Below are 56,139 nucleotides of genomic sequence, written 5' to 3' on the forward strand. Positions count from 1 at the left end.
GTGCGCTCATCACCGGTGCGCTGACCGGTTTGCTCCTCATCCTCGTGCTGATCATCACTTCGGTCATGGCGCGCTCACTGGTCAAACCGCTGCGCATGCTGCGCACCGAGGCCCTCTCGGTCGCCGGTCAGCGGCTGCCCGACACCGTGCAGCGGCTGCGGGAGAGCGGTGAGGGCGCCGCGTCCGCGGACGTCCCGCCGATCGGGGTCGACTCCGACGACGAGATCGGTGAGGTCGCCCGCGCGTTCGACGAGGTCCACCGTGAGGCCGTACGGCTGGCGGGCCAGGAGGCGACGCTGCGGAGCAACGTCAACGCGATGTTCGTCAACCTCTCCCGGCGTAGCCAGACCCTCGTCGAGCGTCAGCTCGCCCTCATCGAGAGCCTGGAGCAGGGCGAGCAGGACGAGGGCCGGCTGGGCAGCCTGTTCCGGCTCGACCACCTGGCCACCCGCATGCGCCGCAACAGCGAGAACCTCCTGGTCCTCGCCGGGCAGGAGCCCGCGCGCCGGTGGAGCCAGCCGGTCCCGCTGATCGACGTGGTCCGCGCCTCCCTGTCGGAGGTCGAGAACTACGAGCGGGTCGACCTGCGGATCTCCGGCGGCGTGTCCGTCACCGGCACGGCCGTCAACGACGTCGTCCACCTGATCGCCGAGCTCGTGGAGAACGCGATCTCCTTCTCCCCCCGGGAGACCAAGGTCGTCGTCTCCAGCAACCGTATCGACGGCGGCGGCCTGATGGTCTCCGTCACCGACATCGGCATCGGCATGACCCCGGACGAACTCGCGGAGGCCAACCACCGGCTGGCCAACCCGCCGGTGGTGGACGTCTCCGTCTCCCGCCGGATGGGCCTGTTCGTGGTCGGCCGGCTGGCCCTGCGGCACGGCGTCAGGGTGCAGCTGCGCCAGCAGGACAGCGGCGGCCTGACCGCGATGATCCTGCTGCCCGACTCGCTGGTCTCCCTGTCGGGCGTCCCGGCCAAGCCGGCGACCCCGGTGGACTGGGCCGCGTCCTCGGCGTCCCTGGAGCGGCCGGCGGTGATGGCCAGCCCGACCACGTTCGACACGGCGGCGCCGTCCTCGTTCTCCTCGTTCTCCTCCTTCGACGCCACCCAGCGGCAGCAGCCGCTCGGCTCGTTCGACTCCGCCTGGCAGTTCGGCTCGGCGGAGGCGCCGCGCTCCGCGCCGGGCGGAGACCCGGGCCGGGCGCCGCTGGACACCCCCTGGCCCGGCCACGTGCCGCCGCCCGGATCCGCCTCCGGATGGTCGGCGACCTCCCGGGCCGACGCGCCCGTGTGGCCCGAAGCCTCCGCGCGCGGCGGCGCGCCGGCGTGGCCGGACGCTCCGGCGCGCGGCGGCGACTCCGTCTGGTCCGACACCTCCGCGCGCGGCGGAGACTCGATCTGGTCCGACGCCCCGGTGCGCGGCGGAGACTCGGGCGCCTGGCCCGTCCCGCCCGCCCGGCCCGGAGACTCCGGCGGGTGGCCGCCGGCCGGAGCGGCCGGGCCGTTCGGCCGCCGCGGCCCGGAGGAGGCCGAGAACACCGGCCCGCTGCCGGCCGTCCAGGAGCCCTCGCCCATGGAGGAGGCGAAGGAGGAGTTCCTGCCGATCTTCGCCGCGGTCGAGTCCGACTGGTTCAAGAAGGCCGAGCCCGTGGCGCAGAACCCCGGGCCCGCCCGCGAGCCGGCCCGCGAGCCCGAAGCCGCCGCCACGCCGGACGCCTGGTCCTCGCCCGCGGACGCGGGCTGGCAGGCGGCCAGGGCGGCGGCCGAGCCGACGCTCGGCGGGCTCACCGGGTCCGGGCTGCCCAAGCGGGTGCCCAAGGCCAACCTCGTGCCCGGCACGGTCTCGCCCGACCTGGGCGCCCCGGCTCCCGCTCCCGCGCCCAGGCCCGCCGTCTCCCCCGAAGCGGTGCGCAACAGGCTCGCGAGCTTCCAGAAGGGCGTACGGCAGGGCCGCGCGGCGGCCAGGGGCGAAGCCGGCGAGGACAGGCCGTATCCGGACTTCGGCCGGGATGTTGAAGCTAATGAGGAGGACCGGTGAGCGAGCTCATCAAGGTCGTCGAGGAGGATGACACGTGCGTGAAATGAGCCAGGCCGCCCGGGGGGTCAATTGGCTGATCACCGACTTCGTGACCAACGTGCCGGGCGTGGCGCACACGGTCGTCGTCTCGTCCGACGGACTGCCGCTGGCGTACTCCGACGGCTTCCCCCGGGACCGGGCGGACCAGCTGGCGGCGGTCGCGGCCGGCCTCATCAGCCTGACCCAGGGCGCCTCCAGGGTCTTCGAGGGCGGCGCGGTCACCCAGACGGTGGTGGAGATGCAGCGTGGGCTGCTCCTCATCATGTCGATCAGCGACGGCTCGTGCCTCGCCGTGCTGGCCGCCGCGGACTGTGACATGGGGTTGGTGGCCTACCAGATGACCCTGCTGGTGGAGCGCGCCGGGCAGGTGCTGACACCCGCCGTGCGCGCCGAACTCCAAGCAGCCCACCCACGGTGATGACGACGACCCCAGGAGGATGCCGTGGCAAGCCGGGACTGGCCGGGTGACGGGGGCCCGCTGAGCGGGCCGCCTTCCTGGTCGATGGACGACCCCCACCGGTCGCATGGGTGGCCGGCGGACGACCCCCACCGGTCACAGGGATGGCCGGCGGACGATCCCCACCGGTCACAGGGGGTGCCCTCGCACGTCGTGCAGCCCCCGCCGGGAGAGCAGAGCTCCCTGGTGCGCCCGTACGCGATGACCGGGGGGCGGACCGCCCCCCGCATCCAGCTCGCCATGGAGGCCCTGGTCTCCTCGGCCACATCCGCACATCATGATCTGTCCAACCGCACCCCGGAGTATCAGGCGATCAGCGCGCTGTGCCGGCAGGTGCGTTCGGTCGCTGAGATCTCCGCGATGCTCCGCATCTCCCTCGGCGTCACCCGGATCCTCGTCGCCGACATGGCGGCCGAGGGTCTGGTGCAGCTGCACCAGCCGCAGCTCGACGCGGGCAAGCCGGATCTCAACCTGCTGGAAAGGGTGCTCAGTGGACTTCGCAGGCTCTAACCCCGGCGGCCTGACCTCGACGAAGATCGTCGTCGCCGGCGGGTTCGGTGTGGGCAAGACCACGTTCGTGGGGTCGGTCTCGGAGATCCTCCCGCTGACCACCGAGGCGGTGATGACCGACGCCAGCGCCGGCATCGACGACCTCGGGCTCACTCCCAACAAGACCACCACCACGGTGGCCATGGACTTCGGGCGGGTCTCGCTGGACCGTGACCTGATCCTGTACCTGTTCGGTACGCCGGGTCAGCACCGGTTCTGGTTCATGTGGGACGACCTCGTCAAGGGCGCCATCGGCGCGGTCGTGCTGGTCGACACCCGGAGGCTGGCCGACTGCTTCCCGGCGATCGACTACTTCGAGGAGGCGGGACTGCCCTTCGTCGTGGCGATCAACGGCTGGGACGGCGGCTACCCGCACGGTGAGGAGGAGGTGCGCGAGGCGCTGACACTGGCCCCGCACATCCCCATCTCGCGGACCGACGCCCGGTCGCGTGACGCGGTGAAGAGCACGCTCATCACGCTGGTCGAGCACGCGCTCACCACGCGGATGGCCGTCCCCGGCTGGGGGCGCTGAGCTCCGGGGCGTCAGTCGTGCCTCCCAGCGGATAGGCTGGGAGGTCGAGTCGCAGACCCGTAGCGCAGAGGCTGGCCAAACACGTGTTCGAGACGCTTTCCGACCGGCTCACATCGGTCTTCTCCTCCCTCCGTTCCAAGGGTCGGCTGTCCGAGGCCGACATCGACGCCACGTGCCGCGAGATCCGCATCGCGCTGCTCGAGGCCGACGTCGCCCTGCCCGTCGTCAGGACGTTCGTGGCCCAGGTCAAGGAGCGTGCCCGCGGTGCCGAGGTCTCGCAGGCCCTCAACCCGGCCCAGCAGGTCGTCAAGATCGTCAATGACGAGCTGATCGAGGTCCTCGGCGGCGAGACGCGGCGTCTCCGCTACGCCAAGAACCCGCCGACCGTCATCATGCTCGCGGGCCTTCAGGGCGCCGGAAAGACCACCCTGGCCGGCAAGCTGGCCCGCTGGCTGCGCGACCAGAACCACGTGCCGCTGCTGGTCGCCGCCGACCTCCAGCGCCCCAACGCGGTCCAGCAGCTCGCCGTCATGGCCGAGCGTGCCGGTGTGGCGGTCTACGCCCCCGAGCCGGGCAACGGCGTCGGCGACCCGATCGCCGTGGCCCGCCAGTCGATCGACCACGCCAGGCGGCAGCAGCACGACGTCGTCATCATCGACACCGCCGGCCGCCTGGGCATCGACCAGGAGCTGATGAAGCAGGCCGCCGACATCCGCGACGCGGTCTCGCCCGACGAGGTCCTGTTCGTCGTGGACGCCATGATCGGCCAGGACGCCGTCACCACGGCCCAGGCGTTCATGGAGGGCGTCGGCTTCGACGGCGTCGTGCTCACCAAGCTCGACGGCGACGCCCGGGGCGGCGCCGCCCTGTCGGTCCGCCACATCACCGGCAAGCCGATCATGTTCGCCTCCACCGGTGAGAAGCTGGAGGACTTCGACGCCTTCCACCCGGACCGGATGGCCTCCCGCATCCTCGACATGGGTGACATCCTCACCCTCATCGAGCAGGCCCAGAAGACCTTCGACGAGGCCGAGGCCGTCAAGATGGCGGGCAAGCTCACCTCGGGTGAGGGCTTCACGCTGGAGGACTTCCTCGAGCAGATGATGATGGTCCGCAGGATGGGCCCCATCAAGAACCTCCTCGGCATGATGCCCGGCATGGGGCAGATGCGCGACCAGCTCGACCAGTTCGACGAGCGCGACCTCGACCGCATCGCCGCGATCATCCGTTCGATGACCCCGGCCGAGCGCGAGAACCCGAAGATGATCGACGGCTCCCGGCGGGCCCGCATCGCCAAGGGCTCCGGCGTGACGGTGACCGAGGTCAGCGGCCTGGTCACCCGCTTCTTCGACGCCCAGAAGATGATGAAGCGGATGGCCGGCGGAATGGGCCTCCCCGGCATGCCCGGCGGCCGCAAGGCCAAGGCCGCGCAGAAGAAGGCCGGCAAGGGGCGCCGGGTCAGCGGCGACCCGCGCAAGGCGGCCCTCGGCAAGAAGGCATCCGGTGGGGCCGACGGCAAGGTCCCCGGCGGCGCCCTCGGCAACCTGGGCGCCGGGCAGCTCCCCGGTCAGCTTCCGCCGGGCCTGGAACTGCCGCCGGGCTTCGACCCCTCCAAGTTCAAGTTCCCGGGCCAGAAGTGAGCGACGGCCGGGACGGTGGCGGCTTCCACGGGCGCGCCCGGTGGATCTGGGTGGTCATCATCCTCGGTTTCATCGCGATGGCGACACTGGAGTTCCTCGGCCTCGGCCCCCGGTAGCGGGCCGGACCACCGGTGAGGAAGGGGGCGGCGGGGGAGACCCGCCGCCCCCTTCCGGTTCCGGCCCCCGGCGCTCGGCGCTCGTGCCCGGAGTCCGGCGGACGACCGTGAGGTCTTTCCGCGCCGAGGGCCCGGCGGGCGGACGGTCGTACGGCGGCGTCCGCGCTCAGGATCCGGCGAGCGGACGGTCGTACGGCGTCGTCGCCAGCGTCAGCAGCACCCGCAGCAGCGACGGCAGGTCGTCCGCCGGCGCGGCCGGCCGTACCGGGGCGGCGCCGGGGGCCGCGGCCCGGACGACCGCGTGGTCCCACCGGCCCCCTCCGGCCGGGGGCGCCTCGCCCGCGGGGGAGGCGGCCCGCATCGTGAGCACGGCGCCCAGCACGGCGATCGACCCGGCGGCGGTGAGCGTCAGAGATCTCAGGGTGGTTGCCACGGCGGCCATTTAGCGCAGCGGCGGGCCCGTCCGGCACGGCGGACACACACGGATTACCGACTCTTGCCCCGGGCTCGCCGTACGGGATGGCCCTTCGGGGCCGGGCACCCCCGCGGGTCTGGCACAATGGCATGTTGGAACACCGTGACCCTGTGGGTGCCCTCTCACCCCCGCGCGGCACGGCCTGTCCCTTGAACGGTCTTCTCCTCGTGCCCCACTCGATGAGATGCCGCTCACCCACGCTTTCGAAGCAGGAGAGACCACAGCAGTGGCAGTCAAGATCAAGCTCAAGCGGCTCGGCATGATCCGCAACCCGCAGTACCGCGTCGTCGTCGCCGACAGCCGCACCAAGCGTGACGGCCGTGCGATCGAGGAGATCGGCCTGTACCACCCGAAGGAGCACCCCTCGCGCATCGAGATCGATGCCGAGCGGGCGGCCTACTGGCTGGGTGTCGGCGCGCAGCCGACCGAGCCGGTGCTGAAGCTCCTCAAGCTCACCGGCGACTGGCAGAAGTTCAAGGGCGAGCCGGCTCCGGCCCCCCTGAAGGTCGCCGAGCCCAAGGCCGACCGCCACGCCGCCTACGAGGCCGCGGCCAAGGAGGCGCTGTCGCTCGACGCCGCCGCCGCCACCACGCCCAAGAAGAAGGCATCCAAGGCCGCCAAGGCCGAGGAGCCCGCCAAGGCCGACGAGGCCGCCGCTGAGACCCCGGCTGAGCCGGCGGCTGCGGCGGAGAAGCCGGAAGGCGAGGCCTGAGGTGCTTGAGGAGGCCCTCGAGCACCTGGTGAAGGGCATCGTCGAACATCCCGGCGATGTCCAGGTTCACGCCCGTCGCATCCGCAGCGGCCGTGTGCTCGAGGTCCGGGTCCACCCCGACGACCTCGGCAAGGTCATCGGTCGCGGTGGCCGCACGGCCAAGGCTCTGCGCACGGTCATGAACGCGCTGGGCGATGGCAAGTACGTCCGGGTCGACCTCCTCGACCTCAACGAGGCCCGTTAGGTCCCGCTCGCACCGAGCGGGACCCAGCGGTGAACGCATATCGAGCGAACGGGCCACCCGCCCAGCGTGGGTGGCCCGTTCGCCTGTCATCACACGAACCACTTGGAACCACTTGGGAGGCGGGCGTGCAGCTTGTCGTAGGCCGGATCGGCCGGCCGCACGGGCTCCGCGGCGAGGTGTCCGTGGAGGTGCGCACCGACGACCCGGAGAGCCGTTTCGCCCCGGGATCCGCCCTCTCCACCGATCCGGCGTCCGCCGGCCCGCTCGTCGTGGAGTCCCGGCGGTGGCACTCGGGGATCCTGCTGGTGAGGTTCCTGGGAGTGGCCGACCGCGACCGGGCCGAGGAGCTCCGCGGCACCATGCTCGTCATCGACTCGGAGGAGATCCCGCCGTCCGAGGACCCCGACGAGTTCCACGACCACCAGCTCATCGGCCTCGCGGTGGTCACCCCCAACCGGGAACGGGTCGGCGAGGTGACCGACGTGCTGCACCACGGCCAGGACCTCCTGGTCGTGCGGCGTGACTTCGGCGACGTCTACGTCCCGTTCGTCAAGGCGCTCGTCCCGGTGGTCGACCTGGACGAGGGCATCCTGGTCGTGGACGCCCCCGAGGGCCTGCTCGACCCCGACGCGGCCGTCTGACGGCCATCCGGACATGCGCATCGACATCATCTCGATCTTCCCCGAGTACTTCGCCCCGCTCGGCGTCTCCCTCATCGGCAAGGCACGCGAGCGCGGCATCCTCGACGTCCACCTCCACCAGCTCCGCGACTGGGCCCACGACGTGCACCGCACCGTCGACGACACGCCGTACGGCGGCGGCCCCGGCATGGTCATGAAGCCCGAGCCGTGGGGGGAGGCCGTCGACGCGGTCCTCGCCGCCGACCCGGACGCGCGGCCCAGGATCATCGTGCCGACCCCCAGCGGGGTGCCGTTCACCCAGCGCCTGGCGATGGACTACGCCGCCGAACCCTGGCTGCTGTTCACCCCGGCCCGCTACGAGGGCATCGACTCCCGGGTCATGGCCGAGTACGGCTCGCGCCTGCGCGTGGACGAGGTGAGCATCGGCGACTACGTGCTGGCCGGCGGCGAGGCGGCGGTGCTGGTGATGGTCGAGGCCGTCGGCCGGCTGCTGCCCGGCGTGCTGGGCAACGCGCGCTCGGCCGTGGACGACTCCTTCGCGCCGGGGGAGATGGAGAACCTCCTCGAAGGCCCCGTCTACACCAAGCCGCCGGAGTGGCGGGGGCACCGGGTCCCGGAGATCCTGCTCTCCGGGCATCACGGGAAGATCGCCCGGTGGCGGCGGGACGAGGCGCTGCGCCGTACCGCCCGGAACCGGGCCGAGCTGCTGGCGGCGCTCGACCCCGAGTCCCTCGACAAGCACGACCGGCGGCTCCTCACGGAGCTCGGCCTGCTTCCCTGAGGGGCCGCGGCCGGTTCCTCTGTGTCCGTTTCGCCCGTTCCAGGTCGTCCGGTCGGTTCCGCGTGATCGTTCCGTGTGGTCATGGTGGTTGATTTCCGGTCGGTCGCCGGGATATGGCAGACTGAAGCGTTGCCGCCGACTGCCTGCAGGCCGGCGCGCTGTCGGGCAGACGGTCCGGCTCCGCGGAAACAGGCGCGGAGGCGGGCACAGACGCATCCATTCCAGTACGCGTGTCCACCGCGACGCCGCCTCACCGCGGCCGGGTGAACCTCCGCGTGCTCGCTCAGATGAGGTACCACTGTCATGCACACGCTGATCAGCGAGCTTGAGAAGTCCACGCTCCGTTCCGACGTCCCGGCCTTCCGCCCCGGTGACACGCTCGAGGTTCACGTCCGAGTGATCGAGGGCAACCGCTCCCGTGTCCAGGTCTTCAAGGGCTTCGTCCTGCGCCGCCAGGGCGGCGGCGCCCGCGAGACCTTCACCGTCCGCAAGGTCAGCTACAGCGTCGGCGTCGAGCGCACCTTCCCGGTGCACAGCCCCGTCATCGAGAAGATCGTCCTGGTGACCCGCGGTGACGTCCGCCGCGCCAAGCTGTACTACATGCGTGACCTGCGCGGCAAGGCCGCCCGCATCCGCGAGAAGCGCGAGAGCCGCTGACGCCTCGCCGCGTCTCCGGCGCCTCCGGCCCGTGTCCCCTCACCGGGGAGGCGGGCCGTTCGCGTCCGTACAGGCTTGACCGCCTTTGAGGAAACGCATGGCATGAGGTAACCGGACTGGCGAACGTCCGGCCCCATCCATCATTTAGGCTCATCACCGATGAGTAGCGAAGACCGGGAGTCCGGCGCAGCCTCGCGTCGACCTGTCGAGGACGAGGTGCACGTGGTCGCCGAAGACACGCAGAAGACCGCCAAGGGTGACGAGGGCAAGAAGAAGGGCTCCTTCTGGAAGGAATTGCCCATCCTGGTCGTCGTCGCACTGGTCCTCGCACTGGTGATCAAGACCTTCGTGGTCCAGGCGTTCTACATCCCCTCGGAGTCGATGGAGAACACCCTCCTGGTCAACGACCGCGTCCTGGTGAACAAGCCGGTCTACCGGATCCGCGACATCGAGCGGGGCGACGTGGTGGTGTTCTCGGGCGTCGACTCCTGGGACGGCGAGGTGGAGATCCCCGAGCCGTCCAATCCCCTGTCGGCGGCCCTCCACTGGGTCGGCGGCGTGTTCGGCATGGTGCCGAACGAGAAGGACTACATCAAGCGCGTCATCGGCGTCGGCGGCGACACGGTCGAGTGCTGCGACGTCAAGGGCCGGGTGACGGTCAACGGCGTCCCGCTGGACGAGAAGACCTACCTCTACCCCGGTGACGTGCCCTCGCGGGAGCCCTTCAAGGTCAAGGTCCCCGCGGGACGGCTGTGGGTGATGGGCGACCACCGCTCGGTCTCCCTCGACTCCCGTTCCCACCTGGGTGACCCCGGCGGCGGGACGATCCCGGTGGACAAGGTGATCGGCCGTGCCTTCGTGATCGTCTGGCCGTTCTCCAGGGCGAAGGTCATCTCGATTCCGGACACCTTCGGCCAGCCGGGCCTCCAGCCGGTCGCCGCGGCGGCCGCCGGGGCCACCCCGCTCTTGGGCGGGTTCGCGCTGGCCACCCCGCTGCTGCTCTGGCGCAGGCGCAGGCGCTCCCGGAGCTGACGGCCCCTTCGGGGCACGGGGACCGTACGGGGGTCCGGGTGCCCTCCGCCCGGCGCGGACGGCCTTTCCGGGCCTTTCCGGGCGGGGAAACCGCGCGTCCCCGGGGCCCGGTGGCCTTACCCTCATGATTGTGGAACCTGACAGCGAAACGGCGAAGTCCGGCGAAGACGCACCCGGGGACGCGACGGGGAAGGGCACGGCCGGGGGCGGCGCGAAAACCGGGACGGGTGCGGCCGGGGACGGCGCGAAGGAGTCCAAGGAGTCCTCCGGCAAGGGCGGCGGCCTGCGCGAGTCGATCCTCCTGATCGCATCCGGTGTGGTGGCGGCGCTGCTGCTGCACCTGTTCGTCGTCGAGTCCTTCTCCATCCCGTCGGAGTCGATGGAGAACACCCTGAAGGACGGCGACCGGGTGATCGTCAACAAGCTGCACGGCGAGACCGAGCGCGGCGACGTCGTTGTCTTCACCGGCTGGCGGGACGAGTACACGATCAAGAGGGTCATCGCGGTCGGCGGGGACACGGTCAGGTGCTGCGACGCCCAGGGGCGGATCACCGTCAACGGCGTCCCGCTCGACGAGAAGGCATACCTGCACCCGGACGACTTCCCCTCGGGGCAGAAGTTCGAGAAGGTCGTGCCGGAGGGGCGGCTGTGGGTGATGGGCGACCACCGCTCCGCCTCGGCGGACTCCCGCTCCCACGAGAAGCAGCAGGGTGAGGGCACGATCTCCGAGGATCAGGTCGTCGGCCGCGCCTTCGCGATCTACTGGCCGTTCTCCAGGGCCACCGTGCTGTCGACCCCCGGCACCTTCGCCCGGACCTTCACCGGTACGCGATAGCGGTACCGAACGGGCCGCACAGGGCGTAACCTCTGCCCATGGTCGCTATGTCTGCCGCGGTGCCGTGACGGGCGCGCTCCGTCCCGCACCCTGTGTGGTCCGGCGCGACTCGGGGCTGTACGGCTACGAGCGGGCCCTGGAGCGTCGCGGGCTGGGGCCGGTGGCCGGGGTCGACGAGGCGGGCCGGGGCGCCTGTGCGGGGCCGCTGGTGGTCGCCGCCGTGGTGCTCGGCCGCCGGATCGACGGCCTGGGCGACTCCAAGCTCCTGACGGCCGCCCGCCGGGAGTCCCTCTACGAGCGCATCACGGCGACCGCGAAGGCGTTCGGCGTGGTGGTGATCCCCCCGGCCGAGATCGACACGCGCGGCCTCCATCGCTCCAACATCGAGGGCATGCGCCGTGCCGTCGCACGGCTGCCGTGCGCCCCCGGCTACGTGCTCGTCGACGGTTTCGCGGTCCCCGGCATGTCCGCGCCGTCCCTCGCGGTGTGGAAGGGCGACCAGGTCGCGGCCTGTGTCGCGGCCGCCTCGATCGTGGCGAAGGTGACCCGTGACAGGATGATGATCGCCCTGCACGAACGTCACCCGGATTACGGTTTCGCCGCGCACAAGGGGTATGGGACCGTGAGCCATCGCCGGGCGCTGGAGAGACACGGCCCGTGCCCGGAGCACCGGTTCTCCTTCGTCACGGTGGCGAGGGCGGAGCCGGGGCGGTCGATGGGCGAGAATGAAGTGGGGGCCGGTGTCGCCTGATCGGGCGGGCCGGGCAAGGCCTTTAACAGGAGGACCGGTATGAGCGCAGAGGATCTCGAGAAATACGAGACCGAGATGGAGCTGCAGCTTTACCGCGAGTACCGTGACGTCGTCGGGTTGTTCACCTACGTCGTCGAGACCGAACGGCGCTTCTATCTCACCAACTCCGTCGACCTGGACGTCCGCACCGCCGAGAACGGCGACGTGTTCTTCGACGTGAAGATGCAGGACGCCTGGGTGTGGGACATGTACCGCCCGGCGAGGTTCGTCAAGAACGTCCGCGTGGTCACCTTCAAGGACGTCAACGTCGAGGAACTCGCCAAGGCGGACCTCGAGATGCCCAAGGAGGGCTTCTCCGGCTGACCCCGGTTCCCGGGGGTTGTCCACAGGCGCGCCCGGCGCCCGTCGTCTGTCCACAGAACCGCGTTCGGTCCTCCGGGGCGGGGCCGGATCAGGCGAAGGTCTGGAACCGGAGGTGGTTCCATGGCCGCGAAACACGAGCTGGGCCGGTACGGCGAGCAGATCGCCGTCGACTATCTGCTGGCTCAGGGCATGCAGATCCTGGATCGCAACTGGCGGTGCCCGGACGGAGAGATCGACGTGGTCGCCCGGGAGGGACGGGCGCTCGTCGTCGTCGAGGTGAAGACCCGCTCGGGTCAGAGCCACGGCACCGCCTTCGAGGCGGTGACCGAGGCCAAGCTGGCCCGCCTGCGCCTGCTGGCGGTCAGATGGCTGGGGGCCGGGCCCCGGCGGTTCGAGTCGATCCGCGTCGACGTCGTGGCGCTGGAGCGGTTCGCCGGAGACTTCGCCATCCGGCACGAGCGGGGGGTGTGCTAGATGCGCACCACGCCGCCGCGCGCCGTCCGTCACCGGGGGGTGATGTGAGTGGCCGTCGCGCGCACCCGCTGCGTCGCCCTGATCGGGGTGAGCGGCCATCCCGTCGACGTCGAGGCCGACGTCGGAGCCGGCGTGTCGGGGCTGCACCTGATCGGCATGCTGGACACCGCGCTGAGCGAGGCGCGTGACCGCGTCCGCTCCGCCGTGGTCAACAGCCGCCACCCCTGGCCCGACACGCGGATCACCGTCAGCCTGTTCCCCGCCAGCCTGCCCAAGCGGGGGAGCCTGTTCGACCTCGCGATCGCGATCGCCCTGCTCGCGGCGGCGGGGGTCGTGCCGGCCGCCAAGGTGGCCGAGCCGTTCTTCCTCGGCGAGCTCGGCCTCGACGGCTCGGTGCGGCCGGTGCGGGGTGTGCTGCCCGCCGTCCTGGCGGCCGTCGCGGCGGGGGCCCGCACCGTCGTCGTCCCCGCACGCAACGTCGCCGAGGCGTCTCTCGTGCCGGATGTGACGGTGGTCCCGGTCGCCGCCCTTTCCGACCTGGTGAAACTCCTGCGCGGTGACGGGCCGCCGACTCCGGGAGGCGTCGCAGGCGAGGCGGAGGACACCGGGGGCGACAGGGGCCGCAGAGGTGACGCGGGTGACATGGGCGACGCAGGTGACATGGGTGACGCGGGCGACATGGGCGACACGGCCGGCGGGCCGGGGGGCGTCGCCCCCGACCTGGCCGACGTCGCCGGTCAGCCCTTCGCCCGCCGCGCGTTGGAGATCTGCGCGGCAGGAGGGCACAACTTCTGGATGCTCGGCCCGCCGGGCACCGGCAAGACGATGCTCGCCGAGCGGCTGCCCACCCTGCTGCCGCCCCTGGAGCGGGACCAGGCGCTGGAGGTGACCGCCATCCACTCCGTGGCGGGCGTCCTGCCTCCCGACCGCCCGTTGCTGACCCGCCCGCCCTTCGTCGCGCCCCACCACACCGCGACCGTCGCGGCCATCGTGGGCGGGGGAAGCGGGGCGGTCCGTCCGGGCGCCGTCTCGATCGCCCATCGCGGCGTGTTGTTCCTCGACGAGGCCCCGGAATATCCCGCGAGCGTCCTCGACTCGCTCAGGCAGCCCCTCGAGTCGGGCCGGGTGACGGTCTCCAGGGCGCAGGGCACGGTCACGTTCCCGGCCCGGTTCATGCTCGTGCTGGCCGCCAACCGCTGCCCGTGCGCGCGCCCGTCCCGGCCGGACGACCCGTGCCGGTGCTCCCCGGCGGCCCGCCGCCGCTATCTCGCCAGGCTCTCGGGCCCGCTGCTGGACCGTATCGACGTCAAGGTCACCCTCTATCCCTCGACCCGGCGGGAACTGCTCGCCGACCGGCGGTTCACCGAACCGAGCCGGGTGGTGGCCGAGCGGGTGCTGCTCGCCCGCGAGCGCGCGGCCAGGCGCCTGGCGGGCACGCCCTGGCGTTGCAACGCCGAGATCCCCGCCCGGGCGCTGCACACCGTCTACCGTCCCGCGTCGCAGGCGATGGCCCCGCTGCTCACCTGCCTCGACAGCGGCGCGTTGAGCGCGCGGGGGCTGGACCGGGTGCTCCGGCTGGCCTGGACGCTCGCCGACCTCTCCGGGAAGGCCGGCCCCGAGGTCGCCGAGACCAACGCCGCGCTCGGTCTGTGGCTGGGGGAGGAGCGGTGAACGACAGGCTCGCGCGGGTCACACTGATGCGGCTGGCGGAGCCCGGCGACACGCTGATGGGCGGGCTGGTGGCTTCGCTGGGCGCGCAGGAAGCGGTGGAGCGGGTGCGCGCCGGCCACCCGGACCCGGCGCTCGTCCGTCTGCTGACCGGTGGTGACGGCGGTGACGGTGGTGACGACGATGACGCCGGAGGCTCCGCCGGGGGTGCCGGTGGGAGCGGGACGGGCGGGTCGCGGGAGGAACGGATCGCGGGCCGGCTCGGGCGCGCGTTCGCCTCCTGGTCGGCCCGGCTGGAACCGGCCGACCCCCGGCGGGACCTGGCGGAGGGGGAGCGGAGTGGGGCCCGGCTGGTGATCCCCGGCGACCCGGAATGGCCCACCCAGCTCGACGACCTGGGGCGGAGCCGCCCCTACGCCCTCTGGCTCCACGGCGACGCCGACCTGCGATTCTCCTGTCTGCGTTCCGTCGCGATCGTGGGCTCGCGGGCCGTCACACCGTACGGCGCGCACGTGGCGGCGGAGTTCGGCGCCGGGCTGAGCGGGCGCGGCTGGAGCGTCGTCTCGGGAGGCGCCTACGGCGTCGACGGCGCGGCCCATCGGGGGGCCCTCGCCGGAGACGCGCCGACCGTAGCGGTGCTCGCCTGCGGCGCCGACGTCGCCTACCCCAGCGCGCACCACCAGCTCTTCGCCGCCGTGCGCGCTCACGGCGTGCTGGTGAGCGAGTGTCCCATGGGCTCCCATCCGACCCGCCCACGGTTCCTGATCCGTAACCGGCTCATCGCAGCGCTGTCCAGGGGCACGGTGGTCGTGGAGGCGGCCGTGCGCAGCGGGGCGCTCAGCACCGCGAGGCACGCGCTGTCACTGAACCGCGTCCTCGGGGCGGTGCCCGGGCCGGTGACGTCGGAGACGTCGGCCGGATGCCACCGGCTGATCCGGCAGGGGGCGGCAGTCTGCGTCACCACCCCCGAGGAGGCGGTCGAGCTCACCGGCATGATGGGGACCGACCTGGCCCGTGAGCCGTGCGGCCCGGTGCTGCCGCGTGACGGGCTGGAGCCCGAGACCCGGCGGGTGCTGGAAGCCGTGCCGGCCCGGGGCGGAGCCGGGCCCGCGGCGATAGCGGTGACGGCGGGCGTCGGCATGGACACCGCGCTGTCCTGCCTCGGCGGCCTGGCCGCGGCCGGCTACATCGAGCGGGTCACCCGGGGCTGGCGCCTGCGCCCGGAGGGGCCGCGGAGCCCTTCCGGGCGGTGAGGCGGTGAGGCGGTGACCGGGATTCGGACAGGCCCGGCGCCCGTCATACGCCGGGAGCGTCCGTGGCAGCAGCGCGTCGATGTCGCGGGTCGCCTCGGTGACGGCCGCGGCATCCCGCAGGTCGACTTCGCGGGCGTCGACGAGGTCGCCCCAATTCCCGCGGGCCTGTTCGGGGTGGTGGCTCAGCTCACGAAGGCCGACGGCCGTCCCCGCGCGGGCGGATGCCCGTCCTATGGAGAGCACGACGGCAAGCGCGTCCGCCGGCCGCCTCCGTGCGGGGCCGAAGGACCTTCGCCGGTCACATAGCGAGCGGGCGTGGTTCCGACGTGCCGGACGAAATGCCGGTTCAGGTGCGCCTGGTCATGGAATCCCACACTCGTGGCCACCTCGGCCGGCCGTTGGCCGTTCAGCAGGAGCCGGCGCGCCCGCTCGATGCGTCGGCCCGTGAGATAGGCGTGCGGTGGCAGGCCGTACGTCTGCTGACGGTCCAGCCCGAAGTCGACCGCGCCGTCGTCGAGGATCATCAGGTCCCACGTGTCGTGAACGTGGGCCGGATAGGCGTGGTCGGTGAAGTGCGCGTGGAAGACCTCGGCGATGCCCGGGACCGACGGTTCCCAGGCGGTGACCGCTGCCGGCGGACGGTGGGAGGTCATGCCAGGAACGTACAAGACGCGCGGGGCCTCAGCGGGCCAGGCTTGCCGTATCGGTCACCGCCCCTGTCCGGGCGGTCCACGGCAGAAAGGCGCCATCGGATGTCCGTTTCCCTGAGCCCCGTCAACATCGCGCACAGGCTCTCCCGGTTCGACGAGCTGTGGACGCAGAAGACGATCGCCGGCCTCAACGACTACGAGATCAAGCTCGCCAAGCTGAAGGGAGAGTTCGTCTGGCACACCCACCCGGAGACCGACGAGCTGTTCCTGGTCGTCAGCGGCCGACTCACCATCCGGCTCAGGGAGGGGGACGTCGCCCTCGGCCCTGGCGAGCTTTACGTGGTGCCCCGCGGTGTCGAGCACTGCCCTGTGGCGGGGGAGGAGACGGCCATCCTGCTGGTGGAACCGGCGGGCACACTCAACACCGGTGACGCGGGAGGCCCGATGACCAGGGTCGCCGAATCCCTCGATTAGCGGGCGCCGTACTCCGTCACCCGCCTGGAACCGGCCTGTGCGTTTCCGGGTCCGCCCGTGCTCCGGCGACCCGGGGACCGTCCGGCGCCGGAGCATCCGGGTGCCCGGGTGTGCGAGGGTTCCGTCGTTCTCCGTGACGAAAGGTCGTGAGCCGATGCGGAATCTGATCACCGCCCGTCTGGTGCTCGTCCCCTGGGAGCACCGTTTCCTGGACGATCTCGTCCGGCTGTCCGCCGACGAGCGGGTTATGAGGTTCGTCGGCAGCGGGCCGTGGGACGGGCGGTACGCCGGCGAACGGCACGAGTCGGCCCTCGGACAGTGGGCGACGCATGGGTTCGGGATGCGTGCCGTCACGAGCGCGGACGACGGGAGGTTTCTCGGCCTCGTCTCCCTGGGCGAGTCCCGGGCCACCGGATTCGAGACGCCTGTCTTCGAGATCGGCTGGTGGGTGGACCCGGCGGAGTGGGGACACGGCATCGCCACCGAGGCGGCGGCGTCGGTCCGGGACGAGGCGTTCAGCCGGGTGGGGGCGAGGTCGATCGTCGCCTGCTTCCACCGCGACAACACCGCCTCCGAACGCATCATGGCCAAGCTCGGAATGAGCCCTCACGGGGATGTCATCGACCGGTACGGCGAGCCCGCCCGGATGTACGCGCTGACCCGTGCCGAATGGGAACGTCTCGGGTCTCCGAAGCCCCTGAGCCCCTGAGGCCGTGATCGTCGGGTGGGGGTGCGCGGCCGGGCGCGGCGGGGTCACCGATCCCGGCGCGTGGGCCGGACCGGCAGCAGCCGTACCCGTCCCCGGCCCAGCAGGAGCAGCGGGTCGAGGTACAGCCGGTCGCGGAGCAGCCCCCAGTGCAGGCAACCGGCGGGGCAGTGACCGGGGATGTCCTGGAGGGTGCCGATCACCTGGTCCCGCTCCACGGTCTGTCCGCGCCGTACCGAGGGGGTGACGGGGAGATAGGTCGTCCGCAGACCGCCGTCGTGGAGAACGGTGACCACGCTCCGTCCGGCGAGCGGCCCCGCGTAGCCGACCGTGCCGGCGCCCGCGGAGCGGACCTCCGTGCCGGGTGGTGCGGCGAGGTCGGTTCCCCGGTGCCCGGCCAGCCAGGGCCGCGCCGGGGGCGCGAACTCCCGGAGCACACGGAGCCGTCCGGCGAGCGGCCGGCCCCACCGGGGAGAGGGCTCGACGTTCCGGGGCCGGGGCGAGGACGTCGTCTCCGGGCGGGGCGAGGACGCGGCTTCCGGGTGAGGGGAGGGCCGGCGGGAATCGGGCCGGGAGGCGGAGGCTTCCAGGCGGGTCGTCCGATCGCCCTGGTCCGGGGCTGGAGGACCTGCGGCTCCCGGCGAGGTGAGCAGCAGCGCCGGCAGCAGGAGATGTGTCCCGAAGACGCGGAAGGAGCTCATCCGCCCAGGATGGGGATCACCGCGAGGGCGGGGCCGGGCCGAACACGGTTCTGTGGACGACCGGCGTGCGCTCCCGGACGGCACGCGTCCTCGGGGAGGCGCGATGTCCCGGGCGGCACGTGTCGCCGGGGAAGCGGTTCCGGACGGCACGCGTCCTCGGGGAGGCGGCGCGACGTCATGGGCGGCCCATCTCACCGGGGAAGCGGTCCGAAGCGGTCCCGGACGGCACGTCTCATCGGGGATCATCGGGAAAGCGGCGCGGGGGAGTGGCGCAGCGGGGAGAGCCAGACCAGCGGGATGGCGAGGAGCACGATGCCCGCCGCGCCGCACCACAGCACCGAACGCAGGCCGAACAGCTCGCCGGCCACGCCGCCCGCCAGGCCGCCCGCGGCGACGACGCCGTGGATCCCGAAGGTCATCGTGGCGTTGACCCGGCCCCGCAGTTCGGCGGGCGCCTCCCGGAGGGTGATGGCCCCCATGGAGGTGGCGAAGGCGACGATCGCCGCGCCGCTGACGAGCCCGCTGGCCGCCATGACGGCGAACCTGGTCCAGACCGGCCCGGAGGCGAGCGCCGTCACCACGTAGTCGAGCGGGAACAGCAGCATCGCGTAGCGGAGGATGCGGTTCTCGCCCACCCGCCCGATGAGGCGCGCCGCGGCCAGGGCGCCGAGCAGGCCGCCCACACCGAAGCACGCGCTGACCGCGCCGACCATCCCGGCGGGCAGGTCGAGGACGGTGACGGCGTAGAGGACGAAGATCGCCATGTACGCGCCGCCGAAGAAGTTGATCGCCATCCCGGAGCCGCAGAGCGCGCGGAGCGCGGGGTCCGCCGTCACGGCGCGCAGGCCCTCGCGGATCTCGGCCCACATGCCGCGAGGGACCGCGGGCACGTGCTTCTCCGGGGCCCGGATGCCGCGGATCAGGAACGCCGAGGCGAGGAAGGACAGCGCGTCGACGAGCAGGGCGAACGGCGCGGTGGCGATCTGGACGAGCAGGCCGGACAGGCTCGGGCCGCCGATGATCGCCAGTGAGGTCGCCGACTGGAAGCCGGCCAGCGCCTGGGGTCGCCGGCTCTCGTCGACCACGGCGGTGACGTGCGGGAAGCTGCACGCCCGGAAGAGCACCGAGCAGAGGCCGACGGCGAACGTCACGGCGATCAGCCACGGCACGGTCAGCCATCCGGCGAGCCAGGCCACCGGGACCGTGGCGGTCGCCGCCGCCGCCGTCACCTCACAGCCGATCATGACGGGCCGGTGCCGCCGCATCCGGTCGGCCAGCGCGCCCGCCTGGAGCCCGGCCAGCAGGTAGGGGAGGGAGCCGGCCGCGGCGAGCACGCCCATCTGCGCGGGGGAGGCGCCGAGGAGGGTGGCGGCGGTCAGTGGTACGGCCAGCCGGGAGACCTCGGCGCCGGTCTCGGAGACGGCGCGCGCCGAGAGCAGCAGCCGGTAGTCGCGCTGCCGGCGAAGGGGGACGGGGCGAGGTCCGGAGACGGCGTCGTCAGTCTGAAGGGAATGCTTCACATCTGTGAAAGTAATCCTTCACAGATGTGAAGGCAACCCTTCAGACCTGAGCGGGTACGGTTTCCCCATGACCCAGGAGGCGCGCAGGCAGCTCACCGACCCCGTGGCGATGCGGGCGCTCGCCCACCCCGCGCGGCTGGCGATCCTGAACCGGCTGCAGGCCGAGGGGCCCGCCACCGCGACCGAGGTGGCCGAGGTCGTCGGCGTCACGCCCAGCGCCGCCAGCTACCACCTGCGGATGCTCGCCAAGTACGGCTTCGCCGAGGACGCGCCCGCACGCGGCGACGCCCGGGAGCGCATGTGGCGGCACAGCTCCGGTGGCATGGTCATCAGTCCCGAGGCCGACGACCCGCCGGAGGTGCGGGCGGCCAAGGAGCTGCTCATCAAGGCCGTGCGCGATCACGCCGCCGACGAGGCGACGCGCGCGCTGGCGAGCTTCGACCGCGAGCCCGCCGAGTGGCAGGAGGCGTCGATCTTCTACCGGACCGTCCTGTTGGTGAGCGCCGAGGAGCTCAGGGAACTGCACCGGCGGATCGACGAGTTGCTCGATCCCTACTCGATCAACAGGCGCGACCGGGCGGAGGTCCCGCCCGGCGCCCGGGTCGCGGAGGCGCAGGTGAACCTCTTTCCCCGCGCCGAGCGGCGCCCGCACGGGCTCCCGCAGGAGGGCACGCATCCCGGCCCCCTCGACGGGTAGGCCCTTTCCCGCTCGCCGGCGCGGCGGCCGTCCCCTCGCGGGAAGGGGCCGTTCGCCGGCTCCGAGCCCCGTCCCGGTCCCCTTCGCGCGGCTCCCTCGCAGGCGGGGGCCGTTCCCCCGCCTGCCGGGAGGCGGTTCCCCGTGGGCGGTCAGGATGGCTGACGCGCCGAGGTCGGGCGGAGGTCCGGCTGAGGGTACACTTTTCGATGGCCTGCACCACGCGGGCCGACTTCGCATGTCCCGCTGAGAACCGTCTCCCCCGGTCCGGGTGAGAGCCCGGCTGGAGCCGGTTCGGGACATCAGGGCGGTGGCCGAGGGCCGCCGCGTCAACCGAGAACAGCGCCCAGCGATGGGTGCCCCGACCTGGAGGACAATCACATGTCCACCCCCGTCGTCACCATGCGACAGCTGCTCGAGAGCGGCGTTCACTTCGGCCACCAGACTCGTCGCTGGAACCCGAAGATGAAGCGCTTCATCTTCACCGAGCGCAACGGCATCTACATCATCGACCTCCAGAAGTCGCTGTCCTACATCGACAGGGCCTACGACTTCGTCAAGGAGACCGTCGCCCACGGCGGCACGATCATGTTCATCGGCACGAAGAAGCAGGCGCAGGAGGCCATCGCCGAGCAGGCGGCCCGCGTCGGCATGCCGTACGTCAACCAGCGCTGGCTGGGCGGCATGCTCACCAACTTCTCCACCGTGCACAAGAGGCTCCAGCGTCTGAAGGAGCTCGAGGAGCTCGACTTCGACAACGTCGCCGCCTCGGGGCTCACCAAGAAGGAGCTCCTCATGCGTCGCCGTGAGAAGGAGAAGCTCGAGCGCACCCTCGGCGGTATCCGCGACATGGCCCGCGTTCCGAGCGCGGTGTGGGTCGTCGACACCAAGAAGGAGCACATCGGGATCAGCGAGGCCCGCAAGCTCAACATCCCGGTCGTCGCGATCCTCGACACCAACTGCGACCCGGACGAGGTCGACTACCCGATCCCGGGTAACGACGACGCCATCCGCGCCGTCGACCTGCTGACCCGGGTCGTGGCCGACGCCGTCGCCGCCGGTCTCATGGCCCGCGCCGGCGCCAACCGCGGTGACGACAAGCCGGCCGTCGCCGGTGGCGCCGAGCCGCTCGCCGAGTGGGAGCAGGAGCTGCTCGCCGGCGGTGAGAACGAGGCCAAGGCCGAGGCCGCCCCGGCTGAGGCCCCGGCCGCCGAGGCCGACGCCGACGCCGCCGAGGCCCCGGCTGCCGAGGCTGAGGCTCCGGCCGCCGACGCCGCCGAGGCTCCGGCCGCCGAGGACGGCGCCGAGGGCGAGAAGGCCTAGTTCTCATCTCGTACGGTTCGCCGTACGAACCCGCAAGGCTCTTTTCGGGTGGGCGCGCCTCCTTCAGGGGGTGTGCCCACCCGGTCCACGACGATTCCGACGAGGAAAAGACAATGGCTTCCGTGAACATGGCCGACGTCAAGCGGCTTCGCGAGCTGACCGCCGCCGGCATGATGGACTGCAAGAAGGCTCTGGAGGAGTCCGCGGGCGACTTCGACCGCGCCATCGAGATCCTGCGCCTCAAGGGCGCCAAGGACGTCGGCAAGCGCGAGGCCCGCACCGCCTCCAACGGCCTGGTCGCCCTGAAGCAGGACGGCGACTCGGCCGCCGCGCTGCTGGAGCTCAACTGCGAGACCGACTTCGTGGCCAAGGGCGAGCGCTTCCAGGAGCTGGCCGCCCAGGTCGTCGAGCACATCCTGGCGTCCCGCCCGGCCGACGTCCCGGCCCTGCTGGAGTCGGAGTTCGACGGCAAGACCGTCAAGACCCACCTCGACGAGGCCAACGCCGCGCTGGGTGAGAAGATCGAGATCCGCCGCTTCGCGGTTCTGGAGGGCGGCTACGTCGGCGCCTACATGCACAAGACCGACCCGCAGCTCCCGCCGGCGGTCGGCGTGCTCGTGCAGCTCGACGCCCCGAACGCCGAGGTCGCCAAGGACATCGCCCAGCACGCCGCCGCGATGGCTCCGAAGTACCTCAACGCGGACGCCGTCCCCGCCGACGTCATCGAGAAGGAGCGCGCGCTCTTCGAGGAGATGACCCGCGAGGAGGGCAAGCCCGAGGCCGCCATCGGCAAGATCGTCGACGGTCGCATCAACGGCTGGTTCCGTGACTTCACCCTGCTGCAGCAGGCGTTCGTCAAGGACAACAAGAAGTCCATCGGCAAGTACGCCGACGAGAACGGTGTCAAGGTCGAGGCCTTCGTCCGCTTCAAGGTCGGACAGGCTTAGTCTTAACCCAGCTTCTCTCAGCCACAGCACTACAACGAGGAGGCCGCCGTCGTGCAGGAGAACTCAGAATCCGCTACGTCGGCGGTTTCTTCGTATTCAGGTCCGCTCCGCTGGAAGCGGGTCATGCTGAAGCTGTCGGGTGAGGCGTTCGCCGGCGGAGAGCCGCTGGGCATCGACCCCGGGGTCGTCGGCCACCTGGCCGACTCGATCGCGGAGGCCGTCCGTAAGGGCGTGCAGGTCGCGGTCGTGGTCGGCGGCGGCAACATGTTCCGCGGCGCGGCCCTGTCCGAGCGCGGCATGGACCGCGCCCGGGCCGACTACATGGGCATGCTCGGCACGGTGATCAACTGTCTGGCCCTCCAGGACTTCCTGGAGAAGCGGGGCATCGACACCCGTGTCCAGACGGCGATCACCATGCAGCAGGTCGCCGAGCCCTTCCTGCCCCGTCGCGCCATCCGCCACCTGGAGAAGGGGCGCGTGGTCATCTTCGGAGCCGGGCTCGGTTCGCCGTTCTTCTCCACCGACACCTGCGCCGCGCAGCGCGCGCTGGAGATCGGTGCCGAGGCGCTGCTCAAGGGCACCCAGGTGGACGGCGTCTACGACGACGACCCCCGGAAGAACCCCGACGCCGTACGGTTCGACCACCTCGAATATGGTGAGGTCCTGACCCGTGGCCTCGGTGTGATGGACGCCACGGCCATCAGCCTCTGCATGGACAACGGCCTGCCCATCGTGGTCTTCGACCTCATGGGTGAGGGCAACATCCTGCGGGCGGTGCGTGGTGAGAAGATCGGCACGCTGGTGAGTCCGGCAGGGAAATAGGGAGCGAGCCTGACGAGCGAGCGGAGCGGTGCGCGACGCAGGAGTGTCCCGCGAAGTGAGTGAGGATGGTGAGTGACCCATGAGCGGGGAGCGAGCCTGACGAGCGAGCGGAGCGGTGCGCGACGCAGGAGTGTCCCGCGAAGTGAGTGAGGATGGTGAGTGACCGAGAAGAAGGAGTCGCTGTGATCGACGATACCCTCCTCGAAGCCGAGGAAAAGATGGACAAGGCCGTGTCGGTGGCGAGGGACGACCTCGCAGGCATCCGTACGGGCCGTGTCACCCCGTCGATGTTCAACAAGATCACCGCTGAGTACTACGGGACGCCCACTCCCATTCAGCAGCTGGCCTCGTTCCATGTCCCCGAGGCCCGCATGGTCATCATCCAGCCCTTTGACAAGAGCTCGATGGCCGCGATCGAGAAGGCGATTCGCAACTCCGACCTCGGTGTCAACCCCGGTAACGACGGTCAGGTCATCCGCGTGGCCTTCCCCGAGCTGTCGGAGGAGCGCCGCAAGGAGTACGTGAAGGTCGCCCGGACCAAGGCGGAGCAGGCCAAGGTCTCCATCCGCAACGTCCGTCGCCACGCCAAGGAGACGCTCGACAAGATGATCAAGGACGGCGAGGCGGGTGAGGACGAGGTGCGTCGCGCGGAGAAGGAGCTCGACGACCTCACCCAGAGGCACGTCGCTAAGATCGACGAGCTGCTCAAGCAGAAGGAAACCGAGCTGCTCGAAGTCTGATTCGTAATCCTTGTCCCGTCCGGATCTCCGGTACGGGACAAGGATTTTGTGTACGGAAGTGGGACCCCTTGGAAGCTGCGGCGGGCGGTAGCCGTACCGGCCGGAATCTCCCCGCCGCCATCGCGGTGGGCGTCGGCCTGGGAGCGGCCGTCATCGGCTCCCTCTATTTCGTCAAGGTGCTCTTCCTCGCCGTGGTGGTCGCGGCGGTGGGCGTCGGCGTGACGGAACTGGTCAGGTCGTTCGCGGAGAGGGACATCCGGGTTCCGCTGATCCCGTCGCTGGCCGGGATGACCGCCATGCTCGTCGGCGCCTACTACGGCGGCCCCGCCTGGATGCTCGGCCTCTTCGCGGCGACGGTCCTGACACTGATGATCTGGCGGATGTTCCAGGGCACCGAGGGGTACGTCCGTGACACCTCCGCCACCGTCCTGGTCGCGGTCTATCCGTCGTTCCTGGTCGCGTTCGTGGCGCTGCTGCTCAGTCATCCGGTCGACGGCCCGGACCGGGTGATCACCTTCATCGCCACCACGGTCGCGAGCGACATCGGCGGATACGCCGCGGGAATCCTCTTCGGCAAGCACAGGATGTCCCCGCTGATCAGCCCGAAGAAGACCTGGGAGGGTTTCGCCGGCTCGGCGGTCGCCTGCATGGCGGTGGGCGGCTGGCTGGTCTCCTGGCTGCTGGAGGCCGAGATCTGGAAGGGCGTCCTGATCGGCGCGGTGGTCGTGGTGTTCGCCACGCTCGGCGATCTCGTCGAGTCGGTGATCAAGCGGGACCTCGGCGTCAAGGACATGGGAAGCGTGCTGCCCGGCCACGGCGGCCTGATGGACCGGCTCGATTCCCTTCTCGCCGCGCTCATCCCGGTCTGGGCGCTGCTCACCCTGCTGATCTGATCGTCCCGGACGCTCCCGAGGGGCGGCCGGGAGGTCAGCCCACCCGGGTGATCCGGTCGGCCGTCAACCGGGGCAGCAGCGCGCGGTAGCCGCTCGCCGCGGCCAGGCGCAGCTCGTCGTCGGTGAGCGGCACCAGCCAGAGCCACCGTACGGCGTCGCCGCCGAAGGTGAAGCCCGACAGGTCCGGCAGGCCCGGTGGTCCGGCCAGCATGAGGACGCCGTTGTAGGCGGAGCCGAGGGGGAACGTCTCCGGCCGGTGGTACCACTTCGCCGTGTGCCCGTGACCCAGCCAGGTGACCGAGTGCCATGGGTACTGCGCCAGCCACAGGAACAGCCGGGCGGCCTCCCGGGCGTCGCCCCGGGTCGCGACGGCGAGTTCCACCCGGGCGTACGCCTCCGGGCGGTCGATGTACTGCTCCACGGTGGGCATCCGCTGGCAGCTCATCCCCACCGTGGACAGGATCGTGTGCTCCCGGCCCCGCTCCGGCGGCCGCTCGGTGATGCCGACCGTGGGCAGCCGGCCGCCGCCGGCGTCCCAGAACCTCCCCGCGGTGCCGACCGCCCGGTCCAGGTGGCCCATCACGAACTGCTGGAAGGACGCCCAGGAGCCCTCGCCGTCGCGCCATTCCCAGTAGGAGCCGGCCTTGGCCAGCCGCGGGGCCAGGGCCTCCATGGCGTCCTCAAGGGACCAGGCGAACGGTGACTCGCCCACCGCGTCGCGGGAGTATCCCGGCATGCCGCGGCTCACGTCGGCCCAGCCAGGAATGACCGCCAGCAACTCGTCGTTCTCGTACAGGGCGACGCCGTCGCCCTCCTCGAACCACAGTGACCGCAGGGTGCCCAGGGGTCGTCTGCCGCCGGGGTGCCGGGTGTTCGCCCGGGGGGCCACCGGCGGGAGTTCGGAGGCCAGCCGATCCAGGTCGATGGTCTCCGGGGCCGGGACGTGGTTGGCCAGCCACACCGCTCCGTGGACCTCGCCCTTCGGACCGCACAGGTAAGCTACCGAGGAAGTCTCGTCGCGTTCGACCACCAGGGTGCGGCTTCCGTAGGGGCCGGTGTCGCTGAGCAGGATCTCGATGCCGTCTCCCCGCTCGCCTGCGGACCGGATTGTCGCCATATCTCCGGACTTTAGATCAGAGTCGAGTGTCGCTTCGAGTAACCGTCGAGAGAAGGCTTTGGACGTGTCGACTGCCAGCCAGCCCGGGACCCCCGTACCCGGCCAGCTCACCTTCGTGGCGCCCCGCAGGGCCAAGCCCGCGCGCCACCTGGCCGACCTGACCATGGCCGAGCGTCGCGCGGCCGTCGCCGAGCTCGGCGAGAAGCCGTTCCGGGCCGACCAGCTCTCCCGGCACTACTTCGAGCGGCTCACCGCCGACCCGGGTCTGATGACCGACCTGCCGGCCGCGGCGCGTGACAGGTTCGCCGCGCTGTTCCCGACGCTGCTCACCTCCGTCCGGGAGATGACGACCGACGGCGGCACCACCCGCAAGACGCTGTGGCGGCTCTTCGACGGCGCGCTGGTCGAGTCGGTCCTCATGCGCTACCCCGACCGCGCCACCATGTGCGTATCCTCCCAGGCCGGCTGCGGCATGAACTGCCCGTTCTGCGCCACCGGCCAGGCCGGCCTGACCCGCAACATGAGCACCGCGGAGATCGTCGAGCAGGTCGTCGCCGGGGCGCGGGCCCTGGCCGCGGGCGAGGTCCCGGGCGGCCCCGGCCGGGTCAGCAACGTGGTCTTCATGGGGATGGGCGAGCCGCTGGCCAACTACAGGGCGGTGATCGGCGCCGTGCGCCGGATGGTCGAGCCCGCTCCGAACGGCCTGGGCATCTCCGCCCGCGGCGTCACCGTCTCCACCGTCGGGCTGGTCCCCGCGATCGGCAAGCTCGCCGACGAGGGCCTGCCGGTGACGCTGGCGCTGTCCCTGCACGCCCCCGACGACGAGCTCCGCGACACCCTGGTGCCGATCAACACCCGGTGGAAGGTCGCCGAGGTCCTCGACGCGGCCTGGGCGTACGCCGCCAGGACCAAGCGCCGCGTCTCCATCGAGTACGCGCTGATCAAGGACGTCAACGACCAGGAGTGGCGGGCCGACCTGCTCGGCAAGCTGGTCCGCAACAAGCTCGTGCACGTCAACCTGATCCCGCTCAACCCCACCCCCGGCTCGAAGTGGACGGCCTCGCGCCCCGAGGACGAGCGCGCCTTCGTCCGCCGCCTGCAGTTCCACGGCGTCCCGGTGACCGTCCGCGACACCCGGGGCCGCGAGATCGACGGCGCCTGCGGCCAGCTCGCCGCCGCGGAGTAGCCCACCCGTCCGGGCGGCGGCGGGAGACGTCCCGGCCCTGACGGCCGCGGAGACCGGGAGGGCCGCGGCATGCGCCCCTCCCGGTCCGGTGACGGGATCCGGAGGATCCTCAGAGAGGCCGCGAGCAGGGCAGGCCGCCGCCCGCGTGGTTGATCAGATCCTGGTAGACGACGCTCTTCCGGATCGGGGTGCGGCTGGTGACCGTCTGCACGGTCCTGCCGTCCCGGACGAGCTCGAAGACGGGGGTCGTGCCCGGCACCATCGGCACCTTGAACGACACCATGCCTGCCGAGCTCACCTCCTTGGTCTTCACGTCTTCGCCCTGCCTGACCACCAGGGTGCCCGGCGACCTGACGAAGGCGAGCAGCTCGACGTCGTCGGTGGCCGCGTCGCCGTACGGGATGGCGATGGGGCCGATGGTCTGCTTGGTCTTGTCGAACGGCGCGTCGGTGCGGTGACTGCGGTGGAAGTAGTACAGCGCGTCACGGACGACGCTCGGAGCCTTACCGGTCTTGAACCAGGTGGTGTAGTAGGCGATCACGTCCGCCGGCGCGTATCCCCGCTCCACCGAGGGCGCGAGCCAGGATTCGGCGTAGTCGTTCCAGGTGGTCAGGGAGACGATGTCCGCGTCGCCCTCCATCGCCTTGACGAAGGACTGCCGCAGCGTGCCGCTGTTGGACGGTTCCCAGTACCTCTTGTCACGCGGGCGCACATCCTCCAGGGCCGCCGGGGCCATGTAGAAGCGTCCGCGCCTGGCGGCCTCGATGCCCGCCTTGCGGTAGCCGTCGGTCGAGCTCTCCCAGCGGACGCCCCACGAGGAGTAACCCGCCACCGAGTCGTTCCACTCGGTCTTACCGCTGCCGCTCCAGTCCAGGAAGATCGGGACGAGGGAGGTCTTCATGCCCTGCGTCGCCAGCTTCGCCCGCAGGTCGTCCCACCAGGCGGGTGACTGCCGCTCGGGGTAGAACGGCGCGAGCGGGACGGTGCCGTCGGGCAGGCGGTAGAGCGAGGGGTGCCCCTTGGCGAGAAGGACGTCGGAGATCACCTTGTCCGGCGAGGCGTCCTTGGTGGTGGGGAAGTCCGGGCTCAGCATGATCCGGAATCCGGGGTCGACGGCCTTGGCCGCCGCCAGCAGGTCGGCGATGTGGTTGAAGCGCTGGTCGGTCGCCGAGGTGTGGTGCTCGTAGATGAACCCGTCGAGTCCCATCGCGATGGCCTGCCGTACCTCGACCTCGAAGTCGGCCTGGCGCCAGCCGCCTCCCGAGCGCACCGGCCGGGGGAGCGGCCTGTCCCGGGAGTGACCGCCCTGCGCGGCGTACATCCCGTTGGAACCGGCGGGGTCGAGCCAGGAGGCGTACTGGTCCTTGGCCGGGTCCTTGTTGTCGATCGACAGCGGGTAGGGCGGGAAGTAGAAGGCGAACACCTTCTTGTCGTATGAACGCAGCGCGGCGGCCGACGGCTTGTCGAACGGCAGGCACTGGTTCCCGCCGGATGTGGGGGTGGCTGTCGGGGTGGCGCTCGGCGTCGCACTCGGAGTCACACTCGGCGTGGGGGAGGGGGTGGCCGTGGCGAGGGTGTAACTGATCCTGAGGCGGGGCCCCTTGCCCGCGGTGCGCGTGGAGTACAGCACCGCCACCGGCCCGCTGGACGCGGTGAGGCCGAAGGAGTACGTCCCGTTGCCGAGGTAGGCGTCCGAGACGTCCAGGTCGGCGACGGCGTCCGCGGTGAAGCCGGTGTGCGTGCTCAGCGCCGTGCCGAAGGTGGGACGGGAGTTCCATGATGTGCCGGTCTGCGACCAGGAGCCGGTGACCTTGTGCACCGAGACCGTGGTGTCCGTCGTCCTGGTCGCCCGTACCTGCAGGGTCATGGTGACGTTCGCGGCGTTCTCCGGAATGCCGGAGACGGTGAAGCCGGTGAGCGCCCTGCGCTCGCCGGCCGTGGAGCCGCTGCAGGCCTTCGCGCACACGGAGAGCCATTCGGCGGTGCCGTACGTCGTGGCGGGGGCCGCCTGGCTGATGAAGACGTCCTTGGCGGGCTGGACCACGAGGTTCACCGGGGCCGCCCGGGCGGTCGCATGGGCGGCGCCCAGGGGGACGGCGCAGACCACGGTGATGAGGGCGGCCAGCGCCGCCCGTCTGAGGGGGAACAAGGAACCTCCTGCGGGTGCTCGGAAACGTGATCATCGCACCCGTGCCGAAAGGAGGTAATGGACATTGAATATTATTGTTCAACGTCCTCTATATTCTTTATAGGGGTACTAATCCCATTGGAGCGGGACATTTTTCGGGAGTACGCCCGCCGCCGGGACAGCCGCCTGCCCGGGCGGCGCGAACGGGCGTACCGCGTCCGAATCATCGGCGGATCCACGACCGTTCCGCCGGAGGACAGGCGACCGGTCTGTCAGCTGACCAGCGACCATCCTCTCAGGAATATGGCGGCCATCCTCTCAGCCACCCTTGAGTTGTGCCATGCTGAAGCCATGGCCGGCGCTGTACGGAGCCCTCTCGGCAGGGTCCTTCCCCATCAGGCGGGTCCCCGCCTGGTCGCGCAACCTCAGCAGTCGTGCGGTCGGAACGCCCAAGGTGGCCTTCGTCGACTCGGGGATCGCCGCGAACCTGCTGGGCGCCGACGCGCGGAGCCTGCTGCGGCCCGAAGGGGCCTTCGGGCCGCTCCTGGAGGGCTTCGTGCTGATGGAGCTGTCCCGGCAGCTCTCCTGGTCCGAGGAGCGCGTGGAGCTGTTCCACTACCGCACCAAGGACAAGGTGGAGGTGGACGCCGTCCTGGAGAACCGGCAGGGACGCGTGGTCGGCATCGAGGTGAAGGCGTCATCGACGGTGCGGCCGGACGACTTCAGAGGGCTACGCCACCTCGCCGGCCGCCTGGGGGATGACCTCGCGGTGGGAATCGTCCTCTATACGGGGACGCAGACGCTTCCCTTCGGGGAGCGCATGCGGGCCATGCCGGTGAGCGCTCTCTGGGAGGTGGCGGCGCCCCGGCGATGATCGGCTGATGCGGATCTACGGCCTGGTGCGGCGGAGCCGTGTGTAGGCGATGAGGCCGGCGGCGGACCAGAGGAGCGCCGCGGCGGCGACGGGGAGCAGGACGGTGTCGAGGACGCCGTCGTTGGCCGCGCGCATCCACGGCATGACCGGCACCGTGAACCGGCCCACCGGGGTCAGGCTGACCAGCAGCAGGGCCACGTACCCGCCGAACAGCGTCAGCATCGACGCGGCCGGGGACGGCATGATCGGCTGACTGGTCAGCGCGCCCAGCGCCGTGCCCGCGGTCAGGCCGAGCAGGTGCAGGACGGCGCCGCGCGCCACGTCGCCGGGCGCGGGCGTGGCGGCGAAGCCGTGCAGCAGCGGCGTGACGACCGCGATCGCCGCGAACGCGAGGTTGACGGCGAACGCGGCCAGCAGTCCCGCGCCGATCTCCCGCCCGGGACCGCCGGCCGCCGTCATCGAGACCAGCCGCTGCGCCGCCGGTTCGGTGTCGAGCAGGCTGCGCGCGGCCCAGGCGAAGACGACGATCAGCAGGCCGGCCGAGTCGGCGTAGGAGGACAGCTCCTTGCCGGGCGGCGTCAGCGTCGAGTAGAAGATCACCAGCATCAGGAGCAGCCCGACCGCCGGCTGGAACAGCCGGTGGGAACGGGCGTAGGCGCTCAGCTTGAACCGGATCAGACGCGTCAACGGTGCCTCCTGCCGTACGACGTGCTCTCGGGGGTCACGCGGTCCGCCGTACGGTGTAGCCGTCGGCGCGGAGCTTCTGCTCGACCTCGTCGGCCTCGCCGGGGTCCACCAGCACCTCGATGACCGCCCGGCCACCCGTGCCGGGCCCCTGCCCGGACGCCCGTCCGGCGTCCCGCGCCCGCCTGGGTCCGGGATCAGGCCCGGGGTCCGTCCCGGACGGCCGCCCGGATCCCGGCCCGGTGGAGCGGACGGTGACCGCGCCGTCGGCGACGAGCCAGTGGTCGGCGCCGGGGAACTCCCGGAGCTGGTTCTGGTGGTCGCTGACCACGACCGCGCCGCCGCGGGCGGCGATCTCACCGAGGATGACCGGGAGTTCGGCGCGGGTCTGCTCGTCCAGCCCGGCGAAGGGCTCGTCCAGGATCAGCAGGTCCGGCGGGCCCAGCAGCGACTGGATCAGCCCCACCTTCTGCGCGCTGCCCTTGGACAGGTCGCCGAGCGGCAGGCCGAGCAGGTGGACGGCGTTCAGCCGCCGCGCGAGGTCGCCGGCCGCGGCGGGGGAGACGCCCCTGACGCGGGTCATGTGGTCCAGGTAGGCGGAGACGGTGAAGGGCTGGCCGGTGGGGAAGACGTCGGGGGCGTAGCCCACGGCGCGGGGCCGGCCGGAGACCGAGCCGCGGGCCGGCGGGACGAACCCGGCGAGCAGCCGCAGCAGGGTGGACTTGCCGGCGCCGTTGCGGCCGGTGACCTCGACGACGGACCCCGGGCGGAGCGTGAGCTCGACGTCCCTGAGGATCCAGGGGCCGCGGCGGGAGTACCGGAAGGACACCTGGGAGAGCCGCATGGACCGCACCCTACCGGGATCATGCTCTTCGCGCCCCGGCCGCCGGAAACCGCCCCGGCCGCGGGCCGGTGGGACCGGCCGGTCCGCTGTCGTCGGCCGGCCGGGGGCCCCGAACCGTCCGAATCCATCCGGTCAGCCGGCCGTCCGTCCCGGTCGCGGGCCGGTGAGACCGGTCGGCCCGGGACCGTCGGTCAGCCGGTGAGGCCGAGCTGACCGGCGGCCCGGACGGCCAGCCACACCTCGGCGAACGCGCCCGTGGACGTCAGGTCCCGGCCGGTGAGCGCGGTGAACCGGCGCAGCCGGTAGGCGAGCGTGTTCGGATGGATGTGCAGCGCCGCCGCCGCGTCCTCGGTGCGGCGGTCGCGTTCCATCCAGGTGCGGACCGAGGCCAGCAGGCGGGAGTCGTGGGCGGCGTCGTACCGGATCACCTCGCCGAGCACGTGCTCGACCAGCGCCGAGAGCACCGCGGGGTCCTCCGGCAGCCATCGCCCGGCGGTGTCGTCGCCGTATCGGACGAGCGCCTGGCCCGACTCGGCCGCCCGGGAGACGGCCCACACCGCCTCCCTGCGGGCCACCCGCAGGGAGGTACCGGCGGCGAACGGCCGGCTCATCCCGGCCGCGACGCCCGGCGCTCCGGCGACGGCGGCGGCCGCTTCGGCGGTGCCGAGGACGTAGCGGTCGTCGCCCCTGCCGAGCATGAGGAACGGGCGGTCGTCCAGGGCGCGCAGCAGCCCGTCGTCGGACACGCCGCGGACGGCCAGCAGGACCAGCTCGTCGCCGGGCAGGCCCAGCCGGATCAGCCGCCGCCGGGCCGTGGCCGGGTCGAGCACGTCCTGCAGCAGCTCGGCCAGGATCTCCGCGCCCTCGCGGCGCAGGGTCTCACGCTCGTGGCGGGCCATGGCGACCTGGAGCGCGGCGACGGTGGCGATGTGCTGGGCCACCGCCAGGCCGGCCGGGCGGGCGCCCTCCCGTTCCAGGGCGACGAGGAAACCGGCCGGGCCGCCCGGCGCGGGCACCGGGAGGACGAACCCGCCGGGGATCGTCGGGGGAGCGTCCGCCGTCCTGGGCAGCAGATCCGGGTCGGGCACGGGGACGCCGGGCAGCAGTGGGCGGCCCTGCGGCGTGCACAGGTACACCGTGTAGCCGCTGAGCCGTTCCAGGCGGCGGAACAGCGTCACGGTGCCGAGGTCCTCCGAGGCCATCCAGCGCAGCGCGCCGAAGACCTGGAGCTGCGCGCCGAGCCGCTGGCGGGCGTCCTCCCGCACGGCCGCGGCGACCTCCTGGCCGACGGCGATGAACGGTACGGCCAGCGGCACCTCCAGGACCGGCATGCCGCGCTCCTCAGCGGCGGCGAGGAACGCCGGGTGCAGCGGCGGCACGTGGAGCTGGGCCGACAGGGCCAGCGCGGACACCCCGGCGTCGTCGAGCCGTTCCAGGTAGGCCCGCTGGCGGGCGGCGGATCGGGGGATCGCGATGCCGGTCGTCATGATCAGCTCGGCGCCCAGCAGCCAGGGCGTGGGATCGTCCAGTTCGCTGACGTGAGCCCAGGACACCGGGCGGCCGAGTCCCGCGCGGCCGGCGAGGACGCGCAGCCGCAGGGCCGGGAAGCGGACCAGCTCCTCGACGGTGAGCCGGTCGGCGGTGTGTTCGTGGTCGGCCACAGGAGACCCCGTCGTAGTTCGTGCTTCCCACAATACCCAAACGGGTATAAATCTCCCAGAATGTAAGGACAGCCCGCTCTGAGCCGGGCCTGCCACGCCCTCCCCCGCCGTTCCACGTCCCTCGGAAGAAGCCCCCGCAAGAAGCCTCCCGAAAGACTCTCCTCGAAAGGACCGTGCGGCATGACCGAGCCCCGGGGCCCCGTCGACTCCTCCCGCGTCCCCCGCTTCGCGGGCCCGGCGACGTTCGCGCGTCTGCCGCGCCTGGACGAGGTCGGGCGCTGCGACGTGGCCGTGGTGGGGGTGCCGTTCGACAGTGGGGTCTCCTACCGTCCCGGCGCCCGCTTCGGCCCCTCCGCGGTCCGCGAGGCCAGCCGCCTGCTCCGGCCGTACCACCCCGGCCTGGACGTCTCGCCGTTCGCCGCGGTGCAGGTGGCCGACGCCGGCGACATCGCCTGCAACCCGTTCGACATCGGCGAGGCCGTCGAGGCGATCGAGGACGCCGCGACCCGGCTCCAGGAGGACGGCGCCCGCCTGGTCACCATCGGCGGCGACCACACCATCGCGCTGCCGCTGCTGCGCTCCCTGGCCAGGCGGCACGGCCCGGTGGCCATGCTGCACTTCGACGCCCACCTCGACACCTGGGACACCTACTTCGGCGCCGAGTACACCCACGGCACGCCGTTCCGCCGGGCGGTGGAGGAGGGCATCCTCGACACCGAGGCGATCGGCCACGTCGGCACGCGCGGCCCGCTGTACGGCAGGCGGGACCTCGACGACGACCGCCGCCTCGGCTTCGGCATCATGACCTCGGCCGACGTGATGCGCCGCGGTGTGGACGAGACCGTCGACGCGCTCCGGCAGCGGATCGGCGACCGGCCGCTCTACCTGTCGATCGACATCGACGTGCTGGACCCCGCGCACGCCCCCGGCACCGGCACCCCCGAGGCGGGCGGCCTGACCAGCCGTGAGCTGCTGGAGATCCTGCGCGGCCTGGCCGGGTGCAACCTGGTCGGCGGCGACGTGGTCGAGGTGGCCCCCGCCTACGACCACGCGGAGATCACCGCGGTGGCCGCCTCCCACGTCGCCTACGACCTGGTCAGCCTGCTGGCGCTGTCCAAGCCCTCTTCCTGACGGGGCCGGGCGGTCCGCCCGCCGTACGACCCGGACCGGCCGTACGGCGGGCGGTCCCCGGAGGGCGTCAGCGGGTCCCCCAGGAGTAGGTCTGCTTGTGCAGCTTGAGGTAGACGAACGTCTCGGTGGCGCGGACCGTGGGGATGGCCCGGATCTTGCCGAGGATGTCCAGCAGGTGCAGGTCGCTCTCGCAGACCACCTCGACCATGACGTCCACCGAACCGGCGGTCAGCACGACGTAGTCGATCTCCTTTATGGCCGACAGTTCGTCGGCCACCGTCTCCAGGTCGCCCTCGCACTTGATGCCGATCATCGCCTGGCGGGAGAAGCCGAGGGTGAGCGGGTCGGTGACCCCGACGATCTGCATGACCCCGGCGTCGAGCAGGCGCTGGACCCGCTGGCGGACGGCGGCCTCGGACAGTCCCACCGCCTTGCCGATCGCGGCGTAGGGCTTGCGGCCGTCGGCCTGCAGCTGTTCGATGATCTGTTTGGAGATCTCGTCGAGGACGACCGTGCCGTGCTTCGCGTCGTTGTCGCGGCGTACCTTGGGCGGGGTCGTCATCCGCGCTCCCTGGCGTCGTGTTAAGGGGTCGTTGCGGGCGTCGCACGCCCTGCCGACATGTTGCGGCTCGCTGCGACATGCTGTCAGTTTTTATGGCTCTGTCAAGCGATTTCGTCGCGATTTGGTATCTTAACAACGAAATCCCTTGTCGCGTAGGCTCTCCTCTGTAAGAGTCCCCATAACCAAGCCACCTCACAGGAGGTCAACGGTGACCACCCGTCTGCAGAACTATGTCAACGGCGAGCTCGTGGACGCCAAGAGCGGCCGGTTCTCCGACGTCATCGACCCCTGCACCGGAGAGGCATACCTGCAGGCGCCGATCTCCGGCGCGGAGGACGTCGACGCCGCCTACGCCGCCGCGGCCGCCGCCTTCGAGTCATGGAGCCTGCTGACCCCCGGTGAGCGGGCCAACCTGCTGCTCAAGGTCGCGGACGCCCTCGACGCGCGCGCCGGGGAGATCAACGAGGCCGAGTGCCGCAACACCGGCAAGCCCCGCGCCCGGATGGCCGAGGACGAGACCCCGGTCGCGGCCGACCACTTCCGCTTCTTCGCCGGCGCCGCCCGCACCCTGGAGGGGCCGACGTCGGGTGAGTTCCTCGCCGACCACACCTCCGTGATCCGGTACGAGCCGATCGGCGTCGTCGGCCAGGTCACCCCCTGGAACTACCCGATGATGATGGCGGTCTGGAAGATCGCCCCCGCGCTCGCCGCGGGCAACACCGTCGTGCTCAAGCCGTCCGACACCACCCCGGTCTCCACCCTCAAGATGGCCGAGATCATCGGTGAGGTCCTGCCGAAGGGCGTCTTCAACGTCGTCACCGGCGACCGCGAGACCGGCGCTCTCGTGGTGGGCCACCCGACCGCCCAGATGGTCGCCATCACCGGCTCGGTCGGCGCCGGCATGGCCGTGGCCAGGACCGCCGCCGAGGACGTCAAGCGGGTCCACCTGGAGCTCGGCGGCAAGGCCCCGGTCATCGTCTTCGACGACGTCAAGGACTTCAAGGCCGCCGCCGAGGCGATCGCCATGGGCGGTTTCTACAACGCCGGCCAGGACTGCACCGCGGCCTGCCGGGTGCTGGTCCACGAGGACGCCCACGACGAGTTCGTCGCGGCCCTCGTCGAGGCGGCCACCGCCACCGTGACCGGCGACCTGTCCAACGAGGACGCCCTCTACGGCCCGCTCAACAACGCGGACCAGCTGGCGCGGGTGACCGGCTTCATCGAGCGGGCGCCCGGCCACGCCAAGGTCCTGACCGGCGGCCGGCGGATCGGTGACAAGGGATTCTTCTTCGCCCCGACCGTCGTCGACGGCCTCCAGCAGGACGACGAGATGGTGCAGAACGAGGTCTTCGGGCCCGTCATCACCGTCCAGACCTTCTCCGACGAGGCCGATGCCGTGGCCAAGGCCAACGGTGTCCGGTACGGCCTCTCCAGCTCGGTCTGGACCTCCGACCACGGCCGGGCGATGCGGGTGTCGAGGCGACTCGACTTCGGCGTCGTGTGGGTCAACACCCACATCCCGTTCGTCTCCGAGATGCCGCACGGTGGCTTCAAGCACTCCGGCTACGGCAAGGACCTGTCGGTCTTCGGGCTCCACGACTACCTGCGAGTCAAGCACGTCATGCACTACATCGGCGAATAGCCGCGAAACAAGAGGGACAGCCTGGTATGACCGAAACCCAGGCGGATGTGGAGGCGGTGGTCTCCACCGCCTCCGGCCCGCCCCCGGTGCCCGCCATCGAACTCGACGGAGTCGTCAAGGAGTACCTCGCCCACGGTGAGGTCGTCCAGGCGGTCAAGGGCGTCACCCTGACCATCGCCGAGGGCGAGTTCTTCTCGCTCCTCGGCCCCTCGGGGTGTGGCAAGACCACCACCATGCGCATGATCGCCGGGTTCGAGGACCCGTCGCGCGGCACGGTGCGGCTGCACGGCCGGGACGTGACCGACGTCCCGCCCAACAGACGCGACGTGAACATGGTGTTCCAGTCGTACGCGCTCTTCCCGCACATGAACGTCTGGGAGAACGTCGCCTTCGGCCTGCGGCGCAGGAAGGTGGCCGACGCCGAGATGAAGCGTCGCGTCGGCGAGATGCTGGAGATCGTGGACCTCGGCGGGCGCGAGAAGCGCCGCCCCCGCGAGCTGTCCGGCGGCCAGCAGCAGCGGGTGGCCCTGGCCCGGGCCCTGGTCAACCGGCCCAGCGCGCTCCTGCTGGACGAGCCGCTGGGCGCCCTCGACCTCAAGCTGCGCCAGGCCATGCAGATCGAGCTCAAGCGCATCCAGCGCGAGGTCGGCATCACGTTCGTCTACGTCACCCACGACCAGAGCGAGGCGCTCACCATGAGCGACCGCATCGCCGTCATGAACGACGGCCTGGTCGAGCAGCTCGCCGCGCCCCGCGAGATCTACGAGCGCCCCGCCAGCGCGTTCGTCGCCGGGTTCATCGGCACCTCCAACCTGATCAGCGGGACGGTGGACCGCGTCGAGGACGGCTGCGCCGTACTGCTGCTCGAAGACGGAGGACGGGTCCTCGCCGGGGAGGGCGGGCACCGGGCGGGGGACGCGATCGCGGTCACCGTACGCCCGGAGAAGATCATGATCTCCACCGAGGAGCCCGCGGCGGGTCTGAGCGCCGTGCGCGGCACCGTCGCCGAGGTCGTCTATTTGGGCCTGTACAACAGCTACGCGGTGCGCCTGCCCGGCGGCACCGAGGTAACCGTCTTCCAGCAGAACGCGCTCGACAGCACGAGCACGGCCGAGCGCGGCGACGCGGTCTGGCTGTCGTGGCGGCCGCAGCACTCTTACGTGATCGGAAGTTGAGCCACCATGCACCACGACTCCTCACTCGACACCGCCCTGCTGCGCGGCATGACCCGGCCCCGCTCGGTGACCCGCCGCGACGCCTTCCGCCTCGCCGGCCTGTCGGCCGCCGGGATGGCCCTGGCCGCCTGCGGCGTGCAGGGCAAGAAGGCCGCCCCGCCCATAAAGGACGGGATCGCCGACTACTGGGCGTCCAAGAAGAAGAACGGCGCCCTGCGGTTCGCCAACTGGACGCTGTACATCGACAAGGAGGACGGCCGCTACCCCTCCCTGGAGAAGTTCACCGCCGACACCGGCATCAAGGTGACCTACACCGAGGCCATCCAGGACACCCCCTCCTTCTTCGGGAAGATCCAGCCGCTGCTCGCCTCGAACACCGACATCGGCTACGACCTGATGGTCATCACCAACGGCCTGCACCTCAGCAAGGCCATCGCGCTGGGCTACCTGGTGCCGCTGGACCACGCCAGGCTGCCCAACTTCGCGGCCAACGCGGCGGAGAAGGTCAAGAACCCCACCTGGGACCCGGACAACACCTACACGATCCCCTGGACGGCGGGCCTGACCGGCATCGCCTACAACCCCAAGTACGTGGACGAGGTCACCAGCATCAACGACCTGTGGAACCCCAAGTACAAGGGCAAGGTCGGCATGATGCTCGACCCGCAGGAGGTCGCGAACTTCGGGATGTTCGCCGAGGGCATCGACCCGGACAAGTCCACCGAGGCCGACTGGCGCAAGGCCGCAGCGAGGCTGCAGAAGCAGCGCGACGACGGCCTGGTGCGCAAGTACTACGAGAACGACTACGTCGACGCGCTGGCCCGGGGCGACATCTGGATCACCATGGCCTGGTCGGGTGACATCTTCCAGCAGGTCGCCGAGGGCAAGGACCTCAAGTTCGTGATCCCCCAGGAGGGCGGCACGATCTGGACCGACAACATGTGCATCCCCAAGACCGCGCAGAACCCGCTCGACGCGCTCACGTACATGGACTACGTCTACCAGCCGAAGATCGCCACGATGCTGGTGGAGGCCATCAACTACATCACCCCGGTGCCGGGCACCAAGGACCTCGTCCTGGCCGACGCCGCCAAGGCGAGCGGCGACGACAGGAAGTCGCTGGAGCAGCTCGCGAAGAGCCCGATGGTCTACCCCGCCGAGGCCGACATGGCCCGGCTGCGGTCCTACAAGGCACTGAACACGGCCGAGGAGAAGATCTTCGAGTCCGTCTTCCAGCCGATCACCCAGGGCTAGGCGAACGATGAGGCGCTTCGCCCCCTACCTGCTCATCCTCCCGGGCGGGCTGTGGCTGGTGATCTTCCTGGTGGTGCCGATGGTCTTCATGGCCTCGGTGTCCACCCAGGAGGGCGACGTGGTCAACGGCTTCGTCCAGACATTCAACCTGTCGATCTACGGCGACGTCCTGTCGCAGTACGGCACGCAGTTCCTGCGCTCGGCCGGGTACGGCCTGGTGGCGACGGTCATCTCCATCGTGCTGGCCTACCCGACGGCCTACTGGATCGCCTTCAGGGGCGGCTCCCGCAAGTCGACCTACCTGCTGCTGGTGCTGCTGCCGTTCTTCGTGTCGTTCGTGCTGCGCACCGTGTCGTGGAAGTTCCTGCTGGCGGACAACGGGCTGCTGCTGTCGCCGCTGAAGTCGCTGGGCGTGGTGCCCGGCGACTTCCACGTGCTGCAGACGACGGTGGCGGTGATCGGCGGGCTGGTCTACAACTACCTGCCGTTCATGATCCTGCCGATCTACGTGGCCCTGGAGCGGGTGGACCCCCGCGTCGTGGAGGCCGCGCGGGACCTGTACGCCGCCCGCCGGCAGGCGTTCACCAAGGTCGTGCTTCCGTTGTCGCTGCCCGGTGTGTTCGCCGGGGTGCTGATGACGTTCGTCCCGATGACCGCCGACTACGTCAACGCCGAGATCCTCGGAGGCCCGGCGAACACGATGATCGGCAACATCATCCAGTCCAGGTTCCTGGTCAACAACGACTATCCGTCGGCCGCGGCGCTGTCGTTCGCGCTGATGGCGGCGATGCTGCTCGGCATCTTCGCCTACGCCAGGGCGCTGGGCACCGAGAACGTGCTGGAGGCCGCGGCCCGATGAGCACCGCCACCGCCACCGCGTCCGCGCCCGCTCCGGCGCCCGCCCGGCGCCGCCGCCACCTCCTCGACCGGCTGCTCAAGGTCTACGTCTGGCTGATCCTCGCCTGGCTGTTCCTGCCGATCGTGGTCATGATCATTTTTGGCTTCAACGACACCAGGAGCAAGTCGAACGTCACCTGGCAGGGCTTCACCTTCAAGTGGTGGGGCATGCTCGACCAGGACCCCAAGCTGATCGAGGCGGTCGTCAACTCCCTGGAGATCGCCGTGCTCGCCACGGTCATCACCACGGTCATCGGCACGCTGATGGGCCTGGCGATGGGCCGCCACAGGTTCCGCGGGCTGGGCGCCGTCAACCTGGTGCTCTTCGCCGCCATCGCCTCGCCCGAGCTGGTCATGGGCTCCTCCCTGCTGTCGCTGTTCGTCAGCGCCGGGGTGCAGCCGGGCTTCGTGACCGTGGTCATCGCGCACGTGCTGTTCTCGCTGTCGTTCGTGGCGATCACCGTACGGGCCCGGGTCGTGGGGCTCGACCCCTCGATCGAGGAGGCGGCGCGCGACCTCGGGGCGTCCACCTGGACGACGTTCTGGCGCGTCACGTTCCCGATGATCCTGCCTGGCGTCGTCTCGGGCGCGCTGCTGGCGTTCGCGCTGTCCATCGACGACTTCGTGATCACCCAGTTCACCAGCGGCGCCCTCCAGACGTTCCCGCTGTGGATCTGGGGCGCCACCCGGATCGGGGTCCCGCCGCAGGTCAACATTCTGGGGACCCTTATATTCGCGGTAGGCGTGGTGATCGCCGTGGTCAACACGGTCACCGCCCGCCGCCGCACCTAGCGTCGTCAGGCCCCCGTACCGCCAGCGGTTGGCGGCACGGGGTTTCGGCGTACCCGGAAGATGTCCCCGGCACAGAACAGGGAGGCGAGATCGGATTCAGGCGGGGGGAACCCGCGCGTGACCTCTGAGGTCACGCGATACCTAGACAACGAATTTCAACTCACCGTAGGGAAGTGAGATTTGTGGATCCGCTGAAGGCTCTTGCTGACGCGGAGCGCAAGCCGTACTGGCTCGACAGTCCGGCGAAACCCGAGCCGCTGCCGCGGCTCCTCAAGGACACGACCGCCGATCTCGCGGTGGTCGGCGGAGGCTTCTCGGGGCTGTGGACCGCCCTGATGGCCAAGGAACGCGACCCGTCCCTCGACGTGGTCCTGCTGGAAGGACGCGGGATCGGCTGGGCGGCCTCCGGCCGCAACGGCGGGTTCGCGGTGGCGTCGCTCACCCACGGCCTCGCCAACGGGCTGGAACGCTGGCCCGAGGAGATCACCACCCTGGAACGGCTGGGCCGGGCCAACCTCGACGAGATCGGCGAGACCGTCGGACGGTACGGCATCGACTGCGACTACGAGCGCACCGGCGAGCTGCACGTGGCCACCGAGCCCTGGCAGCTCGACGAGATGCACGAGAGCGTCCGGGCGGCGCGGGAGCTGGGCCTGGACCACGACGTCCTCGGCCGCGACGAGATCCGGGCGGAGGTGAACTCGCCCACCTACGTCGGCGGCTACTGGGAACGCGACGGCTGCGCCATGATCGACCCCGCCCGGCTGGCCTGGGGGCTCCGGCGGGCCTGCCTGGAGCTGGGCGTGCGCGTCCACGAGCGCACGCCGGTACGCCACATCCGGGACAACCGGGCCACCATGGACCTCGTCACCCCGCGCGGCACCGTCAGGGCCGCGAGGGTCGCGCTCGGCACCGGCGTGTTCCAGCCGCTGCTGCGCAGGCTGAAGCACTTCCTGGTGCCGGTCTACGACTACGCGCTGGTGACCGAGCCGCTGTCTCCGGAGCAGCTCGCCTCCGTCGGCTGGCGCAACCGCCAGGGCGTGGGCGACTCGGCCAACCAGTTCCACTACTACCGGCTCACCGCCGACAACCGCATCCTGTGGGGCGGCTACGACGCGGTCTACTACAACGGCGGCCGCATCAGGCCGGAGTACGAGCAGCGCGACGAGACCTTCGCCAAGCTGGCCGAGCACTTCTTCACCACCTTCCCGCAGCTCGACGGGGTGCGCTTCACCCATCGGTGGGGCGGCGTCATCGACACCTGCAGCAGGTTCAGCGCCTTCTACGGCCAGGCCCACGGCGGGCGGCTCGCCTACGCCGTCGGCTACACCGGCCTGGGGGTCGCCGCCACCCGCTTCGGGGCCAACGTCATGCTCGACCTGCTCGCCGGGGAGCCGACGGAGCGGACCGGACTGCGGATGGTCCAGGAGAAGCCGATTCCCTTTCCACCGGAACCGGTCCGCTCGGCGGGGATCCAGATGACCCGCTGGTCGCTCGCCCGGGCCGACCTGCACGAGGGCCGCCGCAACCTGTGGCTGCGCACCCTGGACCGGATGGGCCTGGGCTTCGACTCCTGAGACGTCCTCTGAGACGTCTTCCACGGCGTCCTCTGAGGCGTTCTCTCAGGCGTCCCGTCCCGGGGGGCGGGGCCCGACACGGCCCCGCCCCCCGGCGAGGTTCGCCGGGGGGCGCCGGCCGGTAATCCGATTGCGGAGTCCGGCCGATCCGGTGCAGGGTGGGCGGATGATCGTCCGCCGCGAGACCCCCGCCGACATCGACGCCGTCCACGAGGTGACGGCCGCCGCCTTCGCCAAGCCCGACCGGCCCGGCGAGACGCCCGCCGAGGAGCCCCTGCTCCGCGAGCTCCGCGGCTGCGACGAGTGGATGCCCGAGCTGTCCCTCGTCGCGATCGGCGCGGACGGCGAGGTCGCCGGGCACGTGCTGGGTAGCCGCGCCCACATCGAGGGGGCTCCCGTCGTCGCCGTCGGCCCGGTGAGCGTCCGCCCCGGCCGTCAGCGGCGCGGCGTCGGTCTCGCCCTGCTGCACACGCTCCTCGGCGCGGCGGACGCCATGGGCGAGCCGATGGCGGTGCTGCTCGGCTCGCCCGCCTACTACTCGCGCTTCGGCTTCCGGCCCGCCGCGGAGTACGGCGTCGTGCCCCCGGTGCCGGAATGGGAGCCGTTCTTCCAGGTCCGCGTCCTGTCGGCGTACGACCCGGACGACCCGCGCCTACGCGGAGCGTTCGCCTACGCCGAGCCTTTCAACCATGTCTGACACGCCGGGGCGGGAGTCGTACAGACTGGGGCGCATGACCGAGAGGGTTGAGTTCGAGGCCGACGGGATCACGCTCGTCGGCGACCTGCGGACGCCGGACGGCCCCGGCCCGCACCCGGCGCTGGTCCTCACCGGGCCGTTCACCGGCACCCGCGACCAGGTGACCGGCCTGTACGCCGAACGGCTGACCGCCGCCGGATACGTGACGCTGGCCTTCGACCACCGCAACTGGGGGGAGTCCGGCGGGACGCCGCGGCAGCACGAGGACCCGCAGGGCAAGCTGCACGACCTGCGGGCGGCGGTCTCGCTGCTGCGCTCGCGGCCCGAGTCCGACGGCGCCAGGATCGGCGCGGCCGGGATCTGCCTGGGCGCCGGCTACGCGCTGAAGTTCGCCGCCTTCGACCCCCGGGTGCGGGTCTTCGCCGGGATCGCCGGGGCCTACAACAGCCCCTACGCCATGCGCGCCGGGATGTCACCGGCCGGGTACGAGGAGGCGCTGGCCTCCTTCACCGAGGTCCTGGAGCGCCAGGACCTCGGCGGCGAGGCCGAGTACGTCCCCGCCGTGGCGGCGGAGGGGGAGGCGGCCATGCCCGGCGACGAGCCGTACGCCTACTACGGCACCGGGCGCGGCGCGTCCCCGCACTGGCGCAACCGGGTCACCCGGGCCTCGATCCGCGAGCTGGTCACCATGGACAACATGACCGGCGCCGACTTCCTGTCGCCCAAGCCCGGCCTGGTGGTGCACGGCGTCGTGGACCGCTTCTGCTCCCCGGAGGGCGCGGAGGAGGCCTACAAGCGGATGGACGAGCCCAAGCGGCTCGTCTGGCTCGACGCCCGGCTCCACATCGACCTCTACGACGCCGAGCCGCACGTGAGCCGGGCGGTGGAGGCCGTCGCCGCCTTCCTCGCCGAGCACCTCTGACGTCCCGGGGACGGTTCAGGGGTGGCTCGGGACCACCCCCGGCCGCCTCCCCGGTACGGAGCGGCCGCCGGGGACCCGGGCGCTCCGGTGTCACGCCCTTCCCGGTGTCACTCCGGCTCGATGTGCATGGCGGCCTCCTCGGCGGTGTAGCCGCCGAAGTCCGCGCCGACGTCCTCGGCGATCATGTCGGGCTCGGTGTCGGTCGCGGCGCCCTGGTCGGGCTCGACCAGCCGGCCCGCCTGGCGCGGCTCGTCGTCCCCGTATCCGCCGACCGGCCCGGACGGCTGCGACTGATAGCCGACGTCGATGTCCTCGTCACGCTCGTAGTCGGTGTTGAGGTCCGAGCCCACGCCGAGACCGCTGGTCTCGGTCACCTGCTCGTCGAGGCTGTCCGGGACGTCCGGGTCGAGGCCGTCCTCGCCGGTGGCCGCCTCGTCCTCGCCGCGGCCGGTCCTCTCGCCCTCCTCGGTCCCGAACAGCGGCTGGGGTTCGGGCTCCTCCCGGCTGAGGCGGCCGTCGAGGGGTTCCCCTGCGCTCCACTCCTCGGCCGTGGTCCCGTAGTCGTCCAGCGCGCCCGGCTGGTCGGCGGGCAGGGGCTCCTCCTGGGGGTCCACCGCCCACTGCTGTTCGGGCGTCCCCTCCTGAAGGTCAGGGATCCCTTCGTCCTCGGCCCGTGAATACGGGTCGCCCGGCATGTTCCGCCTGTCCACAGCGATCCCCCTCCGATCATCTCGCCGTCCTTGCGGTGTTCCTCCTGTCACCCGTGCCCACCCCGTCGCGGACATAACGAGACGTATGTATCCGTCCTCTCGCCTCACCCGCCGGTCGGAGGGCGACCGGTCCGCCGTTCGATGTACGCCGCGACGGTTCCGGGGGAGGATGTCCGGCCGGGCCGGGTCCGAAATCGTGGGAACGTGACGACACGACGCATCGACGCGCTGGACCTGCTCCGGGGCATCGCCATCATGGGGACGCTGGGCACCAACATCTGGATCTTCACCGGTCCGGCGGGTCCCGCCGGGGTGCTGGACGCGCTGGGCGGGACCGGCGCGGTGGAGACCTTCCTGCGTTTCCTGACCAACGGCAAGTTCCTCGCCCTGCTCACCCTGCTCTTCGGGGTCGGGCTGGAACTGCAGTACCGCTCGGCCGCGCGCCGGGGCGCGCCGTGGCCCGGCTGGTACCTCTGGCGCGCGGGGCTGCTGTTCGTCGAGGGGCTCCTGCACTACCTGCTGGTCTTCGAGTTCGACGTGCTCATGGGATACGCGGTGACCTCGGTCGTGGTGGCCTACCTGATAGGCCGGAGCGACCGGGTGATCAACGCGTGGATGACGGGCGCCGGGGCGGTGTTCGCGTCGATGGTCGGCCTGGTCACCCTCGTCCTGATGTACGGCGACGTCTCCACGCCGCCCTCCGGGCCGGTCACGCTGTTCACCGACGGCTCCTACGCGGACCAGGTCGCGACCCGGATCGAGTTCTTCGGCCTCTATCGGCTGGAGGCCGTGTTCATCGTCCCGCTCGGGATCACCCTGTTCCTGCTCGGCGCCCGGCTGATGCGCGCCGGGGCGCTGGAGGACTCCGCCCGCGGCGCCGCGCTCCGCGGGCGGCTCATGGCGGCGGGGCTCGGCGTGGGCGTGCCGCTGAACCTGCTCACCTCCTTCGCCGGGGGCGACTGGGTCCTGGTCGACCGCTACCTGCTGCCGCCCCTGGTGGCCCTCGGGCTGCTCGCCCTCGTCACCGCCGCCGCGCACCGGATGAGCCGTCTCTCCGGCGGGACCCCCGGTCCCGCGCGGCGCGGCCTGACCGCGGTCGGGCGCACCGCGCTGAGCTGCTACGTGGCCCAGAACCTGATCGCGTCGGTCCTCTGCTACGGCTGGGGCCTCGGCCTGGCCGCGAGGTTCGCGGACCTGCGGCCGTGGTGGACGGTGGCCGCCTGGGCCGCCATCTGCCTGCTGCTGGCGACGCTGTCGACGCTCTGGCTGCGCCGTTTCCAGCGGGGACCGCTGGAGTCGGTCTGGCAGTGGGTCTACGCCGCACCCCAGCGTCGTTTCGTGACAGATGATAAAATGGCGGACAATTCCCCCAAGAGTTAGGGCATGGTTTGTCGCGGAGGATCGTCGGTACGGTCGCCGCGATCCTGCTGTCCCTGTTCGCCGTCGTCCACGCCCCTCTCGCGACGCCCGGCGACCGTCACCACGCACCCGGCGTCGCCGTCATGCTGGCGGGCGGCGCCGTACTGCCTCCGGCGGCACCGCACCAGGCCGACCACTTCTCCGCGGCTCCCGAGGCCGGGCGGATCACCGGCCCCGGGCCGGGGACCCGTCTTCCGGTCCGGCCCTCACGGGTGCGCCTCGCCGTGCCCGCCGTACGCGACCTCCCCGGCCCGCGGGCGCCTCCGCCGGGCGATCTCTGACGCACCGACACCGAGATCGCTCCACAGGAGGTTTCCAATGTTCGACGAATGTGTGTTCACCATGCCCGGACTCCATCCGGAAGGCGGGCCGCATGGCACCGGGTGACGCTCTCATCGCCCTGGGCGGGTCCTTCCTGGCCGCCGGGGTCATCGCCAGGATCGGCAACCGCATCGGGCTGCCGACGATTCCGCTGTTCATGCTCGCGGGCATCGTGTTCGGCCCGCACACCCCCGGCCTCGCGCTGGTCGAGAACCCGGCGGACCTCAAGCTCATCGCCGCGCTCGGCCTGATCTTCCTGTTGTTCTACCTCGGCCTGGAGTTCTCCCTCGACGACCTGGTCGAGGGAGGCAGGCGGATGGTCCTGGCCGGGGCCCTCTACATCCTGCTCAACGTCGGAGGCGGCCTGGCCTTCGGGTTCGCCGTCGGCTGGGGGTTCCGCGAGGCGATGGTCCTGGCCGGGGTCATCGGCATCTCCTCCTCGGCCATCGTGACCAAACTGCTGATCGACCTCGGCCGGCTCGGCGACCCGGAGAGCCGCCTCATCCTGGGTGTCATCGTGGTCGAGGACGTCTTCCTCGCGCTCTATCTCGCCGTGCTGCAGCCGGTGCTCAGCGGGGCGGACTCCTTCGCCGCCGCGGCCGCCTCCTTCGGCAGGGCGTTCGCCTTCCTGATCGTGCTCACCGCGCTGGCGCGCTGGGGCTCCCGGCTGGTCAACCGGCTCGTCAGCACCAGGGACGACGAGCTGCTCGTGGTGATGTTCACCGGTCTGGCGATCTTCACCGCCGGAGTCGCCGAGGAGTTCGGCGTGTCCGACGCCATCGGGGCCTTCATGGTCGGTCTCATCCTGAGCTCGACCAAGGCGGCGCCGCGCATCCGGCAGTTCGTCCATCCGCTCAGGGACGCGTTCGCCGCGCTGTTCTTCTTCGCCTTCGGCCTGTCCATCGAGCCGGGCGACATGCTCTCGGTGGCCTGGCCGATCGCGGCCGCGGTGGCGATCACCCTGGTGCTCAACGTGGCGGCCGGGACGGCGGCCGCGAAGCTGAACTCCTTCGGCAGGAGGGAGGCGGTGAACATCTCGCTCACCGTGCTCTCACGCGGCGAGTTCGCGCTGGTCCTGGCGACGATGGCGCTCGCCGCCGGGCTGGACGCGAGGCTCGCCCCGTTCATCGCCGGGTACGTGCTCGTTCTCGCCCTGCTCGGGCCGCTGATCGCCAGCCGGTCGGAGACGATCGTCCGCCTCCTCTCCCGGCGTTCCACGAAGAAGCGGGCGAAGAAGCCGGCGGAGGACCCCCGGGAGGAACCGGCGGAGGACCCCGCGGAGAGGGAATCGCGGGATCCGGCCTGACCCTCAGGGAACGGTGATCGTTCCGGAGGTGCCGTCCACGGTGATCCGCAGGCCGGTGGAGACCCGCTCGGTCGCGTGCGCGACGCCCACGACGGCGGGGATGCCGTACTCGCGGGCCACCACCGCGCCGTGGGAGTTGGCGCCGCCCATCTCCATCACCAGGCCGCCGGCGGTCAGGAAGAGCGGTGTCCAGCCCGGATCGGTGGAAGGGCAGACCAGGATCTCGCCCGGCGCCAGGTGCGCGCCGACCGGGTCGAGCACCACCCTGGCGACGCCGGTGACGGTACCGGCCGACGCGGGGGTGCCGGTGAGCGAGCCGTCCGCCGGGGCGCCCGGCTGCCGGACGGCCTCGGGTTCGGTGCCGTCCGACAGCAGCACGCGGGGCAGGTGCCTGCGCAGCAGCTCGCGGGCGGCCTCCTGGCGCCGCTCCGCCACCACGCCGGCCGGCGTGCCGGGGTGGTGGGGCGGCGCGGTGAGGGCCGCCCTGACCTCGGGGAAGGTCAGGAGGAAGACGTCGTCCGGGCGGGACAGCAGGCCGCGGTCCGCCAGGTCGGCGCCGACGGCCGCCAGTTCGGCGCGCATGGCGGCCAGGACCGACACCAGGTGGTGCTTGGGCAGCTCGCGCAGGCCCGCCAGGGCGCGGGTCCGGCCGAGGGCGAACCGGATGACGCGACCGCGGAGGCCCCCCGCGCGGGCGGCCAGCGTCCCGATCATGCGCTCGGCCTCCGCGGCGCCCTCGGCGAAGAGGACGTCGGGGGCCAGGGCCGGGTCGTCGAGACGGAGGTAGTTGGCCAGGACCCCGATGACGTGCTCGGGATCCTCCGACCACCGGGGCACCCCGAGGTCGATCTCGGCGACGGTCCGCATGCCGTGGGCGGCGAGGAAGCCGCGCAGCCCCTCGCGCACGACGGCCGGCAGCGTCCCGTCGTGGAAGCGCGTGGCGAGCTCGGCCGCGGGGGTGTCCAGCAGGAGCGCCGCGGCGTCCGCGTCGGCGCGGATCCGGGAGGCCAGGCGCCACAGCTCCAGGTCCATCTCGGTGGTCACGTTGTGCGGGAGCCCGCGCAGGACGGTCTGCAGCTCGCCCGGCCGGGCCAGGCCGCCGAGGAGGCGGTGGGCCAGGCCGAGCATGGCGAACCCGGCGGCCGGGGCGGGCGCGATCCTCGGTATCACCTGGAAGACGCTGTCGCCGAGCCTCCGCTCGACGTGGTCGAGCCGTTCCAGGGAGGTGGCGCCCGGCGGGGACGCGAGCCGGGACCGCGTCTCCGCCGTCAGCCGTTCCACCCGCCGGCGCGCCGCCTCAGGGTTGAGCAGGGCCTGCGCGGCCCGTTCCGGAATCCGGTGACGGGCCGCGACCCGGGCCGCCCGGAGCAGGGCGGGCCGCACGGAGCGCCGGGTGACGGTGAAGCGGGGATCGTCGGCCAGGGCGCGGAGCACCTTCGCCGACCTGGCCTCCATCACGTCGAGGAGCCGGGGGAGGATCGCTCGGCCCGCCCGGCTGCGTACGACACCGGTGACGTCGGCGAACATCCGTCCGGCGGCCTCGGCGAAGACCGGGGCCCCGGCCTCGCGGTCGCGCACCGGGAAGCCCAGCGTCCCGGCGCCCGCGGCCGACAGCAGCCGGAAGGCCGACATGCCCATCGGGGTGATCGGCCGGTAGACGCCCTGGGCGACGCTGAGCGAGAAGTAGATCCGCGTGCCGCCGTCGCCGTCGGCCGTCTTCCCGCTTCCCGGGCGGTGCTCGGGGATCGGGAAGAGGGTGGTGACCGGGCGCGACTGGGTCAGCCACAGCGCTCCGGCGGCGTCGACGGCCCACTCGATGTCCTGCGGCGCGCCGTAGTGGGCCTCGACCCGGCCGCCCAGTTCGGCCAGCGCCCTGACCTGGGCGTCGGTCAGGCAGAACTCGTCCGCACCGGCTCCGGCCCGCTCGACGTGCTCGACGCCGCCGCCGGGGGCCGGCTGTACGGCCAGCCGCTTGTCCCCCGGCCGCCGCTCGGTGATCCGCCCGGTGGCGACGTCCACCACGAAGTGGTCCGGGTTGACCGCGCCGGAGACCACGGCCTCTCCGAGGCCGGGGGCGGCGTCGATCACCGCCTCGCGCCGCCTCCCGGTGACCGGGTTGGCGGTGAACATCACCCCCGCCACCTCCGGCCGGACCATTTCCTGGATCACCACGGCCAGTCGCACGCTCCGGTGGTCGATGCCGTGGGCGGCCCGGTAGGAGGTGGCCCGGTCGGTCCACAGCGAGGCCCAGCAGCGCCGGACCGCCTCCAGCGTCGCGTCCGCGCCGACCACGTTGAGGTAGGTGTCCTGCTGGCCGGCGAAGCTGGCGTGCGGCAGGTCCTCGGCGGTCGCCGAGGAGCGGACCGCGACGGGGCCGCGCGCGCCGAGCCGTACGGCGTCGGCGATGTCGGCGGGGACGGGGGCGTGGAGCACGAGGTCGCGGGCCCGGGAGGCCAGCTCGCGGAGGGATGCGACGTCGTCGGCGGGGACGGCGGCCAGGGCGTCGAGCACCTCCTCCAGGCCCGCGCCCGCGGCGACCCTGCGGTAGGCCTCGGTGGTGACGCACACGCCCGGCGGGACGGGGAACCCGGCGGCGGTGAGCACCCCGAGGTTGGCGGCCTTCCCGCCGACCTCAGGGAGCGACTCCGCGCTGACCTCGGCGAATCGGAGGACCAGCGGGGCGGATGTCTGCGGGCCGGACTCGACGCGGTCCGCGGGATCGGCGGCGTTCAACGGGCATCTCCTCGGGCCGCTGCTCGCACCTGAGGGCCGGTGCGTGCCCGTAACGCTAGGCTCGGCCCGCAAATAAGTCAACAAGTGATGAAATAAAGCGGACGGCCGGACGGCGACGGGCGGTGACAAGGCGGCGGGGCGGGCGCGGTCAGGGGCGGTGTGTGGAGCCGCGCCGGACCAGGGCCCAGCGAGGGGGCTCGGCGTCCCCGGCCGCGGGGGGCGCGCCCACGGCCACCCGCGCGCAGCGCGCGCCCTGGTCGCGCAGGGACTGGGCGACGGTGGTCAGCTCCGCGGCGGCGGCCGCCCCGGTGTCGTCCCACCCGGTGACGGCGAGGTCGCCGGGGACGGCCACTCCCAGGCGCGCCGCGGCGCGGAGCGTGCCCAGGGCCAGCTCGTCGCTCATCGCCGCGATCGCGTCGCAGGGGTCGGGGCCGGTCAGCAGCTCCGTCGCGAGCGCGTCCGCCTCGCGCGCGTCGTTGGTGGAGCAGACGGCCACCCTGACCTGCTCCCAGAGCCCGCCGGTCGCGGTCCAGGCGTCCCGGAAGCCGAGCAGGCGCTGTCTCGTGACGCGGAAGGTCGCGGAGGCGGGGTCGACGCCGGGCAGGACGCCGGCGGCTCTGACGCGGTCGAGCGGGAAGCCGAGCACCGCGGGCCGCCGCGCGTCGGCGAACGCCTCGCGCCCCGCGGCCTCGGCGGCGGCCCGGTCGTCCGCGGCCACCAGGGGGAGGTCGTCCCGGAGCGGGCCGCCGTGCACCACGGCCGGCAGTCCCAGGGCGGCGACGGCCTCGATGACGGGGTCGTCGTCCGCGGTGGTCCAGACGACGAAGCCGTCGACGGCCGCCTCGGTGACACGGTCGGCGTCGGCCGGGCCCCCGGTCACCGGGACGAGGGTCAGCCCCATGCCGTGGTCGGCGCAGACCTGGGCGACCCCCGCGAGGAATCGGGTCGCCTGCGGGTCGTCGAAGGCGTAGGTGAGGTGCTCGCCGAGGACGACGCCCAGGTTGCCGGTGCGGCCGCGGCGCAGCGATCGCGCCCCGGGGTGCGGGCCCGGGTAGCCGAGACGTTCGGCGGCCTCGCGGACCCTGGCCCGGGTGGCGGCCGAGACCCGGTCGGGGCGGCCGTAGGCGTAGGAGACGGTCATCACCGACACCCCCGCCTCGCGGGCGACCTCCGCCATGGTCGCCCGCCGCCCGCCCGCCGTCCCCGTCATGGGAGAAGGATACCTGTGTAACGATACACACTTTCTGTGTATCGTTACACACATGTCCTCTCCTCCAAGCGCTTCAGGGGTTCGTGCCGCCTACGCGGCCTTCGCGGTCTTCGGCGCGTTCTGGGGCGTCTGGGGGGCGTCGGTACCGGCCATCCGCGACCAGGCGGGCCTGGACGACGGGCGGCTCGGCATCGCTCTGCTGTTCGTGGGCGCCGGGGCGCTGCCCGCCATGCCCGCCGCGGGCGTGGCCGTCGATCGCTGGGGGCGCCGGCCGGCCGCCCTCCTGCCCGTGCTGCTCGGCGCGGCGGGAACGGCGGTGGCGCTCACGGCGCGCGACCTGTGGAGCCTGTCGGCGGGCCTCACCCTGCTCGGTGCGGCCTCAGGGGCGGCGGATGTGGCGATCAACGCGGCCGCCGGGGCGGTTGAGCGGGCCGCGGGCCGGCCCGTCATCACCCGCGCGCACGGGTTCTTCTCCGCGGCCGTCGTGCTCGCGAGCCTCGCCACCGGCCTGCTGGCCGGCACGGGGGCACCGGTCTTCCTGCCGTTCCTGCTGGTCGCGATGGCCGCCGCGGTACTGACCCCGGTGATCGCGGCGGGAGGGCGGACCGCCGCGGCCGACCGCGGGACGGAACGCGACGCGGACGCGGCGGGGGAGCGGGCGGCGGGCGCGGGACGGCGCACGGACCCGCGCGGGGAACGGGTGGACGGCGACGGCGGCCTCACGCGGGCGCGGCCGGCGGAGGAAGGGGGTCCGGAAACGCGTCCGGGACGGCCCGCCGCCCGCCTCGCGCCGCTCCTGCTGTTCGGCGGGCTGGGCGCGCTGGCCTTCGCCACCGAGAACGCCCACCAGAGCTGGGGGGCGGTCTACCTGGCCGACGTACTCGGCGCCGGGCCGGTGCTCGCCTCGGCCGCCCCGGCCGTCTTCGCCGCCGTCGTCGCCCTCACCCGTTTCTCCGCCGGCCGGGTGGCGTCCGGGAGCGCCGCGACCGTGCTCGTCTGCGGCGCAGCGGCCGCGGCCGCCGGAAGCGCGGCGGTGGCCGTCGCCTCCTCCGTGCCGGTGGCGCTGGCCGGGCTCGTCCTGGCCGCGGCGGGGACCGCGGTGCTGTTCCCCACGTTGCTGGCCGCGGCGAACGACGGTGTCGGGCACGCCGTGCGCGGCCGGGCGACGTCCGTGGTGACCGGCGTCGCCTACCTGGGCTTCCTCGCCGGTCCCGTCTACGTCGGATGGTGGGCCGACGTGACCGGCCTGCCGGGGGCCATGGGAGCCGTGGCGGCGCTGGCCCTCGTCCTCGCGCTCGCCGCCTGGCCGGTCCTGCGGGCGGTCCACGGACCGGCGGGGAACGAGAAGTGCCCTGTTTAGGGTAAATTGTCTGCTTGGTGTGCCCGAAGCGGCGTACCCGTAATGACCGCACGGCGGCCGCGATCCCGCGGTATCCACCCCGGTCGAAGCCCACCACGACGGTGCGGCTCGCCCCGGCCGGGTGACGCCCTCCGTCTGGACCCTGGACGGAGACCCCTTGAAGTCCTACCTGGCCGTACTCGGCCTGCCCGGAGCCTGGCGCTTCCTCGCCCCCGCGTTCGTCGCCCGCCTGCCGTACGCCATGCTGCAGATCGGCATCCTGCTCCTGGTGCAGTGGTCCACCGGCTCGTACGGCGCGGCGGGGATCGCCTCGGCCGCCGCGGCCGTCGCCCAGGCGCTCGTCGGCCCGCAGACCGGGCGGCTGGCCGACCGGTACGGCCAGCCCAGGGTGCTCGTCCCGCAGGCCGTCCTGCACGCCGCCGCGCTGGGCGCGCTGCTGGCGCTGGCCGCCTCACACGCCTCACCCGTCGCGCTCACCGCCGTGGCGGCGCTGGCCGGCGGGTCGATGCCGCAGGTCGGCTCGATGGTGCGGGCCCGCTGGGCGAACGTGCTGGGCGGTTCCGGCAGGCTGGGCACGGCCTTCGCGCTGGAGTCCATGACCGACGAGCTGACCTTCACCCTCGCCCCCGTGCTGCTGGTCGCCCTGTCGACCGGTTACTCGCCCGTCTGGGCGCTGCTCGCGGCCCTCGTCATGGTGGTGGCCGGCACACTCGTGTTCGCCGGGGTCCGCGAGGGCGCCCCCGAACCGGTGCCGGTCCGCACCCGCTCCCGGCGGGGGGTGCTGCGGCTGCGGGGCGTGGCCCCGCTGGCGGCCGCCTTCGTCGCGCTCGGCGCCGTCTTCGGCAGCCTCCAGGTCGGCGTCACCTCCTCGACGGCGGCGCTCGGTCAGGCCGCCGCGGCGGGACCGGTCTACGCGACCTTCTCCGCCGCAAGCTTCGCCGGAGGGCTCCTCTACGGCGTCGTCCGCTGGAGGACCGGCGCCCCGGCCCGGCTGGCCGCCGCCCTGGGCCTGCTCTCGGCGGCCACCGTCGCGCTGTGCTTCGCCGGGTCCGTCCCCATGCTGTACGGCGGGGCCGCCGCGGCCGGTCTCCTCATCGCCCCGGCCGTCATCACCGGCTACACCCTCGCCGAGGGCCTCGTCCCGGCCGAGGTGCGGACCGAGGCGTTCACCTGGCTCAACGGCGGGATCGGCCTGGGCATCGCCACCGGCGCCGCCGTGGCGGGCCAGCTCGTGGACCGCTTCGGCGCGTCCCTGGCCTTCCTCGTCCCGCCGGTCACCACGGGCCTGGCCGCCCTGCTGGTGCTGCTCTCCCTGCGTCTCCTCCGGCCCGTGCCCGAGTCCGCCCCCGCGCGGGAACCGGTCCTGACCTCCTGAGCCTCCGCCCGCGGGCCCGTACCGGCCGGACGTCTGCGCGGGGCCGGTACGGGGGCCGTCCGGGGAGCCCGGAGGAGCCCGTCCGGCCGGACTCGGACGGCACGGCTGATCGGACACGAACAGTACGGCTGATCGGACATGGATCATGCGGCTGATCGGACACGGAGCACCCTCCCGGCGGTTCCGTGGCCGCCCCGGAGGCGGGGCGGCCACGGCCGGAAGGCGGTCAGGAGCCGGCGGCCTCGCGGGCGCGGCGGGCCTCGCGGCGCTCGACGAAGCGCGAGGCGGTCACCTCAAGGCGGTCGAGGAACTCCGACAGCTCCTGACGGGCCTTGTCGCCCTCGCCGTCCAGGTCCTCGCGCTCGAACACCGACCACTGCCGCAGGACCGGCATGATGACGTCGTCGAGGTGCAGGCGCAGGTCGTAGATCCCGGCGTGGGCGATGGTCATCGCCTTGCGGGTGAAGCCCTGGATGCCGGTGCCGGGCATCTGGAAGGTGGTGACCACGTCGGTGACGGCGCGCATGGTCTGGCCCGGGTTCAGCTCGAAGGCCGCGCCGAGCAGGTTGCGGTAGAAGAGCATGTGCAGGTTCTCGTCGGCGGCGATCCTGGCGAGCAGCCGCTCGCAGTTCGGGTCCCCCGAGGCCTTGCCCGTGTTGCGGTGGGAGATGCGGGTGGCCAGCTCCTGGAAGGAGACGTAGGCCAGCGAGTGCAGCACGCCCTCGTAGGAGTTGGTGAACCCCTCCTCCATGTGCGACATCCGGGCCCGCTCCAGGGCCACCGGGTCCACCGCCCGGGTGACCGTCAGGTAGTCGCGGATGGCGGTGCCGTGGCGGCCCTCCTCGGCGGTCCAGCGGTGCACCCAGGTGCCCCAGGCGGCGTCGCGGCCGAAGGTCGTGGCGATCTCGTGGTGGTAGCTGGGGAGGTTGTCCTCGGTCAGCAGGTTGACGATCAGGGAGGTCCGGGCCTCCTCGGGGATCGTGGAGTCGGTCTCGGACCAGGCCTCGCCACCGAAGATCCCGTCGTAGTCGCGACCCTCGGACCACGGCACGTACTCGTGCGGGAACCACTCCTTGGCCATTTTGTGGTGCCGGTCGAGTTCTCCGGCGACGACGGGCTCGAGTTCGAGTAGCAGCTCGGTCTGGCTGAACTCCCGCATAGGACCTCTTCCTCACTCTCTACGGTTCCGTAACCTACGTTAGCGTAGGTAAAAGCGGCCCCTGCGGTGGGGATATGTCTCTTTTGTTACTGTCCGGTAGGTTTCATCTCGCGCTCAAGGAACACCGGCCCCGCATCCGGAGAAGCGGCCGGCGGCCGGACCGCGTGGGCCCGGGCACCCCGCCCGCCCGCGTGCCGGGCCGCCAGGAGGACCACGGCCGCGTCGCCCAGCAGTGCCAGCCGCTCCAGCAGGCCGTGGTAGCCCGGACCGCCGACGATCTCCGCGAACGGCGATCCCGGGCGGGCCGCGAGGAACGCCGCCAGCGCCGCCACCGACAGACCGGCCGCCAGCGACAGCAGCGGTTCGCCGAACCGGCGCCCGAGCAGCCGGCCCGCACAGGGCAGCGCGGTGAGGACCACGGCCGCCGCCCAGTGGTGGACCTCACCGCCGCCGGAGACGGCCCCGGGGGCCGTCTCGACGGGGAAGACCGCGGTGAGCAGCAGGCCCAGCGCCGCCGCGACGAGCAGGACGCGCGCCGCGGCGCTGCGCGCCGGATCCACCCGGGTCAGACCGTAGGCCGTCCACACACAGCTCATCGCCAGCGCGATCGCGGAGACGGCCATCGCCCAGCCGCTCGGGCCGAACAGCGCGTAACGACCGGTCGGCTCGGTCATC

Annotated in this window: 56 protein-coding genes (2 of these 56 running past the window's edge); 41 read left to right on the plus strand and 15 right to left on the minus strand. The window is 72.0% G+C overall.

Annotated elements, in window-relative coordinates; genetic code table 11:
- The 5 genes from ACFYSC_RS22875 to ffh form a co-directional block, all read left to right on the plus strand.
- Positions 1-2,039, plus strand: the 3' portion of a protein-coding gene (locus tag ACFYSC_RS22875) for a nitrate- and nitrite sensing domain-containing protein (protein WP_389965000.1). It extends 952 nt beyond the left edge of the window; 2,039 of the gene's 2,991 nt are visible here — the last part of the coding sequence; its start codon lies beyond the left edge, outside the window; it ends in the stop codon at positions 2,037-2,039.
- A gap of 43 nt (positions 2,040-2,082) precedes the next feature.
- A complete protein-coding gene (locus ACFYSC_RS22880) occupies positions 2,083-2,496 on the plus strand; it encodes a roadblock/LC7 domain-containing protein (protein ID WP_389965201.1) in 414 nt (137 codons plus the stop codon).
- Between the two features lie 240 nt (positions 2,497-2,736).
- Positions 2,737-3,045: a DUF742 domain-containing protein gene (locus tag ACFYSC_RS22885; protein ID WP_389965204.1), complete on the plus strand. Its 309-nt coding sequence runs from the start codon at positions 2,737-2,739 to the stop codon at positions 3,043-3,045.
- Between the two features lie 10 nt (positions 3,046-3,055).
- Positions 3,056-3,616 carry an ATP/GTP-binding protein gene (locus tag ACFYSC_RS22890; protein ID WP_389965206.1) on the plus strand — a complete coding sequence of 187 codons (561 nt, stop codon included), beginning with the start codon at positions 3,056-3,058 and terminating at the stop codon, positions 3,614-3,616.
- An 83-nt stretch (positions 3,617-3,699) separates the two neighbouring features.
- Positions 3,700-5,256 carry a signal recognition particle protein gene (gene ffh / locus ACFYSC_RS22895; RefSeq protein ID WP_362930716.1) on the plus strand — a complete coding sequence of 519 codons (1,557 nt, stop codon included), beginning with the start codon at positions 3,700-3,702 and terminating at the stop codon, positions 5,254-5,256.
- Positions 5,257-5,538: 282 nt separating this feature from the next.
- Here ffh and ACFYSC_RS22900 read toward each other — a convergent pair whose 3' ends face one another.
- Positions 5,539-5,805 (minus strand): hypothetical protein, encoded by a 267-nt coding sequence (locus ACFYSC_RS22900; protein ID WP_389965003.1) that lies wholly within the window; start codon positions 5,803-5,805, stop codon positions 5,539-5,541.
- Between the two features lie 268 nt (positions 5,806-6,073).
- Here ACFYSC_RS22900 and rpsP point away from each other — a divergent pair, with 268 nt between their 5' ends.
- From rpsP to dprA, 12 genes are all read left to right on the plus strand, one after another.
- A complete protein-coding gene (rpsP, locus tag ACFYSC_RS22905; protein ID WP_362930720.1) occupies positions 6,074-6,559 on the plus strand; it encodes a 30S ribosomal protein S16 in 486 nt (161 codons plus the stop codon).
- Position 6,560: 1 nt separating this feature from the next.
- Positions 6,561-6,803 (plus strand): RNA-binding protein, encoded by a 243-nt coding sequence (locus ACFYSC_RS22910; RefSeq protein WP_362930722.1) that lies wholly within the window; start codon positions 6,561-6,563, stop codon positions 6,801-6,803.
- 125 nt (positions 6,804-6,928) lie between these two features.
- Positions 6,929-7,444 (plus strand): ribosome maturation factor RimM, encoded by a 516-nt coding sequence (gene rimM / locus ACFYSC_RS22915; protein ID WP_389965008.1) that lies wholly within the window; start codon positions 6,929-6,931, stop codon positions 7,442-7,444.
- Between the two features lie 13 nt (positions 7,445-7,457).
- Positions 7,458-8,225 carry a tRNA (guanosine(37)-N1)-methyltransferase TrmD gene (gene trmD, locus ACFYSC_RS22920; protein ID WP_389965011.1) on the plus strand — a complete coding sequence of 256 codons (768 nt, stop codon included), beginning with the start codon at positions 7,458-7,460 and terminating at the stop codon, positions 8,223-8,225.
- Positions 8,226-8,528: 303 nt separating this feature from the next.
- Positions 8,529-8,882, plus strand: a complete 354-nt coding sequence (gene rplS / locus ACFYSC_RS22925; protein ID WP_362930728.1) for a 50S ribosomal protein L19 — start codon at positions 8,529-8,531, stop codon at positions 8,880-8,882.
- A 159-nt stretch (positions 8,883-9,041) separates the two neighbouring features.
- On the plus strand, positions 9,042-9,914 hold the full coding sequence (lepB, locus tag ACFYSC_RS22930) for a signal peptidase I (RefSeq protein ID WP_389965014.1): 873 nt from the start codon (positions 9,042-9,044) through the stop codon (positions 9,912-9,914).
- 124 nt (positions 9,915-10,038) lie between these two features.
- Positions 10,039-10,749 carry a signal peptidase I gene (gene lepB, locus ACFYSC_RS22935; RefSeq protein WP_389965017.1) on the plus strand — a complete coding sequence of 237 codons (711 nt, stop codon included), beginning with the start codon at positions 10,039-10,041 and terminating at the stop codon, positions 10,747-10,749.
- A 94-nt stretch (positions 10,750-10,843) separates the two neighbouring features.
- Complete coding sequence (locus ACFYSC_RS22940) at positions 10,844-11,500, plus strand: ribonuclease HII (protein ID WP_389965020.1); 657 nt, start codon at positions 10,844-10,846, stop codon at positions 11,498-11,500.
- A 39-nt stretch (positions 11,501-11,539) separates the two neighbouring features.
- Positions 11,540-11,863: a DUF2469 domain-containing protein gene (locus tag ACFYSC_RS22945; protein ID WP_026215037.1), complete on the plus strand. Its 324-nt coding sequence runs from the start codon at positions 11,540-11,542 to the stop codon at positions 11,861-11,863.
- A gap of 120 nt (positions 11,864-11,983) precedes the next feature.
- Positions 11,984-12,337 (plus strand): YraN family protein, encoded by a 354-nt coding sequence (locus tag ACFYSC_RS22950; protein WP_389965024.1) that lies wholly within the window; start codon positions 11,984-11,986, stop codon positions 12,335-12,337.
- A gap of 48 nt (positions 12,338-12,385) precedes the next feature.
- Positions 12,386-14,008 carry a YifB family Mg chelatase-like AAA ATPase gene (locus ACFYSC_RS22955; protein ID WP_389965027.1) on the plus strand — a complete coding sequence of 541 codons (1,623 nt, stop codon included), beginning with the start codon at positions 12,386-12,388 and terminating at the stop codon, positions 14,006-14,008.
- Entirely contained in the window at positions 14,005-15,258 is a 1,254-nt protein-coding gene (gene dprA / locus ACFYSC_RS22960) for a DNA-processing protein DprA (protein WP_389965030.1), read from the plus strand. Before ACFYSC_RS22955 ends, dprA begins: the two co-directional genes overlap by 4 nt.
- 230 nt (positions 15,259-15,488) lie before the next feature.
- Here dprA and ACFYSC_RS22965 read toward each other — a convergent pair whose 3' ends face one another.
- Positions 15,489-15,911: a helix-turn-helix transcriptional regulator gene (locus tag ACFYSC_RS22965; protein ID WP_389965033.1), complete on the minus strand. Its 423-nt coding sequence runs from the start codon at positions 15,909-15,911 to the stop codon at positions 15,489-15,491.
- A gap of 99 nt (positions 15,912-16,010) precedes the next feature.
- Here ACFYSC_RS22965 and ACFYSC_RS22970 point away from each other — a divergent pair, with 99 nt between their 5' ends.
- Complete coding sequence (locus tag ACFYSC_RS22970) at positions 16,011-16,382, plus strand: cupin domain-containing protein (protein WP_389965036.1); 372 nt, start codon at positions 16,011-16,013, stop codon at positions 16,380-16,382.
- A 154-nt stretch (positions 16,383-16,536) separates the two neighbouring features.
- A complete protein-coding gene (locus ACFYSC_RS22975; RefSeq protein WP_362930747.1) occupies positions 16,537-17,091 on the plus strand; it encodes a GNAT family protein in 555 nt (184 codons plus the stop codon).
- A 44-nt stretch (positions 17,092-17,135) separates the two neighbouring features.
- Here ACFYSC_RS22975 and ACFYSC_RS22980 read toward each other — a convergent pair whose 3' ends face one another.
- Together ACFYSC_RS22980 and ACFYSC_RS22985 are read right to left on the minus strand one after the other, a co-directional pair.
- Complete coding sequence (locus tag ACFYSC_RS22980; protein WP_389965039.1) at positions 17,136-17,789, minus strand: murein hydrolase activator EnvC family protein; 654 nt, start codon at positions 17,787-17,789, stop codon at positions 17,136-17,138.
- A gap of 242 nt (positions 17,790-18,031) precedes the next feature.
- Entirely contained in the window at positions 18,032-19,309 is a 1,278-nt protein-coding gene (locus ACFYSC_RS22985; protein WP_389965042.1) for an MFS transporter, read from the minus strand.
- 67 nt (positions 19,310-19,376) lie between these two features.
- Between ACFYSC_RS22985 and ACFYSC_RS22990 the strand changes: the two genes are divergently transcribed.
- The 6 genes from ACFYSC_RS22990 (at position 19,377) to ACFYSC_RS23015 (ending at position 24,728) form a co-directional block, all read left to right on the plus strand.
- Positions 19,377-20,006 (plus strand): ArsR/SmtB family transcription factor, encoded by a 630-nt coding sequence (locus ACFYSC_RS22990; protein WP_389965045.1) that lies wholly within the window; start codon positions 19,377-19,379, stop codon positions 20,004-20,006.
- A 378-nt stretch (positions 20,007-20,384) separates the two neighbouring features.
- Positions 20,385-21,326, plus strand: a complete 942-nt coding sequence (gene rpsB, locus ACFYSC_RS22995; RefSeq protein WP_389965048.1) for a 30S ribosomal protein S2 — start codon at positions 20,385-20,387, stop codon at positions 21,324-21,326.
- Positions 21,327-21,439: 113 nt separating this feature from the next.
- Positions 21,440-22,273: a translation elongation factor Ts gene (gene tsf / locus ACFYSC_RS23000; protein ID WP_362930757.1), complete on the plus strand. Its 834-nt coding sequence runs from the start codon at positions 21,440-21,442 to the stop codon at positions 22,271-22,273.
- 123 nt (positions 22,274-22,396) lie between these two features.
- The gene (gene pyrH / locus ACFYSC_RS23005) at positions 22,397-23,095 is read left to right on the plus strand and encodes a UMP kinase (RefSeq protein WP_218911649.1); all 699 of its coding nucleotides are present in this window, start codon (positions 22,397-22,399) and stop codon (positions 23,093-23,095) included.
- Between the two features lie 182 nt (positions 23,096-23,277).
- Positions 23,278-23,835: a ribosome recycling factor gene (frr, locus tag ACFYSC_RS23010; protein ID WP_389965053.1), complete on the plus strand. Its 558-nt coding sequence runs from the start codon at positions 23,278-23,280 to the stop codon at positions 23,833-23,835.
- 68 nt (positions 23,836-23,903) lie between these two features.
- Complete coding sequence (locus ACFYSC_RS23015) at positions 23,904-24,728, plus strand: phosphatidate cytidylyltransferase (protein WP_389965055.1); 825 nt, start codon at positions 23,904-23,906, stop codon at positions 24,726-24,728.
- Between the two features lie 34 nt (positions 24,729-24,762).
- Here ACFYSC_RS23015 and ACFYSC_RS23020 read toward each other — a convergent pair whose 3' ends face one another.
- Positions 24,763-25,845: a suppressor of fused domain protein gene (locus ACFYSC_RS23020; RefSeq protein ID WP_389965058.1), complete on the minus strand. Its 1,083-nt coding sequence runs from the start codon at positions 25,843-25,845 to the stop codon at positions 24,763-24,765.
- Positions 25,846-25,909: 64 nt separating this feature from the next.
- On the opposite strand from ACFYSC_RS23020, the gene rlmN reads away from it, so the two are divergent.
- Positions 25,910-27,031, plus strand: a complete 1,122-nt coding sequence (gene rlmN, locus ACFYSC_RS23025; RefSeq protein ID WP_389965062.1) for a 23S rRNA (adenine(2503)-C(2))-methyltransferase RlmN — start codon at positions 25,910-25,912, stop codon at positions 27,029-27,031.
- A 109-nt stretch (positions 27,032-27,140) separates the two neighbouring features.
- Here rlmN and ACFYSC_RS23030 read toward each other — a convergent pair whose 3' ends face one another.
- On the minus strand, positions 27,141-29,180 hold the full coding sequence (locus ACFYSC_RS23030; RefSeq protein ID WP_389965065.1) for an endo-1,3-alpha-glucanase family glycosylhydrolase: 2,040 nt from the start codon (positions 29,178-29,180) through the stop codon (positions 27,141-27,143).
- A 319-nt stretch (positions 29,181-29,499) separates the two neighbouring features.
- Between ACFYSC_RS23030 and ACFYSC_RS23035 the strand changes: the two genes are divergently transcribed.
- Positions 29,500-30,033, plus strand: a complete 534-nt coding sequence (locus ACFYSC_RS23035) for an ATP-binding protein (protein WP_389965068.1) — start codon at positions 29,500-29,502, stop codon at positions 30,031-30,033.
- Between the two features lie 15 nt (positions 30,034-30,048).
- On the opposite strand, the gene ACFYSC_RS23040 is transcribed toward ACFYSC_RS23035, so the two are convergent.
- From ACFYSC_RS23040 to ACFYSC_RS23050, 3 genes are all read right to left on the minus strand, one after another.
- Positions 30,049-30,720, minus strand: a complete 672-nt coding sequence (locus ACFYSC_RS23040) for a hypothetical protein (protein WP_389965071.1) — start codon at positions 30,718-30,720, stop codon at positions 30,049-30,051.
- A 34-nt stretch (positions 30,721-30,754) separates the two neighbouring features.
- Positions 30,755-31,561, minus strand: a complete 807-nt coding sequence (locus tag ACFYSC_RS23045; RefSeq protein ID WP_389965074.1) for an ATP-binding cassette domain-containing protein — start codon at positions 31,559-31,561, stop codon at positions 30,755-30,757.
- Positions 31,562-31,752: 191 nt separating this feature from the next.
- The gene (locus tag ACFYSC_RS23050; protein WP_389965077.1) at positions 31,753-33,222 is read right to left on the minus strand and encodes a PucR family transcriptional regulator; all 1,470 of its coding nucleotides are present in this window, start codon (positions 33,220-33,222) and stop codon (positions 31,753-31,755) included.
- Positions 33,223-33,402: 180 nt separating this feature from the next.
- Here ACFYSC_RS23050 and speB point away from each other — a divergent pair, with 180 nt between their 5' ends.
- Positions 33,403-34,353, plus strand: a complete 951-nt coding sequence (speB, locus tag ACFYSC_RS23055; RefSeq protein ID WP_389965080.1) for an agmatinase — start codon at positions 33,403-33,405, stop codon at positions 34,351-34,353.
- Between the two features lie 67 nt (positions 34,354-34,420).
- On the opposite strand, the gene ACFYSC_RS23060 is transcribed toward speB, so the two are convergent.
- A complete protein-coding gene (locus ACFYSC_RS23060; protein ID WP_362945228.1) occupies positions 34,421-34,915 on the minus strand; it encodes an Lrp/AsnC family transcriptional regulator in 495 nt (164 codons plus the stop codon).
- Positions 34,916-35,123: 208 nt separating this feature from the next.
- On the opposite strand from ACFYSC_RS23060, the gene ACFYSC_RS23065 reads away from it, so the two are divergent.
- The 8 genes from ACFYSC_RS23065 to ACFYSC_RS23100 all read left to right on the plus strand — a co-directional run bounded on the left by ACFYSC_RS23065 (position 35,124) and on the right by ACFYSC_RS23100 (position 43,871).
- Positions 35,124-36,557 (plus strand): gamma-aminobutyraldehyde dehydrogenase, encoded by a 1,434-nt coding sequence (locus ACFYSC_RS23065; protein ID WP_389965083.1) that lies wholly within the window; start codon positions 35,124-35,126, stop codon positions 36,555-36,557.
- 26 nt (positions 36,558-36,583) lie between these two features.
- Complete coding sequence (locus ACFYSC_RS23070) at positions 36,584-37,732, plus strand: ABC transporter ATP-binding protein (RefSeq protein WP_389965086.1); 1,149 nt, start codon at positions 36,584-36,586, stop codon at positions 37,730-37,732.
- A gap of 6 nt (positions 37,733-37,738) precedes the next feature.
- Entirely contained in the window at positions 37,739-38,986 is a 1,248-nt protein-coding gene (locus tag ACFYSC_RS23075) for a PotD/PotF family extracellular solute-binding protein (protein ID WP_389965089.1), read from the plus strand.
- Positions 38,987-38,993: 7 nt separating this feature from the next.
- Positions 38,994-39,845: an ABC transporter permease gene (locus ACFYSC_RS23080; protein WP_362945236.1), complete on the plus strand. Its 852-nt coding sequence runs from the start codon at positions 38,994-38,996 to the stop codon at positions 39,843-39,845.
- Positions 39,842-40,675, plus strand: a complete 834-nt coding sequence (locus tag ACFYSC_RS23085; protein WP_389965092.1) for an ABC transporter permease — start codon at positions 39,842-39,844, stop codon at positions 40,673-40,675. The genes ACFYSC_RS23080 and ACFYSC_RS23085 overlap by 4 nt, the downstream gene beginning before the upstream one ends.
- A gap of 182 nt (positions 40,676-40,857) precedes the next feature.
- On the plus strand, positions 40,858-42,252 hold the full coding sequence (locus ACFYSC_RS23090) for an NAD(P)/FAD-dependent oxidoreductase (RefSeq protein ID WP_389965209.1): 1,395 nt from the start codon (positions 40,858-40,860) through the stop codon (positions 42,250-42,252).
- A gap of 166 nt (positions 42,253-42,418) precedes the next feature.
- Positions 42,419-42,949: a GNAT family N-acetyltransferase gene (locus ACFYSC_RS23095; protein ID WP_389965095.1), complete on the plus strand. Its 531-nt coding sequence runs from the start codon at positions 42,419-42,421 to the stop codon at positions 42,947-42,949.
- A gap of 34 nt (positions 42,950-42,983) precedes the next feature.
- Positions 42,984-43,871 (plus strand): alpha/beta hydrolase, encoded by an 888-nt coding sequence (locus ACFYSC_RS23100; RefSeq protein WP_389965098.1) that lies wholly within the window; start codon positions 42,984-42,986, stop codon positions 43,869-43,871.
- Between the two features lie 107 nt (positions 43,872-43,978).
- On the opposite strand, the gene ACFYSC_RS23105 is transcribed toward ACFYSC_RS23100, so the two are convergent.
- Positions 43,979-44,581: a DUF5709 domain-containing protein gene (locus ACFYSC_RS23105; protein WP_389965101.1), complete on the minus strand. Its 603-nt coding sequence runs from the start codon at positions 44,579-44,581 to the stop codon at positions 43,979-43,981.
- A gap of 204 nt (positions 44,582-44,785) precedes the next feature.
- Between ACFYSC_RS23105 and ACFYSC_RS23110 the strand changes: the two genes are divergently transcribed.
- The 3 genes from ACFYSC_RS23110 to ACFYSC_RS23120 all read left to right on the plus strand — a co-directional run bounded on the left by ACFYSC_RS23110 (position 44,786) and on the right by ACFYSC_RS23120 (position 47,627).
- On the plus strand, positions 44,786-45,961 hold the full coding sequence (locus ACFYSC_RS23110; RefSeq protein ID WP_389965104.1) for a DUF418 domain-containing protein: 1,176 nt from the start codon (positions 44,786-44,788) through the stop codon (positions 45,959-45,961).
- Between the two features lie 8 nt (positions 45,962-45,969).
- Positions 45,970-46,281, plus strand: coding sequence for a hypothetical protein (locus tag ACFYSC_RS23115; RefSeq protein ID WP_389965107.1), 312 nt, complete (start codon positions 45,970-45,972; stop codon positions 46,279-46,281).
- A 92-nt stretch (positions 46,282-46,373) separates the two neighbouring features.
- Positions 46,374-47,627 carry a cation:proton antiporter gene (locus tag ACFYSC_RS23120; RefSeq protein ID WP_389965110.1) on the plus strand — a complete coding sequence of 418 codons (1,254 nt, stop codon included), beginning with the start codon at positions 46,374-46,376 and terminating at the stop codon, positions 47,625-47,627.
- A 3-nt stretch (positions 47,628-47,630) separates the two neighbouring features.
- On the opposite strand, the gene ACFYSC_RS23125 is transcribed toward ACFYSC_RS23120, so the two are convergent.
- Both ACFYSC_RS23125 and ACFYSC_RS23130 read right to left on the minus strand, forming a co-directional pair.
- Positions 47,631-50,360 (minus strand): PEP/pyruvate-binding domain-containing protein, encoded by a 2,730-nt coding sequence (locus ACFYSC_RS23125; protein ID WP_389965113.1) that lies wholly within the window; start codon positions 50,358-50,360, stop codon positions 47,631-47,633.
- A gap of 148 nt (positions 50,361-50,508) precedes the next feature.
- Positions 50,509-51,570, minus strand: coding sequence for a LacI family DNA-binding transcriptional regulator (locus tag ACFYSC_RS23130; protein WP_389965115.1), 1,062 nt, complete (start codon positions 51,568-51,570; stop codon positions 50,509-50,511).
- 52 nt (positions 51,571-51,622) lie between these two features.
- Here ACFYSC_RS23130 and ACFYSC_RS23135 point away from each other — a divergent pair, with 52 nt between their 5' ends.
- Positions 51,623-52,930, plus strand: coding sequence for an MFS transporter (locus ACFYSC_RS23135; protein ID WP_389965118.1), 1,308 nt, complete (start codon positions 51,623-51,625; stop codon positions 52,928-52,930).
- Between the two features lie 157 nt (positions 52,931-53,087).
- Positions 53,088-54,305, plus strand: a complete 1,218-nt coding sequence (locus ACFYSC_RS23140) for an MFS transporter (RefSeq protein ID WP_389965121.1) — start codon at positions 53,088-53,090, stop codon at positions 54,303-54,305.
- A gap of 226 nt (positions 54,306-54,531) precedes the next feature.
- Here ACFYSC_RS23140 and ACFYSC_RS23145 read toward each other — a convergent pair whose 3' ends face one another.
- Positions 54,532-55,464, minus strand: coding sequence for an acyl-ACP desaturase (locus tag ACFYSC_RS23145; RefSeq protein ID WP_389965124.1), 933 nt, complete (start codon positions 55,462-55,464; stop codon positions 54,532-54,534).
- 86 nt (positions 55,465-55,550) lie between these two features.
- Positions 55,551-56,139, minus strand: partial view of a DUF998 domain-containing protein gene (locus ACFYSC_RS23150; protein ID WP_389965127.1) — the 3' portion only. 125 nt of this gene lie beyond the right edge of the window; 589 of the gene's 714 nt are visible here — the last part of the coding sequence; the start codon falls outside the window, past its right edge; its stop codon occupies positions 55,551-55,553.

The organism is Streptosporangium sp. NPDC004379, from assembly GCF_042873875.1.
GTDB lineage: Bacteria > Actinomycetota > Actinomycetes > Streptosporangiales > Streptosporangiaceae > Streptosporangium.

What these genes read in the sequence shown, in the direction of transcription:
- ACFYSC_RS22880 (WP_389965201.1), top strand. Translation starts at nt 2,083, where the DNA reads ATGAGCCAGGCCGCCCGGGGGGTCAATTGGCTGATCACCGACTTCGTG.
- ACFYSC_RS22885 (WP_389965204.1), top strand. Translation starts at nt 2,737, where the DNA reads ATGACCGGGGGGCGGACCGCCCCCCGCATCCAGCTCGCCATGGAGGCC.
- trmD (WP_389965011.1), top strand. Translation starts at nt 7,458, where the DNA reads ATGCGCATCGACATCATCTCGATCTTCCCCGAGTACTTCGCCCCGCTC.
- rplS (WP_362930728.1), top strand. Translation starts at nt 8,529, where the DNA reads ATGCACACGCTGATCAGCGAGCTTGAGAAGTCCACGCTCCGTTCCGAC.
- lepB (WP_389965014.1), top strand. Translation starts at nt 9,042, where the DNA reads ATGAGTAGCGAAGACCGGGAGTCCGGCGCAGCCTCGCGTCGACCTGTC.
- lepB (WP_389965017.1), top strand. Translation starts at nt 10,039, where the DNA reads ATGATTGTGGAACCTGACAGCGAAACGGCGAAGTCCGGCGAAGACGCA.
- ACFYSC_RS22945 (WP_026215037.1), top strand. Translation starts at nt 11,540, where the DNA reads ATGAGCGCAGAGGATCTCGAGAAATACGAGACCGAGATGGAGCTGCAG.
- ACFYSC_RS22950 (WP_389965024.1), top strand. Translation starts at nt 11,984, where the DNA reads ATGGCCGCGAAACACGAGCTGGGCCGGTACGGCGAGCAGATCGCCGTC.
- ACFYSC_RS22965 (WP_389965033.1), bottom strand. Translation starts at nt 15,911, where the DNA reads ATGACCTCCCACCGTCCGCCGGCAGCGGTCACCGCCTGGGAACCGTCG.
- ACFYSC_RS22970 (WP_389965036.1), top strand. Translation starts at nt 16,011, where the DNA reads ATGTCCGTTTCCCTGAGCCCCGTCAACATCGCGCACAGGCTCTCCCGG.
- ACFYSC_RS22975 (WP_362930747.1), top strand. Translation starts at nt 16,537, where the DNA reads ATGCGGAATCTGATCACCGCCCGTCTGGTGCTCGTCCCCTGGGAGCAC.
- ACFYSC_RS22980 (WP_389965039.1), bottom strand. Translation starts at nt 17,789, where the DNA reads ATGAGCTCCTTCCGCGTCTTCGGGACACATCTCCTGCTGCCGGCGCTG.
- ACFYSC_RS22990 (WP_389965045.1), top strand. Translation starts at nt 19,377, where the DNA reads ATGACCCAGGAGGCGCGCAGGCAGCTCACCGACCCCGTGGCGATGCGG.
- rpsB (WP_389965048.1), top strand. Translation starts at nt 20,385, where the DNA reads ATGTCCACCCCCGTCGTCACCATGCGACAGCTGCTCGAGAGCGGCGTT.
- tsf (WP_362930757.1), top strand. Translation starts at nt 21,440, where the DNA reads ATGGCTTCCGTGAACATGGCCGACGTCAAGCGGCTTCGCGAGCTGACC.
- pyrH (WP_218911649.1), top strand. Translation starts at nt 22,397, where the DNA reads ATGCTGAAGCTGTCGGGTGAGGCGTTCGCCGGCGGAGAGCCGCTGGGC.
- ACFYSC_RS23020 (WP_389965058.1), bottom strand. Translation starts at nt 25,845, where the DNA reads ATGGCGACAATCCGGTCCGCAGGCGAGCGGGGAGACGGCATCGAGATC.
- ACFYSC_RS23035 (WP_389965068.1), top strand. Translation starts at nt 29,500, where the DNA reads ATGCTGAAGCCATGGCCGGCGCTGTACGGAGCCCTCTCGGCAGGGTCC.
- ACFYSC_RS23045 (WP_389965074.1), bottom strand. Translation starts at nt 31,561, where the DNA reads ATGCGGCTCTCCCAGGTGTCCTTCCGGTACTCCCGCCGCGGCCCCTGG.
- speB (WP_389965080.1), top strand. Translation starts at nt 33,403, where the DNA reads ATGACCGAGCCCCGGGGCCCCGTCGACTCCTCCCGCGTCCCCCGCTTC.
- ACFYSC_RS23060 (WP_362945228.1), bottom strand. Translation starts at nt 34,915, where the DNA reads ATGACGACCCCGCCCAAGGTACGCCGCGACAACGACGCGAAGCACGGC.
- ACFYSC_RS23070 (WP_389965086.1), top strand. Translation starts at nt 36,584, where the DNA reads ATGACCGAAACCCAGGCGGATGTGGAGGCGGTGGTCTCCACCGCCTCC.
- ACFYSC_RS23075 (WP_389965089.1), top strand. Translation starts at nt 37,739, where the DNA reads ATGCACCACGACTCCTCACTCGACACCGCCCTGCTGCGCGGCATGACC.
- ACFYSC_RS23080 (WP_362945236.1), top strand. Translation starts at nt 38,994, where the DNA reads ATGAGGCGCTTCGCCCCCTACCTGCTCATCCTCCCGGGCGGGCTGTGG.
- ACFYSC_RS23085 (WP_389965092.1), top strand. Translation starts at nt 39,842, where the DNA reads ATGAGCACCGCCACCGCCACCGCGTCCGCGCCCGCTCCGGCGCCCGCC.
- ACFYSC_RS23095 (WP_389965095.1), top strand. Translation starts at nt 42,419, where the DNA reads ATGATCGTCCGCCGCGAGACCCCCGCCGACATCGACGCCGTCCACGAG.
- ACFYSC_RS23100 (WP_389965098.1), top strand. Translation starts at nt 42,984, where the DNA reads ATGACCGAGAGGGTTGAGTTCGAGGCCGACGGGATCACGCTCGTCGGC.
- ACFYSC_RS23120 (WP_389965110.1), top strand. Translation starts at nt 46,374, where the DNA reads ATGGCACCGGGTGACGCTCTCATCGCCCTGGGCGGGTCCTTCCTGGCC.
- ACFYSC_RS23130 (WP_389965115.1), bottom strand. Translation starts at nt 51,570, where the DNA reads ATGACGGGGACGGCGGGCGGGCGGCGGGCGACCATGGCGGAGGTCGCC.
- ACFYSC_RS23135 (WP_389965118.1), top strand. Translation starts at nt 51,623, where the DNA reads ATGTCCTCTCCTCCAAGCGCTTCAGGGGTTCGTGCCGCCTACGCGGCC.
- ACFYSC_RS23145 (WP_389965124.1), bottom strand. Translation starts at nt 55,464, where the DNA reads ATGCGGGAGTTCAGCCAGACCGAGCTGCTACTCGAACTCGAGCCCGTC.